42 protein-coding genes, 1 tRNA gene and 2 rRNA genes (1 of these 45 running past the window's edge) are annotated in these 57,671 nt (G+C 70.9%); 17 read left to right on the top strand and 28 right to left on the bottom strand.

Annotated elements, in window-relative coordinates; all coding sequences use genetic code 11:
- Together BG482_RS03820 and BG482_RS03815 are read right to left on the bottom strand one after the other, a co-directional pair.
- Positions 1–543, bottom strand: partial view of a response regulator transcription factor gene (locus tag BG482_RS03820; protein WP_069767409.1) — the 5' portion only. 165 nt of this gene lie to the left of the window's left edge; 543 of the gene's 708 nt are visible here — the first part of the coding sequence; it begins with the start codon at positions 541–543; its stop codon lies off the left edge, out of view.
- A complete protein-coding gene (locus BG482_RS03815) occupies positions 540–1,529 on the bottom strand; it encodes a sensor histidine kinase (RefSeq protein WP_069767408.1) in 990 nt (329 codons plus the stop codon). The genes BG482_RS03820 and BG482_RS03815 overlap by 4 nt, the downstream gene beginning before the upstream one ends.
- A 322-nt stretch (positions 1,530–1,851) precedes the next feature.
- Between BG482_RS03815 and BG482_RS03810 the strand changes: the two genes are divergently transcribed.
- Both BG482_RS03810 and BG482_RS03805 read left to right on the top strand, forming a co-directional pair.
- On the top strand, positions 1,852–2,337 hold the full coding sequence (locus BG482_RS03810; RefSeq protein ID WP_069767407.1) for a cation:proton antiporter regulatory subunit: 486 nt from the start codon (positions 1,852–1,854) through the stop codon (positions 2,335–2,337).
- Between the two features lie 4 nt (positions 2,338–2,341).
- A complete protein-coding gene (locus tag BG482_RS03805; protein WP_069767406.1) occupies positions 2,342–3,568 on the top strand; it encodes a cation:proton antiporter in 1,227 nt (408 codons plus the stop codon).
- A 141-nt stretch (positions 3,569–3,709) separates the two neighbouring features.
- Here BG482_RS03805 and BG482_RS03800 read toward each other — a convergent pair whose 3' ends face one another.
- Complete coding sequence (locus tag BG482_RS03800; protein ID WP_069767405.1) at positions 3,710–4,114, bottom strand: MazG nucleotide pyrophosphohydrolase domain-containing protein; 405 nt, start codon at positions 4,112–4,114, stop codon at positions 3,710–3,712.
- A 97-nt stretch (positions 4,115–4,211) separates the two neighbouring features.
- Between BG482_RS03800 and BG482_RS03795 the strand changes: the two genes are divergently transcribed.
- The gene (locus BG482_RS03795; RefSeq protein ID WP_069767404.1) at positions 4,212–5,213 is read left to right on the top strand and encodes a TAXI family TRAP transporter solute-binding subunit; all 1,002 of its coding nucleotides are present in this window, start codon (positions 4,212–4,214) and stop codon (positions 5,211–5,213) included.
- Positions 5,214–5,234: 21 nt separating this feature from the next.
- On the opposite strand, the gene BG482_RS03790 is transcribed toward BG482_RS03795, so the two are convergent.
- Together BG482_RS03790 and BG482_RS03785 are read right to left on the bottom strand one after the other, a co-directional pair.
- Positions 5,235–6,644: a HAMP domain-containing sensor histidine kinase gene (locus BG482_RS03790; protein WP_069767403.1), complete on the bottom strand. Its 1,410-nt coding sequence runs from the start codon at positions 6,642–6,644 to the stop codon at positions 5,235–5,237.
- 12 nt (positions 6,645–6,656) lie between these two features.
- Entirely contained in the window at positions 6,657–7,343 is a 687-nt protein-coding gene (locus tag BG482_RS03785; RefSeq protein ID WP_069767402.1) for a response regulator transcription factor, read from the bottom strand.
- A gap of 322 nt (positions 7,344–7,665) precedes the next feature.
- On the opposite strand from BG482_RS03785, the gene BG482_RS03780 reads away from it, so the two are divergent.
- From BG482_RS03780 to BG482_RS03750, 8 genes are all read left to right on the top strand, one after another.
- Positions 7,666–8,442 (top strand): amino acid ABC transporter ATP-binding protein, encoded by a 777-nt coding sequence (locus BG482_RS03780; RefSeq protein ID WP_069767401.1) that lies wholly within the window; start codon positions 7,666–7,668, stop codon positions 8,440–8,442.
- 64 nt (positions 8,443–8,506) lie between these two features.
- Positions 8,507–9,355 carry a glutamate ABC transporter substrate-binding protein gene (locus BG482_RS03775; RefSeq protein ID WP_069767400.1) on the top strand — a complete coding sequence of 283 codons (849 nt, stop codon included), beginning with the start codon at positions 8,507–8,509 and terminating at the stop codon, positions 9,353–9,355.
- Between the two features lie 115 nt (positions 9,356–9,470).
- Complete coding sequence (locus BG482_RS03770) at positions 9,471–10,136, top strand: amino acid ABC transporter permease (protein ID WP_069767399.1); 666 nt, start codon at positions 9,471–9,473, stop codon at positions 10,134–10,136.
- A complete protein-coding gene (locus BG482_RS03765; RefSeq protein WP_069767398.1) occupies positions 10,133–11,041 on the top strand; it encodes an amino acid ABC transporter permease in 909 nt (302 codons plus the stop codon). The genes BG482_RS03770 and BG482_RS03765 overlap by 4 nt, the downstream gene beginning before the upstream one ends.
- 177 nt (positions 11,042–11,218) lie before the next feature.
- On the top strand, positions 11,219–12,910 hold the full coding sequence (locus BG482_RS03760; RefSeq protein ID WP_069767397.1) for an FAD-dependent monooxygenase: 1,692 nt from the start codon (positions 11,219–11,221) through the stop codon (positions 12,908–12,910).
- 210 nt (positions 12,911–13,120) lie between these two features.
- On the top strand, positions 13,121–13,234 hold the full coding sequence (locus tag BG482_RS46020) for a putative leader peptide (protein ID WP_348983243.1): 114 nt from the start codon (positions 13,121–13,123) through the stop codon (positions 13,232–13,234).
- A 100-nt stretch (positions 13,235–13,334) separates the two neighbouring features.
- Positions 13,335–13,877 carry a cysteine dioxygenase gene (locus BG482_RS03755; RefSeq protein ID WP_069767396.1) on the top strand — a complete coding sequence of 181 codons (543 nt, stop codon included), beginning with the start codon at positions 13,335–13,337 and terminating at the stop codon, positions 13,875–13,877.
- On the top strand, positions 13,874–14,314 hold the full coding sequence (locus BG482_RS03750; protein WP_370745741.1) for a rhodanese-like domain-containing protein: 441 nt from the start codon (positions 13,874–13,876) through the stop codon (positions 14,312–14,314). Before BG482_RS03755 ends, BG482_RS03750 begins: the two co-directional genes overlap by 4 nt.
- A gap of 51 nt (positions 14,315–14,365) precedes the next feature.
- Here the strand turns inward: BG482_RS03750 and BG482_RS03745 are convergent, their stop codons facing one another.
- The 5 genes from BG482_RS03745 to BG482_RS03725 all read right to left on the bottom strand — a co-directional run bounded on the left by BG482_RS03745 (position 14,366) and on the right by BG482_RS03725 (position 21,878).
- Positions 14,366–16,912 carry an ABC transporter permease gene (locus BG482_RS03745; protein WP_069767395.1) on the bottom strand — a complete coding sequence of 849 codons (2,547 nt, stop codon included), beginning with the start codon at positions 16,910–16,912 and terminating at the stop codon, positions 14,366–14,368.
- Positions 16,909–17,589: a helix-turn-helix transcriptional regulator gene (locus BG482_RS03740; RefSeq protein ID WP_069767394.1), complete on the bottom strand. Its 681-nt coding sequence runs from the start codon at positions 17,587–17,589 to the stop codon at positions 16,909–16,911. The genes BG482_RS03745 and BG482_RS03740 overlap by 4 nt, the downstream gene beginning before the upstream one ends.
- Before the next feature lie 293 nt (positions 17,590–17,882).
- The gene (gene recX / locus BG482_RS03735) at positions 17,883–18,674 is read right to left on the bottom strand and encodes a recombination regulator RecX (RefSeq protein WP_069767393.1); all 792 of its coding nucleotides are present in this window, start codon (positions 18,672–18,674) and stop codon (positions 17,883–17,885) included.
- A gap of 3 nt (positions 18,675–18,677) precedes the next feature.
- Positions 18,678–19,805, bottom strand: coding sequence for a recombinase RecA (gene recA, locus BG482_RS03730; RefSeq protein ID WP_069767392.1), 1,128 nt, complete (start codon positions 19,803–19,805; stop codon positions 18,678–18,680).
- 729 nt (positions 19,806–20,534) lie between these two features.
- Positions 20,535–21,878, bottom strand: coding sequence for a DUF4157 domain-containing protein (locus BG482_RS03725; protein WP_069767391.1), 1,344 nt, complete (start codon positions 21,876–21,878; stop codon positions 20,535–20,537).
- Between the two features lie 623 nt (positions 21,879–22,501).
- Here BG482_RS03725 and BG482_RS03720 point away from each other — a divergent pair.
- Positions 22,502–23,269: a hypothetical protein gene (locus tag BG482_RS03720; protein ID WP_256096262.1), complete on the top strand. Its 768-nt coding sequence runs from the start codon at positions 22,502–22,504 to the stop codon at positions 23,267–23,269.
- 73 nt (positions 23,270–23,342) lie between these two features.
- Here the strand turns inward: BG482_RS03720 and BG482_RS03715 are convergent, their stop codons facing one another.
- Positions 23,343–24,611: an AI-2E family transporter gene (locus BG482_RS03715; protein WP_079141560.1), complete on the bottom strand. Its 1,269-nt coding sequence runs from the start codon at positions 24,609–24,611 to the stop codon at positions 23,343–23,345.
- A 60-nt stretch (positions 24,612–24,671) separates the two neighbouring features.
- Positions 24,672–24,866: a DUF3046 domain-containing protein gene (locus tag BG482_RS03710; protein WP_069767390.1), complete on the bottom strand. Its 195-nt coding sequence runs from the start codon at positions 24,864–24,866 to the stop codon at positions 24,672–24,674.
- Positions 24,867–24,944: 78 nt separating this feature from the next.
- On the opposite strand from BG482_RS03710, the gene BG482_RS03705 reads away from it, so the two are divergent.
- Positions 24,945–25,889, top strand: a complete 945-nt coding sequence (locus BG482_RS03705) for a hypothetical protein (protein ID WP_069767618.1) — start codon at positions 24,945–24,947, stop codon at positions 25,887–25,889.
- Positions 25,890–25,996: 107 nt separating this feature from the next.
- Here BG482_RS03705 and BG482_RS03700 read toward each other — a convergent pair whose 3' ends face one another.
- Genes BG482_RS03700 through BG482_RS03690 form a run of 3 tightly spaced genes read right to left on the bottom strand, consistent with a single transcriptional unit; the run spans position 25,997 to position 27,941 of the window.
- Positions 25,997–26,305 (bottom strand): AzlD domain-containing protein, encoded by a 309-nt coding sequence (locus tag BG482_RS03700; protein WP_069767389.1) that lies wholly within the window; start codon positions 26,303–26,305, stop codon positions 25,997–25,999.
- Entirely contained in the window at positions 26,302–27,042 is a 741-nt protein-coding gene (locus BG482_RS03695) for an AzlC family ABC transporter permease (RefSeq protein ID WP_069767388.1), read from the bottom strand. The genes BG482_RS03700 and BG482_RS03695 overlap by 4 nt, the downstream gene beginning before the upstream one ends.
- Positions 26,964–27,941, bottom strand: a complete 978-nt coding sequence (locus BG482_RS03690) for an AraC family transcriptional regulator (protein ID WP_069767387.1) — start codon at positions 27,939–27,941, stop codon at positions 26,964–26,966. The genes BG482_RS03695 and BG482_RS03690 overlap by 79 nt, the downstream gene beginning before the upstream one ends.
- 209 nt (positions 27,942–28,150) lie before the next feature.
- Between BG482_RS03690 and BG482_RS03685 the strand changes: the two genes are divergently transcribed.
- The 3 genes from BG482_RS03685 to BG482_RS03675 all read left to right on the top strand — a co-directional run bounded on the left by BG482_RS03685 (position 28,151) and on the right by BG482_RS03675 (position 35,165).
- Positions 28,151–33,082 (top strand): ATP-dependent helicase, encoded by a 4,932-nt coding sequence (locus BG482_RS03685; RefSeq protein ID WP_069767386.1) that lies wholly within the window; start codon positions 28,151–28,153, stop codon positions 33,080–33,082.
- Between the two features lie 271 nt (positions 33,083–33,353).
- A complete protein-coding gene (locus BG482_RS03680; protein WP_069767385.1) occupies positions 33,354–34,202 on the top strand; it encodes an Fpg/Nei family DNA glycosylase in 849 nt (282 codons plus the stop codon).
- Positions 34,203–34,400: 198 nt separating this feature from the next.
- Positions 34,401–35,165 carry an SDR family NAD(P)-dependent oxidoreductase gene (locus BG482_RS03675; RefSeq protein WP_069767384.1) on the top strand — a complete coding sequence of 255 codons (765 nt, stop codon included), beginning with the start codon at positions 34,401–34,403 and terminating at the stop codon, positions 35,163–35,165.
- A gap of 584 nt (positions 35,166–35,749) precedes the next feature.
- Here the strand turns inward: BG482_RS03675 and BG482_RS03665 are convergent.
- The 9 genes from BG482_RS03665 to BG482_RS03625 form a co-directional block, all read right to left on the bottom strand.
- The gene (locus BG482_RS03665) at positions 35,750–36,220 is read right to left on the bottom strand and encodes a Dps family protein (RefSeq protein ID WP_069767383.1); all 471 of its coding nucleotides are present in this window, start codon (positions 36,218–36,220) and stop codon (positions 35,750–35,752) included.
- A 261-nt stretch (positions 36,221–36,481) separates the two neighbouring features.
- On the bottom strand, positions 36,482–36,862 hold the full coding sequence (locus tag BG482_RS03660) for a helix-turn-helix domain-containing protein (RefSeq protein ID WP_057575292.1): 381 nt from the start codon (positions 36,860–36,862) through the stop codon (positions 36,482–36,484).
- A 109-nt stretch (positions 36,863–36,971) separates the two neighbouring features.
- A complete protein-coding gene (locus BG482_RS03655) occupies positions 36,972–37,517 on the bottom strand; it encodes a CinA family protein (RefSeq protein ID WP_069767382.1) in 546 nt (181 codons plus the stop codon).
- Positions 37,514–38,344 carry a CDP-diacylglycerol--glycerol-3-phosphate 3-phosphatidyltransferase gene (pgsA, locus tag BG482_RS03650; RefSeq protein WP_069767381.1) on the bottom strand — a complete coding sequence of 277 codons (831 nt, stop codon included), beginning with the start codon at positions 38,342–38,344 and terminating at the stop codon, positions 37,514–37,516. The genes BG482_RS03655 and pgsA overlap by 4 nt, the downstream gene beginning before the upstream one ends.
- A complete protein-coding gene (rimO, locus tag BG482_RS03645) occupies positions 38,341–39,810 on the bottom strand; it encodes a 30S ribosomal protein S12 methylthiotransferase RimO (protein WP_069767380.1) in 1,470 nt (489 codons plus the stop codon). Before rimO ends, pgsA begins: the two co-directional genes overlap by 4 nt.
- A gap of 88 nt (positions 39,811–39,898) precedes the next feature.
- A complete protein-coding gene (locus BG482_RS03640) occupies positions 39,899–40,738 on the bottom strand; it encodes a helix-turn-helix domain-containing protein (RefSeq protein WP_069767379.1) in 840 nt (279 codons plus the stop codon).
- Positions 40,739–40,994: 256 nt separating this feature from the next.
- Positions 40,995–43,730, bottom strand: a complete 2,736-nt coding sequence (locus BG482_RS03635) for a DNA translocase FtsK (protein ID WP_107450341.1) — start codon at positions 43,728–43,730, stop codon at positions 40,995–40,997.
- A 162-nt stretch (positions 43,731–43,892) separates the two neighbouring features.
- The gene (locus BG482_RS03630) at positions 43,893–44,579 is read right to left on the bottom strand and encodes a two-component system response regulator (protein ID WP_069767377.1); all 687 of its coding nucleotides are present in this window, start codon (positions 44,577–44,579) and stop codon (positions 43,893–43,895) included.
- Between the two features lie 274 nt (positions 44,580–44,853).
- Entirely contained in the window at positions 44,854–50,316 is a 5,463-nt protein-coding gene (locus tag BG482_RS03625) for a HAMP domain-containing protein (protein WP_107450340.1), read from the bottom strand.
- A 375-nt stretch (positions 50,317–50,691) separates the two neighbouring features.
- Between BG482_RS03625 and BG482_RS03620 the strand changes: the two genes are divergently transcribed.
- Positions 50,692–53,433, top strand: coding sequence for a SpoIIE family protein phosphatase (locus BG482_RS03620; protein WP_069767375.1), 2,742 nt, complete (start codon positions 50,692–50,694; stop codon positions 53,431–53,433).
- Positions 53,434–53,487: 54 nt separating this feature from the next.
- Here the strand turns inward: BG482_RS03620 and BG482_RS03615 are convergent.
- The 4 genes from BG482_RS03615 to BG482_RS03600 form a co-directional block, all read right to left on the bottom strand.
- Positions 53,488–53,563: transfer RNA gene (locus BG482_RS03615), tRNA-Thr, on the bottom strand.
- Positions 53,564–53,638: 75 nt separating this feature from the next.
- Positions 53,639–54,301 (bottom strand): DegT/DnrJ/EryC1/StrS family aminotransferase, encoded by a 663-nt coding sequence (locus BG482_RS03610; RefSeq protein ID WP_069767374.1) that lies wholly within the window; start codon positions 54,299–54,301, stop codon positions 53,639–53,641.
- A gap of 114 nt (positions 54,302–54,415) precedes the next feature.
- Positions 54,416–54,532 (bottom strand): 5S ribosomal RNA (gene rrf, locus BG482_RS03605).
- Positions 54,533–54,685: 153 nt separating this feature from the next.
- Positions 54,686–57,614 (bottom strand): 23S ribosomal RNA (locus tag BG482_RS03600).
- Between the last annotated feature and the right edge of the window lie 57 nt (positions 57,615–57,671).

Raw genomic sequence — 57,671 nt, 5'->3', positions numbered from 1 at the left:
GAGGATCTCCTCCTCGCGCTCGGTGATGGGCCGCTCGGGCAGGCCGTCGACGTCGTCGCCGCGGTGCAGCCGGTCCAGGTACGAGCGGACGAGCGCCCGCTCCGCGCCGGGGTAGATGAACGGCTCGTCGCGCACGACCGCGTGACAGGCTTCGACCAGGTCCCGGTCGGCGACCGACTTCAGCACGTATCCCCCGGCCCCGGCCTTGAGGGCCTCGAAGAAGTACTGCTCGTTGTCGTACATCGTCAGGATGAGGATGGGCAGATCCGGGAGTCGCCGGGAGAGTTCACGCGCCGCCTGCAGCCCGGTCATCCGAGGCATGGCCACGTCCAGGACGGCCAGGTCGACGTCCCCCTCCCGGGCGCGTTCGACCGCCTCGGCCCCGTCGCCGGCCTCGGCGACCACCGTCAGGTCGGGCTCGCCGTCCAGGATGAGCCGCACTCCCCGGCGGACGAGCGTGTGGTCGTCCGCGAGGAGGACGCGGATCGGCGCGGACGGCGCAGGCCGTGGGGCCGGCGCCTGCGAGGGCGTGGCGTGGGTCATCGGAGGCCTCCGGGGGAGGCCGGAGCGGTGGTCGCCGGGGCGGCGCCCGCGGCCGCCCGCAGCCGTATGTCCGTCCCGCCGCTGCCGTTCGCGCCCGACGTGACGCTGAGGGCCGCGCCGATCAGCAGGGCTCGCTCGCGCATCCCGCGGATGCCGGCGCTCTCCCCGGTCTGCGCGCCCAAGCCCGTGCCGTTGTCCCGTACGAGGAGTTCGACGCCGTCGGCGGCGGGGCTCAGACGGAGTTCGGCGCGGTCGGCGCCCGAGTGCCGTGCGGTGTTGGTGAGGGCCTCCTGAGCCACGCGGTAGACCACCAGTTCCGTCTCCTCGGTCAGGGGCGGCAGCCCGGCGCGAAGATCGTGGCGCACCGTCAGCCCGTGGGTGGTGAACTCGGCGGCCAGCGAGCGCAGCGCACTGAGCAGGCCCAGTTCGTCGAGGACACCGGGGCGCAGCCGACGGGCGATGCGCCGGATCTCGTCCAGGCCGGCCCTGGTGGCCTCCTGCGCCTGGCCCAGTTCCTCGCGCAGGTCCTTCGGGGCCCGGTCGGCGACGCGCTTGAGCTGGAGCAGCACGGCGGTGAGCGTCTGGCCGACCTCGTCGTGGAGCTCGCGGGCGACGCGGTGGCGCTCCCGTTCCTGCGCGGACAGCGCCCCGGCGGCGCTGGCGGCGCGCTCGGCCGCCAGCCGGTCCAGCATGGCGTTGTACGTGGTGATCAGCTCGGCCGTCTCCACCGGCCCCGAGACGACGGCGCGGGCCCCGGGGCGCAGCAGGTCGGCGTCGGCCATGGCCCGGCCCAGCCGTCCCAGCGGCGCGAGGCCGACGCGCAGCACGACCGCGTTGACGGTCAGCAGCACGGCCAGGCCGGCCACCACGACGAGCACCTCGCCCGGCAGTATCGGCGTGGAGACGGTCACCGGGCCCAGGAGCAACGCGGCCGCCACGACCAGGCCGACGGCGTCGAGGGCGAAGATCCGCCAGAACAACGACATGTGCGCGACTCCTCCTCCGCCTCGTCCGCCTCGTCCGCCTCGTCCGCGTCGTCTGTCCGGGCCTTCTCGGCCGTCCCGGCCGACTCGCCCGTCTCGGTCTTCCCGGCTGTCTCCTCCTACGTCGCCGGGACCGTCCCGGCGAGGTCTCCATGGCACCGCCGTGACCAGCCTCTCCGTCGGCCGGCGGCCCTGTCCATCCGTCACGACACCCATGTCGTCACCGTACGGGCAGGTGGCAGCATGGCGGCTCCGGGCACTCGTCGGTAGACGTCACGGAACCACCGACCACGACCAGCGACCACGACCAGCAAGGGGAAGAAACGTGCCTGCTCCACGCCTGCGAACGACTCCGCTGCCAGGCATCGGAGTCCAGTACGACCTCGTGACGCGGGAGCAGCGCCACCTGTCGGTCGTGGCGCACCGCGACGGCGCCCGCACCGTGAACGTGTACCGGACCGACGACCCCGACTCCTGCGCACAGTCGCTGCGGCTGACCGGCGCCGAGGCGGGCGCGGTGATCGACGCGCTGATGCCGTCCCACCACAGCGCGAGCCTGCTGTACACGACGGACCTGGGGCTGGTCGCCGAGCGGGTGGAGGTGGCGGCGACCTCCCGCTGGAACGGGCGGCTGCTGGGCGACACCCGGATGCGCACGGAGACCGGCGCGTCGATCGTGGCGGTGCTGCGGCGGGCCGAGGCGATACCGTCCCCGACGCCGGAGTTCCGTCTCGCGGGCGGTGACACGCTCATCGTCGTCGGCACCCGCGAGGGCGTCGACGCGGCCGCGGCGATCCTCGGTCGGGAGTGACCGGGTGCACTCCGCAGTCCTGCTGATCGAGTTCGGTTCCATCATTCTCTGCCTCGGCCTGCTCGGCCGGTTCGCGGCCCGGTTCCGGTTCTCGCCGATCCCGCTCTATCTGCTGGCCGGGCTGGCCTTCGGCGAGGGCGGGCTGCTGCCGCTCGGCGCGAGCGAGGAGTTCGTGGCCACCGGCGCCGAGATCGGCGTCATCCTGCTGCTGCTGATGCTCGGCCTGGAGTACACGGCGAGCGATCTGGTCTCCAACCTCAAGGCCCATTACCCGTCCGGCCTCGTCGACTGCGCCCTCAACGCCCTGCCGGGCGCCGCCGCCGCGTTGCTGCTGGGCTGGGGGCCGGTGGCGGCCGTGGTGCTGGCGGGCGTCACGTGGATCTCGTCCTCGGGGGTGATCGCCAAGGTGCTGGGCGATCTGGGGCGGGTCGGCAACCGGGAGACGCCGGTGATCCTCAGCGTGCTGGTGCTGGAGGACCTGGCCATGGCCGTCTACCTGCCGATCGTCACCGCCCTGGTGGCCGGGGCGGGGCTGGCGGCCGGCAGCGTGACCCTGGCGATCGCGCTGGGCGTCGCGGGTCTCGTGCTGTTCGCCGCGGTGCGCTACGGCCGGGTCATCTCGCGCTTCGTGTCGAGCGACGACCCGGAGAAACTGCTGCTGGTCGTGCTGGGGCTGACGATCCTGGTCGCCGGCGTGGCACAACAGTTGCAGGTGTCCGCGGCGGTCGGGGCGTTCCTGGTGGGCATAGCGCTGTCCGGGGAGGTCGCCGAGGGCGCGCACACGCTGCTGAGCCCGCTGCGGGACCTGTTCGCCGCGGTGTTCTTCGTCTTCTTCGGGCTGCACACCGACCCGGCGAGCATTCCTCCCGTCCTCCTGCCGGCCCTCGCCCTGGCCGCCGTCACCGCCGCGACGAAGATCGCCACCGGCTACTGGGCGGCCCGACGCGCCGGAATCTCGGTCAAGGGACGCTGGCGGGCCGGCGGCGCGCTGGTCGCGCGCGGGGAGTTCTCGATCGTCATCGCCGGTCTGGCGGTCACCGCCGGGATCGAGCCGTCCCTCGGGCCGCTGGCCACGGCGTACGTGCTGATCCTGGTCGTGATGGGCCCCCTCACCGCCCGCTTCACGGAGCCGCTCGCGACGCGCTGGACGCGCCGTCGGGACCCTCGCGGGAGGACCGCGGTACCGGAGCAGCCGGTCGAGGCCCGACCGCAGGCGCCGGTGGGCGACTGAGGCGGTACGACACGGCGGGTCGGGAGGACCGCGTGCGCGCCCCGGAGCCCTCCCCGAGAAGCTCGCGCGACCTCCTCGGCAGCCCCGGCAGCCCCAGCGGCCCCGGGGCGGCCTCGGCAGTCCGCTGGTCGGGCCGCCCGGTCAGGCGCCGTCGGACGTCCATCCCTGCCGACGCAGCACCGCGGACACGTCGGGCGCCTGGTAGTGCGCGCCCTTGAGCACCTTGCCGTCGGCGCGGCGGGCGACCTGGCCGTCGGGGCCGAGTTTGGTCATGTTGGAGCGGTGGATCTCGGCGAGCACCGCGTCGAGGTCGATCCCGTGCACCAGCGCCGTGCCGTAGGCGACGTAGACGACGTCGGCCAGCTCGTGCGCCAGCCGGTCCAGCGGGCCGCTCACCGACACCTCGGCGACCTCGGCCGCCTCCTCGGCGAGCAGGCTTCCGCGCTGCGCGGCGAGACGCGGCGACACCTCGGTCGGGGTGGCGCGGACGTCGAGCCCGAAGGCTCGGTGGAACTCACGGACCAGATCGGCGGGCGAGGAACTCATGAACCGACTGTAACGACGGCCACTGACAAGCCCGTCCGCCCCGCCCTGTGAGTCCCGCCCTGGTCAGCACCTCGTGAAGACTGGCAGGATCGCGGGCATGTCCAAGGTGTTCTCCCGTCCCGGCAGGCGCGGCGTCCTGGGTGGCGCGGCCGCCGTCGTCGCCGTCGTCATGGGGTTGCTGCTGTGGTGGCTGCTGCCCCTGGGCGAGGAGCCGCCGAGCGGTTCGATCACCTTCAGCACGGGCACGACGAGCGGCGTCTACTACGAGTACGGCAGCCAGCTGCGGGACGCGCTCGCCAAGGACATGCCCGATCTGGACGTGGACCTGACGACCAGCAACGGGTCGCCGGAGAACGTCGAGCGCGTGGCGAAGGGCGACGCCGACTTCACCATCGCCGCGGCCGACGCCGTGCAGGCGTACGAGGCGCAGCACCCCGGCGGCGCCGCGAAGCTGCGCGGAGTGGCCCGGCTGTACGACGACTACGTCCAGCTCGTGGTGCCCCGCGACTCGCCCATCCGCACCATCGCGGACCTCCGGGGCAAGACCGTGGCGACCGGCCTGCCCCGCTCCGGTGTGCGCCTGATCGCGGAACGCGTGCTCAAGGCGGCGGGCCTGGACCCGGCGAAGGACATCAGGGCCGAATCGGAGGGCATCGACACCGGCCCCGAGAAGCTGAAGCGGGGCCAGATCGACGCCTTCTTCTGGTCCGGCGGGGTGCCGACCGCCGGACTGGAGAAGCTGGCCGACACCTTCACCTTCCGGTTCGTGCCGATCAGCTCCGAGCTCGTCGCGCAGATGCACGACCAGGACGACTCCACCGGTTACTACCGGGCCACGAACATGCCGGAGTCGGCCTACCCCACCATCCAGAACGGCTCCACCGTGGCGACGATCGCGGTGTCCAACCTGCTCATCACCCGCACGGACATGGCGCCCCGGCTCACCGAGTGGCTGACCCGCACCGTGATCAGGAGCCGGGACGGCATCGGCGCACACGTGCACTCCGCCCAGTTGGTCGACCTGCGCACCGCCATCTACACCGACCCGCTCAAGCTGCACGAGGGCGCCCGGCGCTACTACCGCTCCGTCAAGCCCTAGTCGTGCGGTCCGGGGGCGTGATCACGACGTCGCCGACCGGGGCACGGAGACCGTCGCCGTCAGTCCGCTCGGCTTGTGGTGGGCGTACGTCAGGGAGCCGCCGCCGGCCGCGAGCAGAGCCCGGGAGATGGACAGGCCCAATCCCGAGCCCTTGACGTTCTGGTGCCGGCCGCTACGCCAGAAACGGTCGCCCACGCGCGTGAGTTCCTCGTCGGTGAGACCTGGCCCGTTGTCGGTGACGACGACGGTCGAGATGTCGCCGTCGGCCGCCACGGCGACCTCGACGCTCTCACCCTTCGGCGTGAACTTCACCGCGTTGTCGATGACGGCGTCCAGGGCGCTGGAGAGCGTCACCGGGTCCGCCCACGCAGTGGTGGGCGGGCAGTCACCGACGAGCCGGACGCCCTTGGCCTCGGCGGTGGGCGCCCAGGCGGCCACCCGCTCGGCGGCCAGTGCGCCGATGTCGGTGACCCGCAGATGGGCCTCGGTGTGCTCGGCGAGGGCGAGGTCCAGCAGGTCGTCCAGAACCTGCGCCAGGCGCTTGCCCTCGTTCTGGACGGATGCGATCTCTTCGTTGCCCTCGGGGAGTTCGTAGGCCAGCAGTTCGATGCGCAGCAACAGCGCGGCGAGCGGGTTGCGCAGTTGGTGCGAGGCGTCGGCGACGAAGGCGCGCTGCTGTTCCAGCACGTTCTCCACGTTGTCCGCCATCTCGTTGAACGCCCCGGCCAGCCGCCGCAGTTCCGGCGGTCCGCCACCCACCGCGACCCGGGACTTCAGCCGGCCGCTCGCGATCTCGTGGGTGGTGGCGTCCAGGACCCGCACGGGCCGCAGCACCCACCCGGTCAGCCGCAGGGCCGCGCCGATGGCCAGCAGCATCGCGGCGATCTCGCCGACGCCGACGACCAGCCAGCCGTGCAGGATCCGCGACCGCATCGGCCCGGTCGGCGAGTCGGTGACGACGACCGCGACGACGTCGCCGTCCCGGATGACCGGCGACGCGACGACGAGCCGGTTGCGCTGCCACGGCCACACCTGCCGGGGGTCGTGGCTGCGCCGGCTGAGCAGCGCCTCGTCGAAGGCGTCGCGCACCTCACCGGTTTCGGGGAGGTACCAGTCCCGCGGGGCATGAGCCATGGGGGTGTCGGTGCCGTAGAAGACACCGGCACGGATGCCGTAGACGTCGTAGTAGCTGGCGAGCTCCCGACCGAGCGTCTCGCGCCGCTCGTTCGTGGACGCCGACGCGGAGTCGCCGCCGCCCGGCGAGGCGGTGACGAACTGGGCGAGCGCCGCGAAGCGCGCGGTGTCGTCGATGCGGTCGACGACCACCTTCTGCTGCTGGGCGCCGGCCACGCTGATCGCCAGCGGCACCCCCAGGGCCAGCAGCACGGCCGCCATCAGGACGATGAGCAGCGGCAGGAGACGAGTACGCAACCGCGGTCCCCGCTACGCGGCCGGCGCGACGAGCCGGTAACCCACGCCGCGCACGGTCTCGATCAACGCGGGCATGCGCAGCTTGGCGCGCAGCGAGGCCACATGGACCTCCAGGGTGCGCCCGGTCCCCTCCCAGCTGGTGCGCCACACCTCGCTGATGATCTGCTCCCGGCGGAAGACCACGCCGGGACGCTGGGCCAGCAGCGCCAGGAGGTCGAACTCCTTGCGGGTCAGCTGGACGACCGCACCGTCCACCGTGACGCGCCGGGTGGGCAGTTCGATGTGCACGGGACCCATGCGCAGCGCGTCCTCGCCGGCCGCTGCCGGGCCCTCGTGGACGGTACGACGGCTGACGGCGTGGATGCGGGCGAGCAGTTCCCCGGTGTCGTAGGGCTTCACCACGTAGTCGTCGGCGCCCATGTTGAGGCCGTGGATGCGCGAGCGCACGTCGGAACGGGCCGTCACCATGATCACCGGCGTGGCGGTGCGCTTGCGGATCTTGCCGCAGACCTCGTACCCGTCCTGGTCGGGCAGGCCCAGATCGAGCAGGACGACCCCGAAGCCGGGCCCCTCCGGGACGAGGGCCTGCAGGGCTTCCTCGCCGCTGCGCGCGTGGGTGACGTCGAAGCCGTGCCTCTTGAGGACCGCGGACAGCGCGGCGGCGACATGGTTGTCGTCCTCGACGAGCAGCAGTCTCATCCCGGCCTCCTCCGGTTCGGTTCCTCGGGCATACGGTCCGACTCACTCCGACAGGTGTGCGGTTTCACGACGCACGAAAAAATGCGGGCACACGCGTGTGTGCATCATGGCAGTCACGCTGATGGACGAGGACGCAGTCAAGCGAGTTCCGGTTGCACGCGGCTTCCGTTATCCGGCCGATACGCCCGCAGCTCACCAGTGCTACGACATGTGTCCGATTGCTATCGGATCGTGATGCTCAGATTCCCCTCAGATGTAATGACGCTGGTCGCGGCGGGTCACTACTGTCCTGCGAAACCGAGGAGGACGGAGCCCCAGAGCGATGACCGAAGTATCGGTGACCAAAGAGGACGCGGTCACGAGCGGTGACCTGGTCGTCCTGAAGAGCGTCAACAAGCACTTCGGCGCGTTGCACGTTCTCCAGGACATCGACCTGACGATCGCCCGCGGAGAGGTCGTCGTGGTCATCGGCCCCTCCGGGTCCGGGAAGTCGACGCTGTGCCGCACCATCAACCGCCTGGAGACGATCGACGAAGGCGCGATCACGATCGACGGGAAGCCGCTGCCCGAGGAGGGCAAGGCGCTGGCCCGGCTGCGCGCCGACGTCGGCATGGTCTTCCAGTCGTTCAACCTGTTCGCGCACAAGACCGTGCTCGAGAACGTGATGCTCGGCCAGATCAAGGTCCGCAAGGTGGACAAGGCGAAGGCCGAGGAGAAGGCACGCGCCCTCCTCGACCGGGTCGGTGTGGGCAGCCAGGCGGACAAGTACCCCGCGCAGCTCTCCGGCGGACAGCAGCAGCGCGTCGCCATCGCCCGCGCGCTGGCGATGGACCCGAAGGTCATGCTCTTCGACGAGCCGACCTCGGCCCTGGACCCCGAGATGATCAACGAGGTCCTGGAGGTCATGCAGCAGCTGGCCCGGGACGGCATGACGATGATCGTCGTCACCCATGAGATGGGTTTCGCACGATCGGCTGCAAACCGCGTGGTGTTCATGGCGGACGGACGCATCGTCGAAGAGGCTGCGCCCGACCAGTTCTTCAGCAATCCGCGCAGCGACCGTGCCAAGGACTTCCTGTCGAAGATCCTGCACCACTGAGCCGCAGCTCTGACGGACCCCGCACCGCCCGCAGTACCTCAACACTCTTCTAAGGACGTTCTCCATGAAGCTTCGCAAGGTCACCGCCGCCTCGGCCGCAGCCCTCGTCCTCGCCCTGACCGCCACCGCGTGCGGCGGCGACAACAAGGACGACGCCGGGAGCGGCTCCGGCAGCGGTGGCGGCGGCAAGATCAAGGTCGGCATCAAGTTCGACCAGCCCGGCCTCGGCCTCAAGAAGCCCGACGGGTCCTTCGCCGGGTTCGACGTGGACGTCGCCACGTACGTCGCCAAGCAGCTCGGCTACAAGCCGGACCAGATCGAGTTCGTCGAGACCAAGAGCGCCGACCGTGAGAACGCCCTCGCGCGCGGTGACGTCAAGTTCATCGCCGCCACCTACTCGATCAACGACGAGCGCAAGAAGAAGGTCGACTTCGCCGGCCCGTACCTGCTGGCCCACCAGGACCTGCTGATCAAGTCCGACTCGGACATCTCCAAGGGCACGGACCTCAACGGCAAGAAGCTGTGTTCCGTGACCGGCTCGACCTCGGCGCAGAACGTGCAGAAGTCGATCGCCCCGGACGCGAAGCTCAAGGAGGTGAGCTCCTACTCGGAGTGCATCGCCGGCCTGCAGAGCGGCGCCGTGGACGCGGTCACCACCGACGACTCGATCCTCGCCGGCTTCGCGTCGCAGGAGCAGTACAAGGGCAAGTTCAAGCTCGCGGGCCTGAAGCTCAGCAACGAGAACTACGGCATCGGCGTCAAGAAGGGCGACACCGCGACCGTGGACAAGATCAACAAGGCGCTGGAGCAGATGGTCAAGGACGGCGCGTGGGACAAGGCCGTCAAGGACAACTTCGGCCCGGCCGAGTACAAGAACGAGCCCGCCCCGAAGATCGGCGTCATCGTCAAGTAGTCCGGGCCACGGCCCACCCTGCGGGGTTCCTGCGGTGCGCCGCCGTCCGTCGCGATCACGGCGGCGGCGCACCGCACCCTTCCCATACGCCACCCAGCCGGAAGCGCGGGAGATCGTGTTCGACTTTCTTGATGGTTACGACGTCCTAGGGGCGTTCTGGATGACGGTGAAACTCACCGCCGTCTCCGCCGTGGGATCCCTGATCTGGGGCACCCTGTTGGCCGCCATGCGGGTCAGCCCGGTCCCGCTGATGCGCGGGTTCGGCACCGTGTACGTCAACATCGTCCGGAACATCCCCCTGACGGTCATCATCCTGTTCAGCTCGCTCGGTCTCGCCGACATCTTCGGCATGACCATGGGGAGCGACGACTTCGACGTCCAGGGTTTCCGGCTGGCCGTGCTCGGGCTGGTGGGCTACACCGCGGCCTTCGTCTGCGAGGCGATCCGCTCCGGCATCAACACCGTGCCCATGGGCCAGGCGGAGGCAGCCCGGGCCATCGGCCTGAGCTTCAGCCAGACCCTTCGGCTCGTCGTGCTGCCGCAGGCGTTCCGGTCGGTCATCGGGCCACTGGCGAACGTGTTGATCGCGCTGACCAAGAACACCACGGTGGCGGCCGCCATCGGCGTCGCCGAAGCCGCCTACCTCATGAAGACGATGATCGAGAACGAGGCGCAGACGCTGCTCATCGGCGCGGTCTTCGCGTTCGGGTTCGTGGTACTGACCCTGCCCACCGGCCTCATCCTGGGCTGGCTCAGCAAGCGACTGGCGGTGAAGCGATGAGCTCGGTCCTCTACGACACTCCCGGCCCTCGCGCCAAGCGGCGCAACGTCCTGTTCTCGGTGGTCTTCAGCGTCCTGCTCGCCCTGCTCCTGTGGTGGATGTGGCAGAAGATGGACGACAAGGACCAGCTCGAATCCGCGCTGTGGAAGCCGTTCGTCGAGTCCGAGGCATGGACGACGTACCTGCTGCCCGGCCTCGCCAACACGCTGAAGGCCGCGTCGCTCGCCATGGTCATCGCCCTTCCGCTGGGCGCGGTCTTCGGCATCGCCCGGCTGTCCGACCACCGCTGGGTGCGCGGCGTGTCCGGCACGGTCGTCGAGTTCTTCCGGGCCATCCCGGTGCTGCTGCTGATGCTGTTCGCCAACGAGTTCTACGCCCGCTCGACCGACGTCGGCAGCGCTGACCGGCCTCTCTACGCTGTCGTCACCGGACTGGTGCTCTACAACGCGGCCGTCCTCGCCGAGGTCGTCAGGGCCGGCATCCTCTCCCTGCCCAGGGGGCAGACGGAGGCGGCGTACGCCATCGGTCTGCGCAAGGGCCAGACGATGAGCAGCATCCTGCTCCCGCAGGCGGTCACCGCGATGCTCCCGGCGATCGTCAGCCAGCTGGTCGTCATCGTGAAGGACACCGCGCTCGGCGGAGTGATGATCGGATTCGCCGAGTTGCTCAACTCCCGCGGCACACTCGCTGCCAACTACGCGAACGTCGTCCCGAGCTTCATCGTCGTCGCGATCATCTTCATCGTCCTGAACTTCATCCTGACCAGCTGCGCCAGCTGGCTGGAACGCCGACTGCGGCAGAGCAAGAAGGGCACGGGTGCGGTGCTCGGCGTGGAGAAGGTCGACGATCTGAACGCGGCCGAGGTCGGCGGCACCTTCGGAACCGGCGCCGGCGGCAGCATCTGACGCCCACTCAAGCAGGGTGACCGGTACGGAAGGCAGTGGCGTGCGCGCCACTGCCTTCCGTCGCTTGACGCAAACAACGACAATGGGTTGCATACGTTCTGTGATCGTGCACCCTGCTCCAACCCGTTGTTCACTCAAGCCCGCGAGGACACCGTCGAAGGCAGGGGGCGGCACGCCGTGGACCCGGTGATCATCGTCGGAGCCGGACCGGTGGGGCTCACGCTCGCCCTGGCTCTGGCCCGTCAGCAGGTGCCGTCCGTCGTGCTCGACGAGGGCCCCGGCAAGGACGAGCCGCGTCTCGCGCGCACCGTCGTGCTGCGTGAGGACACCGCGGCTCTCGTGCAGCGACTGACCGGAGCGGACCTCGACCGGGCCGGGCTCCGTTGGGCCGGATGGCGCTCGATGCGGCGCAAGCAGGTGATCCGCGAGGTGACTTTCGACGACTTGGCCGATCCCGCTCCCCTGCACACCGCCGACCCGGCTCCGCTGCACATCGCCCAGCACGTGCTGACGGGCGCGCTGCGGGCCGCGCTGGACGGCGAGCGGCTGGTGAAGGTCGTCGTGGACAGCCGGCTGGACGGCGTCGAACAGGAAGCCTCCGGCGTCACGGCCCACACCCGCGGCCCCCGGGGCACCTGGTGGCGCGGCAGTCATCTGGTCGGCTGCGACGGTCCGCGCTCCACCGTCCGCAAGCTCCTCGACGTCCGCTTCCCCGGCCGCACCGCGGTCGAGCGACACGCCGTGGCCGCCCTGCGCGTGGAACTCCCCTGGGCCGACGAGGCGTTGCTCCACCGGACGCCGCCGTGGCGGACGTCCGGCCCCTCCGCCGGGGAGGTCACCGGACGGCCGCTGCCCGACGGCGTCTGGCGCCTCGACTGGCTGCTGCCACCGGGCAAGGAGCTCGTCACGCCCGAACTGCTCGTGGCGCGCATCCGCGAGACCCTGGCCGGCTGGAGCGGGGGCTCCACGCCCCCCTACGAGCTGCTGGACACCGGCGTCCACACCGTGCACCACCGGCTGGCCCGCCGCTGGCGCGTGGGGCGGGTCTTCCTCGCCGGGGACGCCGCGCACCTGCTCGGCGCGTTCGGCGCGCAGGGTCTGGACGAGGGTCTGCGCGACGCCGACAACCTGGCCTGGAAGCTCGCCCTGGCCTGGCACCACGGGCCGCGCGAGGCACTGCTCGACAGCTACCAGGCGGAGCGGCGCGCGGTCGTCTCCGCCCGGCTGCGCGCCGCCGACCAAGCGCTGCCGCTGCTGCGCGGCGGCGGTGGCATAAGGGCGTACGTGCCCGGCGCGGCCCGCGGCCACGACGTGCTGCTCACCGACGGCCACCTGGGACGCGGACCGCTGGGCGCGGCCGGCGGCTACGAGGAGTCGCCTCTCGCGCCCCGGCACCTGGAGGCGGAGGTTCCGGTCGGCACGGCCCCGGGGGCGCAGGTCCAGGACGTCCGCGTGACGGCGGAGGACGGTTCGTTCGTACAGCTGCGGGACCGGCTCGGCCGGGGCGCGCTGCTCGTCCTGCTGATCGCGCCGGGCACGGGCGTGTGGGAGCGCCGCCACTGGGTGAGCGCCGGGATCATGCCGCGCCTGGCCGCAGCGGTGACGGCCCTGCCGAGCCCGGCCGAGCTGCTGGTGGCGGAGAGCTACCCGGGCGCGGCCGCCCACACCGTCCTGCTGATCCGGCCCGACGGTCATCTGGTCGCCGCGCTCAACGGGGTGCGCGCGGCCGACCTGTACGCGGCGGCTGAGGCGGCCCTGGGCGGTCCGGCGTCCACACAGGGCGCGCAGGGGACTCGGGCGACTCACGGGACCGAGGGGCCTCAGGAGGCGTCCGCTGCCGGTGCCGCGGCGGGCAGCGCCGCCAAGTGACGTCCCGCGCGGGTCCCGTCGCTCGTCGCGCCCTCGGTCGGGGGCCGCGTCGCGCGTGGGCCCCCGACCGACGGCGCGGAGGTCGCGGTGCCGCCGGTCGTTGGCGGCTCAGGTCGCAGGTGTCGTCGCCCTCGGTCGGCCCTCGCATGGATCGTGCGGCTGCACGCGCAGTCACCGTGAGGTCCACATCGTGACAGTGAGTTGACCGGGGTGCACCGGCGTGGTGTACTCCGGATCGTGACCGACACCGATGTGCGCCTGTGGCGGAGGGTCCATATGGACCTCGTCCGCTATGCGGGCTGCGTGTGTCGCCCGTCCTGCTGAATTCGCACCCCCCCTTTCCGCCGGCGTGCTCCCGCCGTAGCGCATCCGCGCTCGTGCGCCCCGCCGCGCGCCTCCCGCGAACGTTCACAGGACGGTACCCGTGTCTGTCTCCCCCTCCCTGTCCGCCGTCGCCGCTGACGCCTCCGTCACGGCGCCCACCCAGGCGGACCTCCTCGACTTCGTCCGGCGCACGGCCGCCGACGCCGAACTGATCTCCTCGCTCCCGCTCGACCCCGAGGGCCGCACCTGGGTGCGCCTGGAGGGCCCCGGCGGCAGCGAAGCCTGGCTGATCGGCTGGCCGCCCGGGACGGGCACCGGCTGGCACGACCACGCCGACTCGGAGGGCGCCTTCCTCACCGCGCGGGGCGCGCTGAAGGAGTACTCGCTCGCCGCGCGGCTGCCCACCGACGGCTGGAAGACCCTGGAACTGGCCGACGGCATCGACCGGGAACGCTCCCTCACCGCCGGCCGCGGCCGCGCTTTCGGCCGGCACCACGTCCACGAGGTGCTCAACGAGTCGGCCGAGGAGCACGCCGTCTCCGTCCACGCCTACTACCCGCCGCTGCCCGGCATCCGCCGCTACAGCCGCAGCGGACATGTGCTGCGACTGGAGCAGGTCGAGCGTCCCGAGGACTGGCAGTGAGCGGCGCGGACATCCCCGGGGACGAGCCACCGCGCGGCGGGGCGGACGACCGACTGCCGCTCGGCATAGACGAGTTGCTCGAACGAGTCCGTTCCGGGTACGCGCGCGTGGAGGCTCGGGAGGCCTACGAGGCGGCACGCGCGGGCGAGGCGCTGCTCGTCGACATCCGTTACGCGGCCCTGCGGGAGCGGGACGGCCTGATCCCCGGCGCGCTGGTCGTCGAGCGCAACGAACTGGAGTGGCGTCTGGACCCCCGGGGCAGCCACCGGCTCCCCGAGGCCACGAGCCACGACGTGCGCGCGATCGTGATCTGCAACGAGGGCTACGCGTCGAGCCTGGCCGCGGCCTCACTGCACCAGCTGGGGCTGCGCCGGGCCACCGACCTGGTCGGCGGTTTCCAGGCATGGAAGGCGGCGGGCCTTCCGGTGACCGCGTAGGCGGGACCGGGCCCCAACAGGTCGGTCCTTCCAGTCCTTCGCCGTCGCGACTCAGTCCTTCGCCGTCGCGACCGTCACCGCTCGCACCCTCAGCGCCACCCGCCCCGGGACGGCCGTGGCGACGAGGGCGAGCAGTCCCGCCCCGGCGACGACCGTGGCGTACGCGAGAGGCACGACCGCCGGGGCCGCCCGCCCGGTCATGCCGACGCTGAACGCGGTCAGAACGGCCAGGGCGATGCCGCTGCCGAGGCCCACGGCGAGGAGGAGGACCGCGAGCGCCTCCGTGCGCAGCATGCGCAGTACCTGACGGCGGGTCGCCCCCGCGAGGCTCAGCAACGCGAACTCCCGGACGCGCTCGAAGACCGACATGGCCAGCGTGTTGACCACGGCGATCGCCGTGAACGCCAGGACGAGACCCATGGCCAGGAAGTTGACCTCGGCGTTCGCCTGCTGCCGTTCGGCCTGCAGCGCGTCGGCGTCGGACGGGGAGATCACCGTCAGTCCCGGGAACTCACGCAGTGTGTTCGAGAGTTGTGTCTGTGTACGGGCCGTGCTGACGAGGAGGGAGGAGGAGAGCGGGTTGTCGACATGGCGGGCGAGCAGGTCGTGCGCGAAGGTGAGGTCTCCGAAGCCGAGGCCTCGGGCGTAGACGGCGGCGACGGTCAGCGTGGCCGGCGTGCCGTCGCCCAGCGTGAGTTTCAGAGTGCTTCCCGGTGTCAGATGCAGCTGGTCCGCGGCCAGTTCACTCACGGCGACGGTGCGCTCGGTGAGCCTGTCGAGCGAGCCCGCGGTGACGTCCGGGTCCCAGGTGCGGGCCAGGCCGGCCGGGGTGACTCCCTGGGCAGCGTACTTGTCCAGCCCGACCCGCACGGTCGTACGGACCACCTCGGTGACGACGGCGTGCTGGGTACGAAGCCGTCGCGCCGCCTCGCCCGGAACGCCGGGCCCCTGCGAGGCGACGACCCAGTCGGCGCGGACCCCTTCGCGCGCCTGGGCACGGGCCGCGTCGCCGAGAGTGGGCTGTACGAACAGCACCGTGCAGGACATGCCGATGAGCAGGGTGAGAGGGGTGACGACGGAGGCCATACGGACGGCGTTCCCGCGGAGGTTGGCGGTGGCGAGCCGACCGCCGGGGCCGGTCAGGCGCAGCGGACCGGCAAGGACGAGGACGGCCGCCCTGACCAGAAGCGGTCCGAGCAGTGCGACGGAGGTGGACAGCACGACCACGGCGAGGAACGTCACCGGCGTCGAGGCGGGCTCGGTGCGCAGGACGCTCAGCAGGGCGACGAGGACGGCGCCGCCGGCCAGCAGCACCAGACCGGCGAGGAGACGGCCCCAGCCGGGGCGGGTGCGCTCGGTGCGGGCCTCGGCGAGCGCCTCCGCCGGGCGGATCCGGGCCACCCGGCGAGAGGCGATCCGGGCGGAGGCCCAGGCGCCGAACAGCGTCGCGGCGACGGCGGCGAGCGGCGGCAGCGCGCTCACCGTGTGCTGCAGCGTGGCGGGCACGGCGCCCAGGGCGACGAACCTGCCGTGCAGCCAGCCGCCCAGGGGCATCCCCAGGAGCGCCCCGGCCGTGCCCGCGGCCAGACCCACGATCAGAGCCTCACGTCCGAGGAGTCTGCGGATCTGCCCCGACGTGGCGGCGACGGCGCGCAGCAGTGCGAGTTCGCGATGTCGCTGCTGCACGGAGAGCGCGAAGGTCCCGACGACCACCAGGACGGCAACGAGCAGCGAGGTGCCGCCCATGGCTCCGCCCATGCTCACCAGCTTGGTGCGAGCCGCGGCGGCGTCCAGGAACTCGACCGGCCCACGGCCGTCCCCCGCGCTGACCTGGGCGTCGGTGCCATGCAGCGCCGTGACCACGGCGGCCCGGAGCTTGCCCGGGTCGACGCCCGGCTTGGCGAACACGCCGAACGCCGAGACCTGCCCGGGGCGTGCGGCGAGACGGCGCGCCTCCGCCGTGGAGAAGAAGAGGGAAGTCTGATGGCGTACGGCCGTGTCGGGGGCGGCGACACCGGAGACGCGGTAGGTGCGCGGCGCGCGTGTCGACTGGACGGTGAGCCGGTCGCCGGGCGCGAGGTGGGCTCGTTCGGCGAGGGCGTTGTCGACGACCACGTCGGTGGCGGCCGCGGGAGCGGTGCCGGCGGTGAGCCGGTACGGCGTCAGCGCGGCGGACTCCCAGGCGTGCCCGTAGGCGGATCCACCGTCCGCAGTTGCGTCGACCGGGCGGCCTTCGGGGCTCAACGGCTGTGCGAGAAAGGTGAGTTCGGGGACGATGCGCGCGACCCCGGGGGCGGTGGCCAGCCTTCTCTCCAGGTCGGCCGGCAACCACGCGCGTTCGGCGATGGGCTTGGCCTTGTGCTTGACCTTGGTCTTGCCCTTCTTGTGCTTGACGGTGGTCCGGTGGACGTTCTGGTCGGCGGAGACCACCACCGGCGCCGCGGCATAACGCTCGGGGCGGACGGTCCCCCTCAGTCCTGTCTCCAGGAGCGTGCCGCAGGCGGTGATCAGAGCGGCCGCGCACATCAGGGCGAGAAAGGCGCCGAGGAACCCCGCCTTGCGGGCGCGGACGGTCTTCAGGGCGTAGCGCAGCATCATGACGGATCCGTCTCTCTCGTGTCGTCCGGGGCGGCGAGGTGTGCGGGCGCGTCGGAACGCTCGGCAGCGGGATGGGCGAAGAACCGGGTGTGGACGGTGCGGGCGCCGGGCGGAGTCTCGGACTCGGGACGCTTGTAGCGGTTGAGGAGGGCGATGTACTCCTCGAAGAACTCCCGCAGTTCGGGCAGGGTGAGCCGGATCGCGGCACGGGAGTAGGGAAATGCGTCGCCCCAGGGGTCGCCGTCCACCGTGTCCCGCTGAAGCCTTTCGAAGAGGTCCACGTCGGCGGCGTAGGCGTGATGGTTCAGCTCGTCCATCACCTGCCGCATCTCGGGACCCTGGCGGCTGCGCGGCGGGAATCGACGGTCACCGGGCACGGCTCGCCACCAGCGCTCACGATGAGCGGACGGCTCCGCGCCCCTGTCCGGTCGCGGCTCGCCGTCCGTCTCCTCGACAAAGCCGTATCTGGCCAGTTCACGCAAGTGATAGCTGGTGGACCCGGTGTTCAGGCCGAGGGCCCGGGCGAGCGTCGCCGACGTGGCGGGTCCGTGCAGCGTGAGATGTTCGAGCATGCGCTGGCGACGAGGCTGCGCGAGCGCCTTGAGCGTGGCGAGGTCGCCCAGTTCGACGGGTGTCGCGGGCTCGGATGCGCTGGGTTCCTGAGGCGTTCGAGGCATGCGTACACACTCGCCTGTGCACAGACACCTGTGCACTGCGGTGTTCCGGCGTCCTCAACGGGGGGTTATCCCCACCCTGTGGCTGCGGCGGGCATTCGGCGCGCTGTGGTCGGCGCCCGGCTCTCGGCACTGGGGCATCCGGCGGGCTGTGGTCGGCGCCCGGCACTCGGCACTGGGCACTGGGCACAGTGTGGTCGGCGCTGGTGAGGGGCTGTGACCGGGATCGATTGGCGGGAGTCTCCCCCTTCTCCCCCCCGTCCCGCCCCGCCCCCGCCCCCGCCCCCGCCCCAGGTTCAGAACCCGTCGTTCTCCAGGAACTCCGTGTCCTCGCCCTCTTCTTCCAACGCCTGCCGGACCACCCGTAGGGCCATGCCCTCGGGGTAGCCCTTGCGCGCGAGCATGCCGGCCAGGCGACGCAGCCGTTTGTCTCGGTCGAGTCCGCGGGTCGATCGCAGCTTGCGGGCGACGAGTTCGCGCGCCGTCTCCTCCTCCTGTTCGGAGTCGAGCCGGCCGACGGCCTCGTCGATCAGCGTCGAGTCGACGCCCTTGGTCCGTAGCTCCCGGGCGAGGGCGCGCCGTGCCAGTCCCCTGCCGTGGTGGCGGGACTCCACCCACGCGTCCGCGAAGGCGCTGTCGTTGATCAGCCCGACCTCCTCGAACCGTGACAGCACCTCCTCCGCCACGTCGTCCGGGATCTCTCTTTTGCGCAGCGCGTCCGCGAGTTGCTTGCGCGTGCGCGGGGTCCCGGTGAGCAGGCGCAGACAGATCGCCCGCGCCCGCTCAGCCGGGTCCCCTGAAGACGCCCCCTGCTCGGCCCTCGACGAGGAAGAGTCGCCTTCGTCCTCGACGGACGGTTCTCCGAAGCCGCGCCCACGGCGTCCACGCCCGCCGCGTGGACCGCCTTCGCCGCCGCGTCGCGTCCGTTCCCCACGGGGCCGGTCGTCGCCGTCCGCCCCCTCGCTTCGACGCCGGCCGCCTTCCGGCCGGCCTTCGCCGTCCTGGGCAAGGCCGCCGTCGACCCCGCTTCCCTCCTCACGGGGGATGTCGGGGTGGACGTACTCGGCCCAGTCGGTTCGTCGTGTCACGGATCAGCTCTTGGCAGCCGCGGCCTTGGTCTTGGCGGTCTTGGCGGCGGCAGCCGGCACCGCCTTGGCGGCGTCGTCCGACGTGCCGGCAGCCACCGCGGCGTCCGGACCCGGTTCGACGGCGGGCTCCTCGGGACGGACGCCGACGCCCAGCTTCTCCTTGATCTTCTTCTCGATCTCGTTGGCGAGATCGGGGTTGTCCTTCAGGAAGTTACGGGCGTTCTCCTTGCCCTGGCCGAGCTGGTCGCCCTCGTACGTGTACCAGGCGCCGGCCTTGCGGACGAAGCCGTTCTCCACGCCCATGTCGATCAGACCGCCCTCGCGGCTGATGCCCTGTCCGTAGAGGATGTCGAACTCGGCCTGCTTGAAGGGCGGCGCGACCTTGTTCTTGACGACCTTGACGCGGGTGCGGTTGCCGACCGCGTCCGTGCCGTCCTTCAGGGTCTCGATACGGCGGATGTCGAGCCGCACCGAGGCGTAGAACTTCAGCGCCCGGCCACCGGTCGTGGTCTCCGGGGAGCCGAACATCACGCCGATCTTCTCGCGGAGCTGGTTGATGAAGATCGCGGTGGTCTTGGACTGGTTGAGCGCGCTGGTGATCTTCCGCAGCGCCTGGCTCATCAGACGGGCCTGAAGACCGACGTGGCTGTCGCCCATCTCGCCCTCGATCTCCGCGCGCGGCACGAGTGCGGCGACGGAGTCGATGACGATCAGGTCGAGGGCGCCGGAGCGGACCAGCATGTCCACGATCTCGAGGGCCTGCTCGCCGTTGTCGGGCTGGGAGAGGATCAGGTTGTCGATGTCGACGCCGAGCTTCTTCGCGTACTCGGGGTCGAGGGCGTGCTCCGCGTCCACGAAGGCGACCTGGCCGCCGGCCTTCTGCGCGTTCGCCACGGCGTGCAGCGTCAGCGTCGTCTTACCGGAGGACTCCGGGCCGTACACCTCGACCACGCGGCCGCGCGGCAGACCGCCGACGCCGAGGGCGACGTCGAGTGCGGTCGATCCGGTGGGGATGACCTCGATGGGCTCGTTCGGCCGCTCGCCGAGCCGCATCACGGCACCCTTGCCGAACTGCCGTTCAATCTGTGCGAGTGCGGCGTCCAGGGCCTTCTCGCGGTCGGTTCCTGCCATGGGTTCCACCCGATTTGCTTGAGTCGATCGCTTCACGTCAAAGACGCTAACGCCTGCCACTGACAATGCGCCTCGACGCCGGTTCGGCCTGTGGATAACTCATGCGCTTACCGCCCCAAACCGGGACGGAACACTCGCTCTGAGCCTTGCCGGAACCTCCATCAGAATGGATGTTCGATTTTGGTGTCAAGCGCACCACGCGGCACTTCCGAGGCTACGTGTCCCGCGTCAGCGAACCGTGTCCGATTGCCATCGAATGCCGACGGACGGCAGTTCGTGACACCGAAGATCGACCAGGCAGGTCAGCGCTCCGAGGGCCGGTCCGGCCCCCCGGCCGCCCTCTCCCTTCCGGGCCGGGTCCTCCGGCGCGGGGGTCAGGCCTGGATCGCGAGCAGGGCCGGTCTTTGAGCGGGAGAGTGGGGCGCGAGGTGCGCGACGACCAAGAACGAGGAAGAAGAGCCCCTTGTCCAGGGCCTCTGGGAAGCGACAGGCAAGTCAGGGCTGCAGCCGATTGCGTGCCTGCCGCCGGACTTCGCCGCAGGGCAGCGCGGCCGTGCCGGGCGCCCGTGACCGACCGCTCGGCGACAGCCACGGTGACGATGTTCCCCGAGGCTGTGATCCACACGCGGCCGGGCCCGGGCGCGGATGTCTCATCGCTCCCGGCGAGGTCGAGTTCTACCGGCGCGGCCGGCCCCGCCCGGGTCGGCGGTCGCCCGGCGCCCGCTCGGCTCAGGCCATGGTGACGACCGAGTACCTGTCGCTCGCGGAGCTGTCCCACGAGACGTGGACCCGGCAGCGCACCGGCTGGCCGGTGGCGGTGAGTCCGCCGGCCGCGATGGCCCCCGAGGGGTCGGCCAGGGTGCTGTACAGGCCCCCCGCGGGCGCGGCCCCGCCCCGGGTGAACCCCAGAGTGTCCGGCGCCGCGGTGGTGGGGTAGAACACCGCGTCCCCTGTGATCGTGTAGGTCCCCCGCGTGGTGTCCTTGCGTTTCCTTCCCGGGATGATGGAGGGCAGTCCGAAGGTGTCCTCCGCGCCATCGGAGACGTTGCCCTGTGCGTCGACCTCCCACAACTCCCAATAGCGGCCGACAGTGGCGTGCACGGTCGAGTTCCTCGCCGTGACGTAGGCGTCGATGGCCGAGCTCGGCAGGGTGGACCACGCCGCCCCGTCCCACTGTTCCACGGCGAAGACCCGGTTGATCTCCTGGACGATCACTCCCTGCTGAGGCGGGTTGACGCTCAACGCCCGCCTGCGTTCGAAGCCGCCGCACTCGCCTTCCAGATCGTCCCCCGCCAGGTGCGTGAAGGCGGCCTGCGTCGCGACCGGTGCAGCAACGGTGGTCGCCGCGGGAGCACGCTGAATCGGCGCCCGCGAGTGGTCCTCCGTCCGCGGGCCCCCGAGCGGCACCGGGCCGGACCCCGGGAAGGGCCGGGCCACCGGCGCGGGCAGCGGGCGGCGCAGGGCCTCGGCGGCGTTCGCCTCGGCCTCGCGCTCGAAGCGGTCGGAGGGGCTCGACACCCGGAGTCCCGATCCGATCTCGGTACCGGCCACCGGGCCCCGCCGCTGCTGGATCACGTGGGTCAGTTCGTGAGCGAGGGTGTGGTCGTCCGAGCCGCCGCGGCCGAGCACGACGTGGTCGCCCGAGGTGTAGGCGCGGGCGCCGATCTCGGCCGCAGACCGGGCGGCCGGAGCGTCGTCGTGGACGCGCACGGCACGGAAGTCCTCCCCCAGGCGCGATTCCATCTCGGTGCGCACCGGTTCGGCCAGCGGCCGACCCGGTGCGCGCAGGACGTCGTGCACCGCGGAGCGCTGCACCGGTGCGGCCTCGGCCTCCGTGCCGGTCGCGGCATCCTGTCCGCCGCCAGGGGGGCGGTGGGCCTGCCGCTGTTGCCGGATCATTCCGGCAACCGCCGCGTTGCCGACACTCGTCTGGAGGAACAGAGCCGTCTCCGGAGTCATCGGTGCGTTCGCCCGGAGCTCCTGATCCGCGGCGGACGGCCGGGCGGCGGTCCGGCGGGCGGGCGCCGTGCGCATCGCCGTGTCGTTCCGCGGGTCCTTCGTGCGCTCGTGCACAAGCCCTTCCCTTCGCCGCGGCAACCGCGCCACGCGGATGCCCGTGCCCACGCTTACCAGGCACCGTCGCGGCGGAGCAGGGCCGCGAGTGCACATCGCGGGGCACCCTCCGTGCCCTCCAGGCCCTCCAGGCCCTCCAGGGATCAGAGGCCGTCGCCGACTCCCTCCCCCCCACCGAACCGGAGCCCACCGAGCGTGCCGCTCCCGACCAGGGGGTGACCGTACGGAGAGGGGCGAGTCCGAATGCATTGCCGCAGGCAGAGGCGCTTTTGACCGCGCGTCGTCCGTACGGGTCACCCTCGCCGCCCCCGAGCAGGGCGTCGCCGCCGGGTCGGTCGGCCACGTGCGATCCGGACCCGCGAGCGTGCGCCGCCAACCACCTGTGTCCAGTGGCACGAGCTGTCGTCCCTCGGCCTTCGCTGGCACGCGATCAAGGTTCGATGACACGGGGCACGACGTTCACGAGCCGCCGAAGCCCCGGGCCCGCCCGGCTGCTTCCCCGGGCGTACCGAGGATGTCTCCGCCCGGACGACGACGGCGCTCGAAGCGGCCGGGAGGCTCGGTGCATGGACGTGGACGAGCAGAAGAGCAGGCCGCCCCTCGGCGGGACCGGCGCCGGGGACATGAGCCGGCCGCCGGACCCGGTGGCCGGGCACGCACGCTCGCTCTACGGCCTCTACCGGGCGACCGCGCTCCTGCTGATCCTCTCCGGTCTCCTCCATCTCGTGGTGTTCGCCGTCGACGGCGGCCCGTGGAACGGCCCCGTCTCCTGGCGCAAGCCCGTCACCTTCGGGCTCTCCTTCGGGGTGACGCTCCTGGCGGTCGTCCAGATCACGTCGTATCTGCGGACGGGACGGCGGCTGCGTACCGCGCTGCTCGGGGTCTTCGCCGCCGACTGCGTCGTGGAGGTCGGGGGCATCACGCTCCAGGCGTGGCGCGGAGTGCCCTCGCACCTGGACATGGAGACGCCCTTCGACACGGCGGTGTCCATGACGCTGGCGGTCGGCGGCGGCGTTCTGGTGGTGCTGCTCGCCGTGTTCGCGGCGATCTCCTTCCGGCGCCGGCCGACGGGCCCGGCAGGGATGGCGCTCGCGGTGCGCTCCGGCTTCGCGATCCTGCTCGTCGCGCTCGCCTCGGGTGCGGCGATGATCGCGCGTGGCGTCGTGCTCACCCGCACCGGGCATCAGGCGGCCGCGTACAGCTCGACGGCGCCGCTCAAGCCCCTGCACGGGGTCAGCCTGCATGCCGTCCTGGTGCTGCCCGCGCTGGCCTGGCTGCTGTCCCGCACGTCCTGGAGCGAGACCGTGCGATGGCGGGTCGTGGCCGCCGGGGTGGGCTGCTACGCGGTCGCGGTCGCCGCGGCCGGAGTGTGGGCCGTCCGCACGTACTGAGGCACTGGTGCACTCACGCGCGTGCTCCTCAGCCGACCCTCCCGTGACCTGTCGGGCCCTCGTCGCGGGGCCGTCAGCCGGACCCGCCGGGTCCCTGTCGCGGGCCTCTCGTCCGGTCCCGGCCCCGGGTCCAGAGCCCGCGCGCGCGGGTGAGCGGTCCTGGCCCCTCGCCGCGCTCCCGGTGGCCGTGGACACGAGGATCGTCCATCACGGCGTACCGCTTGACGTAGGCGCCCAGGAACGCCTGCAGCGTGGCGACCGCCGGGATGGAGATCAGCGCCCCTATGGCGCCCAGCAGCGCGGTGCCGGCGATGACGGAGCCGAAGGCGACGGCGGGGTGGATGTCGACGGTCTTCGACGTCAGCTTGGGCTGCACCATGTAGTTCTCGAACTGCTGGTAGACCACGACGAAGAGCAGCACCCAGAGGGCGTACAGGGGCGAGACCGTGAAGGCGATCAGCATGGGCAGGGCGCCCGCGAGATAGGTCCCGATGGTGGGGATGAACTGCGACACCACGCCCACCCACACGGCGAGCACGGGCGCGTACGGGATGCCGAGGGCCTGCAGCAGCACGTAGTGCGCCACGCCGGAGATCAACGCCATCAGTCCGCGCGAGTAGAGGTAGCCGCCGGTCTTGTCGACGGCGATCTCCCAGGCGCGCAGCACCTCCGCCTGCCTGGCCGGCGGCAGGACGGAGCACAGTGCGCGGCGCAGCCGCGGTCCGTCGGCGGCGAAGTAGAACGAGAACAGGGCGATCGTCAGCAACTGGAAGAGACCGCCGAGGACCTGGGTGGAGACGTCCAGAACGCCCGCGGCGCTGTTCTGGGCGTACTTCTTCAGCCAGTTGGAGTGGAGCAGGCCCTCCTGGATGTCCACGCGCCGGAGTTCGGTGTGGAACGTGGTGTTGACCCAGTGGATCACCGAGTCCAGGTACTCCGGGAAGCCCTCGATCATCTTGATGATCTGTCCGGCGAGCATCGAGCCGAGCAGTGTGAAGAAGCCGGCCACGGCGATCAGCAGGCCGAAGAAGACCAGGAAGGTGGCGAGCCCCCTCCGCATCCCCCGCGCGGCCATGCGGCTGACCGCCGGTTCTATCGCGAGGGCCAGGAAGAACGCGATGAGGATGTTGAGCAGCAGACCGATGAGCTGGTGGAAGGCCCAGGTGCCCAGTTGGAACGCGCCGATGAGGGCGAGAGCGAGCACCATGGCGCGCGGGAGCCAGCGCGGCATGCGCGCCGCGTGCCCGGCGTCGCCCTGGTGCGGGGACGGTTCCGGGGGCGGCGTCATGCCGGGCGGGGATGCGTTCCGGGCGCTCTGCCCGGTCTCGTCAGTGGGTGCCACGGAGCAAGTCTCGCCTACGCCACCGACAATCGGGGAACCGCGTGCGATCTTCGATCAGGGTCAGCGCATCTCCAGAGGAACGTTCATCACCAGGCACACCACCCGCCACACGTCCTTGGCGTCCCAGCCGTCCGCCAGGGCCTGGTGCACCGTTCGCCCGCCGAGCTCCGCCATCACGTGATCGCGCGCGAAGGTTTCGGCGTATCCCGTGCCGAAGTGCTCGTCCATCCGCTGCCAGAAGACCGTCAACCGCATGACACCAGTATCCCGCGCGCGGGGGTGGCCCTCGCCGGGACCGCCTGCCGAGAACGCTTTCCGCCCTACGGTCTGACCATGGCCGAAACCGGAGCATCCCCACTCCCCCCGACGCCCGCGGCGCACTCCCCGCTCTTCCACGCCGAGCACTTCGTCTGGCTGACCGCGCGCGTGCTGGAACAGCGCGTCTTCGCGCACGACTTCCTCCGCGGCGGCGCCGATCCCGTCGAGACCGCCCTCGACGCCTACCGCAACGAGGACGGTGGATACGGCCATGCGCTGGAGCCCGATCTGCGCGGTCCCGTCAGCCAGCCGCTGCACACCGCGCGCGCACTGGCGGTCCTGGACTCCATCGGGCGACTGAGCGGCCGGCGCGTGGAGCGGGTGTGCGGTTACCTGACGTCCGTCTCCACGGGCGACGGCGCACTGCCCGCGATCCATCCCAGCCAGCGCGGGTACCCGGCGGCCCCCTTCATCCCGATCGTGGACGACCCGCCCAGCGCGCTGCTGTCCACCGGGCCCGTGGTGGGTCTGCTGCACCGCAACGAGGTGTGGCACGCCTGGCTGTTCAGGGCCACGGACTTCTGCTGGCAGGCGGTGGACTCCCTGGAGCGGTCCCATCCCTACGAGGTCGAGGCGGCCGTGGCCTTCCTGGACTCCGCACCCGACCGCGCCCGCGCGCAGGCGGCCGCCGACCGTCTGGGCCGTCTGGTGCGCGACCACCGGCTCGTCGCGCTGGACCCGGACCGCCTCGACGCGTTCCCCGTCGCTCCCGGCTACGCCCCGGGCGAGCATCACTTCCCGTACGACTTCGCGCGGACTCCGCAGTCCCTCGCGCGCGCGTGGTTCACCGACGAGGAGATGAGCCGCTCCCTGGACCACCTCGCCGACGCACAGCAGAAGGACGGCGGCTGGCCCATCCGCTGGCGCCGCTGGGCGCCCGGCACGGCGCTGGAGGCACGTCCCATGGTGACGATCGAGGCGCTTCGCACTCTGCGGGCCCACGGCCGCGCCATCGGCTGACCGCAGGCCCGTCGAGACCCGTTCGCCACGTCCTCACCCGTCTCACCACTCTCACCGCTCTCACGATTCTCGCAGTAGTCCTGCCTCCTTCTCCTTCTCCTGCCGTGTCACCCGCCCATGGCCCGGACCCCCGCTGTGACCGCGACGGCGGCCGCGACCACCAGCAGGAAGGGAGCCCGCAGCACGAGGGCGACGACGGCCGCGGCGAGCCCCGCGGCCCGCGCGTCCAGGACGAGGGCGCGCCCGTCGGCGAAGGTCTGCTGGGCCGTGAGGGCGGCGAGCAGGGCGACGGGGAGCAGTGCCGCGAAGCGCCTGACGAGCGGCCTTTCCAGAAGCCCCGCCGGTACGAGCAGTCCGGCGAGCTTGACGGCATAGCAGCCGAGTGCGGTCGCGCCGATCGCGATCCAGGTGTTCAACGTTCCTCCTCCTGTCCGAAGTCGTCCCGGCCGGCCGCCTTCCGGCCGGCCGCGCGCCGGCCCTCGACGTACAGCACGGCCGGCGCCGCGAGCGCGGCCGCCAGCACGGGCACGCCGGCGGGCAGAACCGGCAGCAGGCCGAGTCCCAGAAGCACCGCGAGCCCGGCGACGGCCCGCTCGACGGCGGTCTTCAGCATGGGCGCGAGCAGCGCCAGGAAGACGGCGGGCCCGGCCACGTCGAGTCCCCAGGCATCGGTGTCCCCGAGTGCCTCGGCGCCGAGCGCGCCGAGCAGTGTGGTGAGGTTCCACAGGAGGTACAGGGTCAGTCCGGTCACGGTGAAGCCGATGCGGGCGGCGCGGCGTCCCCGCTGGGCCAAGGAGACCGCCGTCGTCTCGTCGATCACCCAGTGGGCGGCGAACGGGCGCACCGCGCGCGGGAGGGCCAGCGACTGCGACAGACGCAGCCCGTAGAACGCGTTGCGCACGCCCAGGAAGAAGGCGCCCGCGGCCGCCGTCAACGGATTGCCGCCCGCCGCCAGCGCCCCGACCAGCGCGAACTGGGAGGCGCCGGTGAAGACCAGGAGGCTGAGCGCGCAGGTCTGCCACACCGTGAGTCCGCTGCCCGCGGAGGTCACCCCGAAGGCGAACCCGGAGAGTCCTACGGCGACCCCGACCGCCAGGGCGTCCCGTACGACGGCGCCGTCGGGTTTTCCCCCGGCGTCGGCTCGGATGTCCATGTGACCTGCGTCCGTATGAGCTGTCTGTTCTGCCACGACCCCGACGCTAGGCGGGTCGGCCCGGCCGGGTCTTGTACGTTCTTGCGCTCGCGCTGGTACGCCCCCGGAGGGACTCCCACGATCCGGGCGAAGTGGCGGTTGAGGTGGGGCTGGTCGGTGAAGCCCACGGCGACGGCCGCCTCGGCGGGGGCCGTGCCCGCGTCCAGCAGCCGCCGGGCCCGCCGCACCCGGGCGTCGGTCAGCCAGGCATGGGGCGGCAGGCCGTAAGCGTCCCGGAAGGCCCGCAGCAGGGCGAACGAACCGGTGCCCAGGTCCCCTGCCAGCTGCTCCAGCGTCGGCGGATCGACCAGCCGCTCCTCCAGCACGGCACGCGCGCGTGCGGCGATCCGCGCCCCGGCCGACCGGATCTCCCGCTGCGGCAGCGCTCCGCCGTTGAGCCGGAGCAGCCGGGTCACCGCCGCCCGGAGCAGGGTGTCGGCGGCCAGCGCGTTGCCCTCCTCGGCGGCCCGGAGCACCTGATGCACAAGCCTGGCGGCACGGGGATCGTCCAGCACGGGACGGACGAAGCCGGGGGCTCCGCGCAGGGTCGTCGTCTCGGCCGCGATCTCGGCCATGACGTCGGGCGACGGGTACAGGGCCCCGTAGCGCCAGCCCTCCGGCACCCCGGCGCGCCCGGTGTGCGGGGTGTCCGGGTTGACCAGCGCGAGCGCTCCCGCCCCGGCGTACTGGTCGGCTCCGCGATGGGCGAAGACCTCCACCCCTTCGGCGATGGCGGCGATCACGAAGTGCTCGTGGGTGTGCCGTACGAAGGTCTTGCGGACGTACCGGGCGCGCAGCAGGTCGACGCCGGGCAGCTCGGCATACCGCCAGTGCCGTGCCAGCTCACCCGGATCAGCCATACCCCCATTCTCCGCGACGGCCTGAAATCCCCCGTTCGCCGTCTCCCCCGACACCTCCCTCTGCCCTCTGAGCTCGGCCCAGCTCGGCCCTCTACTCCCTGCCCGCTGCGTCTGCCCATGCCCGGCGCAGCCACCCCGCCACGTCCGCCGCACCTCCGGCGAAGCCGCAGCTCAGCGCCATTGTCAGTGGCCGGGTGCAGGATGGACGCATGGTCAGCTCCGCACACCGAGCCCTCGACGGCTTCTCCCCCGCGACCCGCGGCTGGTTCACGGGGGCGTTCTCCGCGCCCACGGCGGCCCAGGCGGGCGCGTGGCAGGCCATCGGCGAGGGTTCGGACGTGCTGGTGGTGGCCCCGACCGGGTCCGGCAAGACGTTGGCAGCCTTCCTCGCCGCGCTGGACCAGCTCGCCTCGACGCCTTTGCCGGCCGATCCGAAGAAGCGCTGCCGGGTTCTCTACGTCTCCCCCCTCAAGGCCCTGGCGGTCGACGTCGAGCGCAACCTGCGCAGCCCTCTGACGGGCATCCGCCAGGAGTCCGTGCGTCTGGGCCTGCCCGAGCCCGAGGTCAGGGTGGGCATCCGCTCCGGCGACACCCCGCCGGCCGAGCGCCGGGCGCTGTCCACCCGGCCCCCGGACATCCTGATCACGACCCCCGAGTCGCTGTTCCTGATGCTGACGTCGGCCGCCCGCGACGCGCTGACGGGCATCGAGACGGTGATCCTGGACGAGGTGCACGCCGTGGCGGGCACCAAGCGCGGCGCGCACCTCGCGCTGTCCCTGGAGCGGCTCGACGACCTGCTGCCGAGGCCGGCCCGCCGCATCGGCCTGTCGGCCACGGTCCGCCCGGTCGACGAGGTGGCGCGCTACCTGTCCCCGCACCGCAAGGTGGAGATCGTCCAGCCGAAGTCCGGCAAGGAGTTCGACCTGTCGGTCGTCGTGCCCGTGGAAGACCTTGCCGAGCTGGGCGGCTCGCCCGTCGCCGACGGTTCCGAAGGCGCGGAGCGCCCGTCGATCTGGCCGCACGTCGAGGAGCGGATCACCGACCTCGTCCAGGCCCATCGCTCCACGATCGTGTTCGCCAATTCCCGCCGCCTCGCCGAGCGCCTGTGCAACCGGCTCAACGAGATCGCCTACGAGCGGGCCACCGGCGAGTCCCTGGACGAGCACCACTCCCCCGCGCAGCTCATGGGCGGCTCGGGCGCGGCCCAGGGCGCCCCGTCCGTCATCGCGCGCGCCCACCACGGCTCCGTCTCGAAGGAACAGCGCGCGCTCGTGGAGGAGGACCTGAAGGCGGGCCGGCTGCCCGCGGTGGTGGCCACCTCCAGCCTCGAACTCGGCATCGACATGGGCGCGGTGGACCTCGTCATCCAGGTCGAGTCGCCGCCTTCGGTGGCCTCCGGACTGCAGCGCGTCGGGCGCGCCGGACACCAGGTGGGCGCGGTGTCCACCGGCGTGGTCTTCCCCAAGTACCGCGGCGACCTGGTCCAGGCGGCCGTGGTCACCGAGCGGATGCGCACGGGCTCCATCGAGTCGCTGCGGGTGCCCGCCAATCCGCTGGACGTCCTGGCGCAGCAACTCGTCGCGATGACGGCTCTGGACACCTGGCAGGTGGACGACCTGCTGGCGACGGTCCGACGCGCGGCGCCGTTCGCCTCGCTCCCGGAGTCCGCGTTCACGGCCGTTCTGGACATGCTGGCCGGCCGATACCCGTCCGACGCGTTCGCCGAGCTGCGCCCGCGCGTGGTGTGGGACAGGGTCACCGGCACGGTCACCGGCCGTCCCGGCGCTCAGCGCCTGGCCGTCACCTCCGGGGGCACGATCCCCGACCGGGGCCTGTTCGGCGTCTTCCTGGCGGGCTCCGACCCCAAGAAGGGCGGGGGCCGGGTCGGTGAGCTCGACGAGGAGATGGTCTACGAGTCCCGTGTGGGCGACGTCTTCACGCTCGGCACCAGCTCCTGGCGGATCGAGGACATCACCCGCGACCGCGTCCTGGTCTCCCCCGCCCCGGGCGTCCCGGGGCGGCTGCCCTTCTGGAAGGGAGACCAGCTGGGCCGGCCGCTGGAGCTGGGCCGCGCGGTGGGCGCGTTCCTGCGCGAGGTGGGCTCCCTGCCCAAGGACGACGCCCGGCTCCGGCTGCTCACCGCGGGTCTCGACGCATGGGCGGCCGACAACGTGCTGTCGTACCTGGAGGAGCAGCGCCAGGCCTGCGGCCACGTCCCGGACGACCGCACGATCGTCGTGGAGCGCTTCCGGGACGAACTGGGCGACTGGCGGGTCGTCGTCCACTCCCCGTTCGGCGCCCAGGTCCACGCCCCGTGGGCGCTCGCCCTCGGAGCCAAGCTCTCCGAGCGGTACGGCATGGACGCCCAGGTCATGCACGCCGACGACGGCATCGTGCTGCGGCTGCCGGACGCGGACCTCATGGGCCTGGACCTCCTCGACCACGAGCCCGTGAAGGCGGGCGCCGAGTACGACGCGGAGCAGGCCCCGGTCGGCGCGGCGGACGTCGTCTTCGACAAGGGCGAGGTCGATCAGATCGTCACCGACCAGGTCGGCGGCTCGGCGTTGTTCGCGGCCCGCTTCCGCGAGTGCGCCGCCCGCGCGCTGCTGCTGCCGCGCCGCACTCCCGGCAAGCGCACCCCGCTGTGGCAGCAGCGCCAGCGCGCCGCTCAGCTGCTGCAGGTGGCCAGTGAGTTCGGCTCTTTCCCGATCGTCCTGGAAGCGGTCCGCGAGTGCCTCCAGGACGTCTTCGACGTGCCGGGCCTCGTGGAGCTGATGGGCGATCTGGAATCGCGCAAGGTGCGCCTGGTGGAGGTCACCACCCCGGAGCCCTCCCCCTTCGCCCGCTCCCTTCTGTTCGGCTATGTCGCCCAGTTCCTGTACGAGGGGGACTCCCCGCTCGCCGAGCGGCGGGCCGCCGCCCTCTCCCTGGACTCCCGGCTGCTGGCCGAGCTGCTCGGCCAGGCCGAACTGCGCGAGCTGCTCGACGCCGACGTCCTCGCCGAGCTGGAACAAGAGCTCCAGTGGCTCACCGAGGACCGTCGTGTGAAGGACGCCGAGGGCGTCGCCGACCGCCTGCGGCTCCTCGGCCCGCTCACCGACGCCGAACTCGCCGAGCGCGGCGCCGAACCGCACTGGGCGCAGGAACTGGCCGTCGCCCGCCGCGCCATCCGGGTCCGCATCGCCGGCGCCGAGCACTGGGCCGCGATCGAGGACGCGGGCCGCTTGCGCGACGCGCTGGGCACGGCCCTGCCGGTCGGCGTGCCGGAAGCGTTCACGGAGCCGGTCAAGGACCCCCTCGGCGACCTCCTAGCCCGCCACGCCCGCACCCACGGCCCCTTCACCTCCACCGCGGCGGCCGCCCGCTTCGGTCTCGGCGTGGCGGTCACCGAGGGCGCCCTCCAGCGGCTCGCGGCGGGCGGGCGCGTCGTCCAGGGCGAGTTCCACCCGGCGGGCATCGGGCAGGAATGGTGCGACGCCACGGTCCTGCGCCGACTGCGCCGCCGCTCCCTCGCCGCTCTGCGACACGAACTGGAGCCGGTCCCGCCGCCCGCGCTCGCCCAGTTCCTGCCCCAGTGGCAGCACATCGGGAAGGGCCATTCGCTGCGCGGCGTCGACGGCCTGGTGCGCGCCGTCGAGCAGTTGCAGGGGGCGTCGGTGCCCGCCTCGGCCCTGGAGAAGCTGGTCCTGCCCTCCCGGGTGCGCGACTACACCCCGGCCATGCTCGACGAACTGACCGCGGCCGGAGAGATCGTCTGGTCCGGGGCCGGGGCCCTCCCCGGCAAGGACGGCTGGGTCTCCCTGTACGTGGCCGATGCCGCGCCCCTGCTGCTCCCCCCGCCGCACCCCCTGGAGCTGACGGCGCTGCACCAGTCCGTCCTGGACGCGCTGTCCGGTGGCTACGGCCTGTTCTTCCGCCAGATCGCCGACCGGGTCCGGGCCACCACCCACCCCGAGGCCACGGATCCCCAACTCGCCGACACCGTCTGGGACCTGGCCTGGTCGGGTCGGCTCACCAACGACACGCTCGCCCCCATGCGCTCCCTGCTGGGCTCGGGCCGCACGGCCGGCTCCACGGCCCACCGCGCCAAGCGCGCGGTCCCGCGCGGGCGCTACGGCTCGCTGACGGCCGCGGCCCGACCGGCTTCCCGCAGCGGTCCTCCGACGGTCGCGGGCCGTTGGTCGCTCCTCCCCGTCCTCGAGCCCGACCCCACGGTGCGGGCTCACGCGCTCGCCCGCACGCTCCTCGACCGGCACGGCGTGGTCACCCGGGGCGCGGTCGCCGCCGAGGGCGTCGAGGGGGGTTTCTCGGCCACGTACCGCATTCTGTCCGTCTTCGAGGAGAGCGGTCAGGCACGGCGGGGGTACGTCGTCGAGGGCCTCGGCGCGGCGCAGTTCGCCATGGACGGCGCCGTGGACCGGCTGCGCGCCGTGGCGAACGCCCGGGACCGCGGCGAGCCCCTGCCCGTTCCGAGCGCTTCGGCGGGCGACCAGGACGGCTTCGTCTTCCCCGACGGCTCCCCGTCGGACGACGTCTGGGACCTCGCCGAACCCGACACCCCCTTCGCCTCGCCCTTCGGCCCCGGGCCGACCCCCGCCTCGCGCGACGGGTACATCTCGCCGCGGGACCTCGCATCTCCGGGCGCCGGCGGTCCGCGAGGAGGCAGCGGCTTCTCTGACGGCGGGCCGCCCGGGCGCTCCCCCCGCGGCCACGCCGCTAGCCCCTACCGCGGCGGGGGCAACGCGTCCCGGGCCGTCGTCCTCGCAGCAGCCGACCCGGCGAACGCCTACGGCGCGGCCCTGGGCTGGCCCGAGCCGCCCAGCGGCGCCGGGCACAAGCCGGGCCGTAAGGCCGGCTCCCTGGTCGTGCTCGTGGACGGCGAGCTGACGCTCTACATGGAGCGCGGCGGCAAGACGCTGCTGGCCTGGCCCTCCGCCCCGGACACCGAGGACACGCCGGCCGACGATCCGCGCCTGCACGCCGCCGCCGAGGCTCTCGCCGAGGCAGCGCGCGCGGGCTCCCTCGGCACGGTCACGGTGGAGCGCGTCAACGGGGCCTCCGCCCTCACCTCCCCCATCGGCAGCCTCCTGGAAGGAGCGGGTTTCATCGCGACCCCCCGGGGCCTGCGCCTGCGCGCATGACAGCAGAACGCACACGCCCCGGAGCCCACCTCACCGACGCACCGCACCCGCACCCGCACGCACAACCGCACGCGCACGGGCACCGGCGCCACACCCCCCACCGAGCACCGACCGTCCACGTCCGGCGGCCCGGGCGGCCGTCCCCACCGCCGTGGCTCGGCCTCGACGCCCGCCCCGGGCCTGCACCCACCCCCGACGCCCGCCCGGAGCCTGCCCGGCACCCGCAGCCGCTCCCCTGCCCCCCTCCGTCCGTACATGTCACCCTTGACCCATGCCCGAAGGTGACACGATCTGGCAGGCCGCAAGGCGCCTCCACGACGCCCTCGCGGGAAAGGTGCTGACCCGCTCCGACCTGCGCGTGCCCGCATACGCGACGGCCGACCTCACCGGCCGCACCGTCCTCGACGTCACCGCGCGGGGCAAACACCTCCTCACGCGTGTCGAAGGCGGCCTGACACTCCACTCGCACCTGCGGATGGACGGCGCCTGGAAGATCTACGCGAACGACCAGCGCTGGACCGGCGGCCCGGCGCACCAGATCCGGGCGATCCTCGGCGCCCACGACCGCACCGCCGTCGGCTACCGCCTCCCCGTCCTCGAACTGCTGCGCACCGCCGACGAGCAACAGGCAGTCGGCCACCTCGGCCCCGACCTGCTGGGCCCCGACTGGGACGCCGAGCGGGCCGTGGCCAACCTCGCCGCGGTTCCCGACTGCCCCCTCGGCGAGGCCCTCCTGGACCAGCGCAATCTGGCGGGCATCGGCAACGTCTACAAGAGCGAACTCTGCTTCCTTCTGGGCGTCACGCCGTGGCTTCCGGTCGGCGCGCTCCCCGCCGACCGCACCGCGAAGCTGCCCGAGCTCGCGAAGAAGCTGCTGGAGGCCAACCGCGACCGCCCGGTCCGCAACACCACCGGTCGCCGCGGCCCGGGCCTGTTCGTCTACGGCCGCACGCCCCGCCCCTGCCTGCGCTGCGGAACCCGGATCCGCGTGGCCGACCAGGGCGACGGCTCCCGCGAGCGCCCGACCTACTGGTGCCCCACCTGCCAGACGGGCCCCGCCCCGGCGCCGGGCTCTCCCCCGACCCAGCGTTGGCGTTCCCGTTCTCGCATCCTCCCGTGACGGTGCGCCCACGACGGCGCCCCATGACGGCGCACGGCAGGCACCCAGCCACCGCGGACGAGGGCCGCCGCGGCGGTCGAAGCACGGCATGACCGTCGACGTACGCCGCCACAGTCGTCGACCGACCGGCGACCGACCGACGACCGACCGACGTCCAGGTAATTGACGGCCCGTCAGGAACCCTCGTACCGTCCCCTCATGGCCGTGAAGGCGTACGACCTCACCGGACGCACCGCATTCGTCACCGGCGCCGCGAGCGGGATCGGCCGCGCCTGCGCCGTGCTGCTCGCCCGGGCGGGCGCCACCGTGCACGGCGCCGACCGCGACGCGCAGGGCCTGCACGAGACGGCGACCCTGATCAAGGACCACGGCGGAAGCGCCCGTACCCATCATCTCGACGTCACCGACCGCGTCCAGGTCCGTCAGGCCGTGGAGTCCTGCGAGCAGCTGGACGTCATGGCCGCGGTGGCCGGGATCATGCACAGCAGCCCGGTCCTGGAGACCCTGGACGAGGACCTGGACCGGGTCCTGGCCGTCAACTTCAAGGGCGTCCTGTACGCCTGCCAGGAGGCGGCCCGCCTGATGCTGGCACGCGGCTCCGGAGGCAGCATCGTCACCATGGCCTCGGGCGCCGTGGACACCGGCGGCCCCGGTCTGCTCTGTTACGGCGTGGCCAAGGCGGCCGTGGTCCAGCTGACGAAGACGCTGGCGACGGAGGTCGGACGGCACGGCATCCGGGTCAACGCGGTCGCGCCGGGCTGGATCCGCACCCCGATGACCGATCGCCACGACGCTGACGCGCAGGCGCACACCGAGGCGCTCATGGCGCGCATGTCGCCGCTCGGCCGGGTCGGCGAACCGGAGGACATCGCCCACGCGGTCCTGCACCTGGCCTCGGACGCGTCGGCCTTCACCACGGGCCAGATCCTTCGCCCGAACGGCGGCGTGGCCATGCCCTGGTGACCGTCACCCCGCCACCCACACCCCCCCCAGACCCCACACCACCCACACCCCCGAGCCCCGCACACCCATCACTCCCCCCTCATCACCCCCTCCTCCCGGCGACTCGCCCACCTTCCGCCTCCCCTCGCTCCGCCCCCTCCTCCCCGTCCCCCGCACCTCGCTCCCCGGCCACGCCGGCCTCCCGCTCCCGCGGTCGCTCAGTCCCCCGCCAAGCAGCTCGCCACCGGCCCCGAGCCACCACCCCCAGCGCCCGCGACCTGGCCACACAGTGCACCGGCAGCAGGCTCAGTCCCCAGCCCCCCGCGGCCACCGCTCCCTCCAACGCGCCGGCGTCGGGCGTGACGGCGAGCCTCACCACGGCCCACCACCACAGCGCGCCCAGCCCGAAGCCCAGCACCACGCCCGCCCCGGAACCGGCCCCGCGCCCCGCTATTCGCCCCGCCATGGCCGTCACCTCCAGCTGAGCCTCACGCGGATCACGCGGTGTCCGTCCACGACGTCAGACCGCCGAGCCCCTCATCTCCGGCGAGACCGCCGCCGCATGCCCAGTCCCGGGCGCGAGAGGTCGCAGCCGCCCCTGGGGCTCACGCGTTCTCCGCCTGGAACATCCAGTGATGCTTCTCCAGATCCGCGGTGATGCCGATGAAGATGTCCTGGCTCACGGGGTCCGCGTCGCCCGTCGCCCCCACCCGTTCCCGCATCCGGGTGATGACCGCCCCCAGGGCGGCGACCAGCGCCCCGACGGCGTCGGAGTCCTTGACCCAGCCCGCCGGCACCGCACTGATGCCGCTGCCCGCGGCCACCGTCGACGCCCGCCCGTCCGGTGAGACGCCGAGCGCGGAGGCACGCTCCGCCACCGTGTCGGAGTGGGTCCGGGCGACGTCCACGACCTCGTCGAGCTGGAGGTGGACGGACCGGAAGCGAGGCCCGACGACGTTCCAGTGGACCTGCTTGGCGACGAGCGACAGGTCGACGAGGTCGACGAGCGCGCCCTGCAACGCCTCTGAGACGGTCCGCAGATCGGTGTCGGACAGGGGGCTCTTCACGACGTACATCCGTACCTCCGGTGTATTGGCTCCCGCCCGTGCCCCTCCACGATGACCTCGGCGACCGACACCGGCAAACGGACCGCGGGCGCGGCCGGCCCGCACCCGGAACGGGCTCGGAACGGGCTCGAACGGGGCCCGGGACGCGAAAAACCCCGACCGCACCTCTCCGGTTCCCTCCGGAGAAGCCCCGGCCGGGGCCTCACACTGCCTGTGCGCGTACTTTGCGAACCTGTCTGCCCGGGCCTCAGCGGCCCACGCGGACGGATCTCACGCGGCGACCACGTCCACCGCCTCGGCGGGGGCCTTGATGGTCACCCGCTCCGGTGGCACACCGGTCACCGACACGGAACCCAGCATCGGGCGAACCGACGTGGGCACAGGCTGGCTGGGGGTTGCCGCTGCCGACTGTGCCAGCTCGGCGAGGGCGAGCTCGTCGCTCACTTCCCGCATGAGCTCGGACATCCGTACGTCCAGCGCGTCGCAGATGGCGGAGAGCAGCTCGGAGGAAGCCTCCTTCTGCCCCCGCTCCACCTCGGAGAGATAGCCGAGTGAGACTCGGGCGGACGAGGAGACTTCGCGCAGAGTACGGCCCTGGCGCTGGCGCTGCCGACGCAGCACGTCACCCAGCAGGCGACGGAGCAGAATCATCGGTGGCTCCCTCCTCGGACCGCGTAGCCGCATCCTTCACGCCCCACCGTACCGCCTTGCGCTGCGGCCGTGCGGGGAGCGATGTCGTGTTCACTCAGGGCTGCAAACATCAAAACCCCCCGTTCTGTTCCGTATCCTGTGCCCGCTCATTCCCGGTGTGTTCGCCCGCAAGCTCTGTCAGGAGCAGTGCGAGTACGCTCCGTACACTCTCTCTACGAATTTCCGCCCGGTCGCCGTTCAACCGCAGGGCCTCCACTTTTCCGCCGCCGGCAGAACCGGAATCCGCCCGGGACGGTCCGTCCACGGCCACGAAGACCGTCCCCACGGGCTGTCCGTCCTGTGGGTCGGGGCCGGCGACGCCGGTGGTCGCGACGGCCCAGTCGGCCCCGAGCGCCTTGCGGGCTCCGGCCGCCATCTGGGCCGCGACCTGCGCGTCCACCGCTCCCCGGGCTTCCAGGAGACCGGCGTCGACGCCGAGCAGCCGGTGCTTGAGGTCGGTGGCGTACGCCGTGACCGAGCCGCGGAAGACCTTGGACGCCCCGGGGACCGAGGTGATCTCCGCCGCGACCAGGCCACCGGTCAGCGACTCGGCCACAGCGAGCGTCTCCTGCCTCACTGTGAGTAGTCGCACCACGTCGGCGGCCGGGGAACTCACGCTTGGGTCTCCTCCGACGCGGCCCGGCGCTCCGCGATCCCCTGGCGGCGCAGCACGATGGCCTGTCTCACATAGTCGAGTCCGGTCGCCACGGTCAGGACGACCGCCGCACCCATCACCCAGAACCGCAGGGTGGCCAGCCACCCCGTCAGCGCCAGGACGTACATCCCGACGGCGATGCCCTGGATGAGCGTCTTCAGCTTGCCGCCCCGGCTGGCCGGGATGACGCCGTACCGGATGACGAGGAAACGCAGCAGAGTGATGCCCAGTTCCCGGCCGAGGATCACGATCGTCACCCACCACGGCAGGTCGCCGAGCGAGGACAGGCAGATCAGGGCTGCTCCCATGATCGCCTTGTCGGCGATGGGGTCGGCGATCTTCCCGAAGTCGGTGACGAGGTTGTAGGTGCGCGCCAGGTGCCCGTCGAAGAGGTCGGTGATCATGGCGACGGCGAAGGCCGCCCAGGCGAACGAGCGCCATGCCGGGTCGTATCCGCCGTCGGCCAGCATCAGCGCGACGAAGCCGGGCACCAGGAGCAGCCGCAGCATCGTCAGGAAGTTGGCGATGTTCCAGACGCTCGCCTGGTTGACGGCGGCGGCCGCCAGTTTCGCGCCTCGCGGAGGCCTGGCGGCCTCCTGCGGTCCGGCGGCGCTCGCGGCGACCTCCGCGATGGCGGACACGCCCACGGGACCGACGGCCGGCGGCGGACCGGTCAGGGGCGCCTCCGCCGGCGCGGCCTGGGGTGCCTGCGAGACGGGCGTGGCTGCCGACTGTGCCGCCGAAGCCTGTGAGGAGCCGCCCGCAGCCGACGCCGGAACACCCGTCATCTGCCCGCCTCCTCACTACATCCGGACGAGCCCGGCAGGGGCTCGGCCACCAGGTCGACGCCTTCCGTGCCGACCACCTTCGCCTCGACCATACGACCGACGCTCAGACCTTCGCCCGACGTGAGCAGCACCTGGCCGTCCGTCTCCGGCGCCTGGTGCGCGCCGCGGCCGTGCACGCCGTCGTCGTCCAGCGACTCCACGAGCACGTGCACGGTCTCGCCCACGCGCTCCTCGGCCCGTTGCGAGACGAGTTCCTCGGCGAGCCGGGAGACCCGGGCGAGCCGCTCGGCCACCACGTCGACGTCGAGCTTGTCGTCGTACGTCGCGGCCTCGGTGCCCTCCTCGTCGGAGTAGCCGAAGACGCCGATCGCGTCCAGCCGGGCACCGTCGAGGAAGCGCTCCAGCTCGGCCAGGTCGGCCTCGGACTCGCCGGGGAAGCCCACGATGAAGTTGGAGCGCACGCCTGCCTGAGGGGCCTTGCTCCGGATGGTGTCGAGCAGTTCGAGGAAGCGGTCGGTGTCCCCGAAGCGGCGCATCGCGCGCAGCACGCCGGGCGCGGAGTGCTGGAAGGACAGGTCGAAGTAGGGCGCGATCTTCGGCGTGGAGGTGAGCACGTCGATCAGACCGGGCCGCATCTCGGCGGGCTGGAGGTAGCTGACGCGCACCCGCTCCAGCCCGTCGACCTCGGCGAGCTCGGGCAGGAGCGACTCCAGCAGACGGATGTCGCCGAGGTCCTTGCCGTAGGAGGTGTTGTTCTCGGAGACCAGCATGATCTCCTTCACCCCCTGCTCGGCGAGCCAGCGCGTCTCGTTGAGGACGTCGCTGGGCCGACGCGAGATGAAGGAGCCGCGGAAGGACGGGATGGCGCAGAAGGAGCAGCGCCGGTCGCAGCCGGAGGCGAGCTTGACGGAGGCGACCGGGGCGCCGTCCAGCCGTCGGCGCAGGGGCGCGCGGGGTCCGGACTGCGGGGCAAGGCCCGCGGGCAGGTCCGTGGGCGCGCCGTGCCCGGGAAGCGCCACGTCCCCCGCCGACTGGCGCTCGGCCGGGCTGACCGGCAGCAGCTTGCGCCGGTCGCGCGGGGTGTGGGAGGCGTGGATGCCGCCGTTCAGGATGGTCTGGAGGCGGTCGGAGATGTCGGCGTAGTCGTCGAAGCCGAGCACGCCGTCCGCCTCGGGCAGGGCCTCGGCGAGTTCCTTGCCGTACCGCTCGGCCATGCAGCCCACGGCCACGACGGCCTGTGTTCTGCCGTGGCCCTTGAGGTCGTTGGCCTCCAGCAGGGCGTCGACGGAGTCCTTCTTGGCGGCGTCGACGAAGCCGCAGGTGTTGACGACGGCGACGTCCGCTTCCTCGGCGTCCTCCACGAGCTGCCAGCCGTCCGCCTCCAGACGGCCTGCGAGCTCCTCCGAGTCCACCTCGTTACGGGCGCAGCCAAGGGTGACGAGTGCGACGGTACGGCGTTCAGGCATGGGCTCAAGACTACTTCGTCTCACCGACAGCCCACGTCGACGGGGTTGACGATCTTCGCCGGCCCCGTCGCGCCCGGGCGCACCGGGCTCATCCCGCCTGCGGGTCGCCCTTCGTGTACGTCAGCCGCTCCACCGCTCCGGGCCGGAAGTCGTCGTTGAGCTTCTTGCCGTTCACGAACAGATCGATCGCGCCGGCGTCACCGAGGACGAGGTTGATCTTCTCGCTGTCCTGGAAGGTCTTGGAGTCGCCCTGCTTGAGCAGTCCGTCGAAGAGCAGTCGGCCGTTGTGGTCCTTGGCGGCGACCCAGCTGCGGCCGTCCGTGGCGCTGACCTGCACGGTCACCTTGTCCTGGGGGGCCGCGGCGATGGCGCTGTCGGACGGCTCCGGTTTCCGGTCGACGGGCTTGTCGGTCTTCGGTGTGGGCGAGGCGGTCGTTCCGGTGGTGGGGGTGGCGCCCTCGGCGACCTGCTCCTTGGCCCCGCCGTCGTCGCCGCCCTTGAACGCGGTGAAGCCGACGAAGCCCACGACCGCGACGATCGCGGCGACCATGGCCGCGGTCCAGTTCGGCCCGCGCCGCTCGGGGCGGATACGTTCCGCCTCGAAAAGGGGCGCGGCCGGGGTCGGCGCGGGACGGCCGCCGTGGGTGTCGTCGTATCGCTCGATCAGCGGGGCGGGGTCGAGGTGGACGGCCCTGGCCAGCGTCCGGATGTGCCCGCGCGCGTAGACGTCCCCGCCGCAGGGGGCGAAGTCGTCCGCCTCGATGGCGCGGACGATGGCGATGCGGACGCGGGTGGCGGTGCTGACGTCGTCGACGGTCAGCCCGGCCTCGATGCGCGCCTGACGCAGGGCGCGACCGATGGAGAGGGGGGCTTCCTCGGACGGGTCTTCGAACGGACGCTCGTCTTCAGGGGAGTTGCCGATGGACACGGGGGCGCCTTTCGAGCGTATAGCCACCTGTGCTGGAGGTTCAGTCTAGGGGGGGTGCCGAAGGGAGGGGCAACCGGGCGGTACGACTTTGTACGCCATCGGTATGGCCGGTCATACCGATGACGGGCCGGTTACGGCCCCGGCGGGGAGCCGCACCTGTCCTCTCGCTCAACTGGACGTACGCCAAAGGGAAACGGTTGCCCACTGCTCTCTAACGGGTGAGTCACGACCGTGCGCCTCTCCGCTCGACAGACGTCTACCCCTCAGACTGCCCCCGGATCACGGCGAGGACGCCGTCCAACTCGTCCGGCTTCACGAGAACGTCACGCGCTTTCGAGCCTTCGCTCGGTCCGACGATGTTGCGCGACTCCATGAGGTCCATCAGCCGGCCGGCCTTGGCGAAGCCCACCCGCAGCTTGCGCTGGAGCATGGACGTCGACCCGAACTGGGTGGAGACGACCAGCTCGGCCGCCTGGCACAGCAGGTCGAGGTCGTCGCCGATGTCCTCGTCGATCTCCTTCTTCTGCTTGGTCCCGACGGTGACGTCGTCCCGGAAGACGGGCGCCATCTGGTCCTTGCAGTGCTGGACGACCGTCGCGACCTCGGCCTCCGTCACGAAGGCGCCCTGCATACGGGTGGGCTTGTTCGCGCCCATCGGCAGGAAGAGCCCGTCGCCCTTGCCGATCAGCTTCTCGGCGCCCGGCTGGTCGAGGATGACCCGCGAGTCGGCGAGCGAGGAGGTGGCGAAGGCGAGCCGCGAGGGCACGTTCGCCTTGATCAGGCCGGTGACGACGTCGACCGAGGGACGCTGGGTGGCGAGCACCAGGTGGATGCCGGCCGCGCGCGCGAGCTGCGTGATGCGCACGATGGAGTCCTCCACGTCCCGCGGCGCGACCATCATCAGGTCGGCGAGCTCGTCGACGATCACCAGCAGGTACGGGTACGGCTGGAGCTCGCGCTCGCTGCCCTCGGGCGGCTTGACGGTCCCTTCGCGCACGGCGCGGTTGAAGTCGTCGATGTGCCGGTAGCCGTAGGCGGCGAGGTCGTCGTAGCGCAGGTCCATCTCGCGGACGACCCACTGGAGCGCCTCGGCGGCCCGTTTGGGGTTGGTGATGATCGGCGTGATCAGGTGCGGGATGCCCTCGTAGGCGGTCAGCTCGACGCGCTTGGGGTCGACGAGGATCATCCGGACGTCCTCGGGAGTCGCCCGGATCATGACGGAGGTGATCAGACAGTTGATGCAGGACGACTTGCCAGATCCGGTGGCGCCGGCGACCAGTATGTGCGGCATCTTCGCCAGCGAGTGCATGACGTAGCCGCCCTCGACGTCCTTGCCGAACGCGACCAGCATCGGGTCGTCGTCCTCGGCGGACTCGGCGAGCCGCAGCACGTCACCGAGGTTGACCATCTCCCGGTCGGTGTTCGGGATCTCGATGCCGACCGCGGACTTCCCCGGGATCGGGCTGATGATCCGCACGTCGGGGCTGGCCACGGCGTACGCGATGTTCTTCGCCAGCGCGGTGATCCGCTCGACCTTCACGGCGGGCCCGAGCTCCACCTCGTAGCGCGTCACCGTCGGTCCGCGGGTGAAGCCGGTGACGGCGGCGTCCACCTTGAACTCGGTGAAGACGTTCGTCAGGGAGGCGACGACTGCGTCGTTGGCCGCGCTGCGCGCCTTGCCGGGGCCGCCGCGCTCCAGGAGGTCGAGCGAGGGCAGGGCGTAGGTGATGTCGCCGGACAGCTGGAGCTGCTCGGCGCGCGCCGGCAGGTCGCGCGGCGCCTCGGGGGCCGCCTTGGTCAGATCCGGGACCGCTCCCCCGGTCTTGAGCTTCTCCTGACGGGGTCGGGGGGCCGGCGCCGGGACGGGCGTCGGCACGGGTGTCGGCGTGGTCGGCTCCCCGTCGCCCGCGCTCACGCCCTGGGTGAGGTCGGCCACGATCCGCGAGGGCGGCATGCCGTGCAGGACCGCGCCGTCCAGATCGGCCGCCGCGGCAGCGGCGATGTCCACGGCGTCCATCCGCCGGTCCATCGCCGGCTGGGGCACGGCGGAGCGCCGGGGGCGGCCGCGTCGCCGGGTCAGGGCCTCCTGCTCGGCGCTGTCGGGGTCGTACGGCTCGGAAGCGTCCGCCCGGCGTCGGGGGCGCCCGGGCAGCGCCTCACGCCACTGCTCGTCGTAGCGGGCCTCGTCGTCGCCGAACTCGTCGTACTCGTCCTCCGCCGGGTCGCGCAGCACTCCGAGGCTCACCCCGAGCTGCCGCAGCCGCTGCGGGACGGCGTTGACCGGGGTAGCCGTGACGACCAGCAACCCGAAGATCGTGAGCAGCACCAGCATCGGTACCGCGAGGACGTCGCCCATCGTGTACGTGAGCGGGGTCGCCGCGCTCCAGCCGATGAGACCGCCGGCGTCCCTTATGGCCTGCATGCCGGCGCTGCGGGCGGGCGCGCCGCAGGCGATGTGGACCTGCCCGAGCACGCCGATGACGAGCGCCGACAGGCCGATGACGATCCGGCCGTTGGCCTCGGGCTTCTCGGGGTGGCGGATGAAGCGCACGGCGACGACGGCGAACAGGATCGGCACGAGCAGATCGAGCCGGCCGAAGGCGCCCGTCACCAGGATCTCGACGAGGTCGCCCACCGGGCCGCGCAGGTCCGCCCAGGTGCCCGCGGCGACGATGAGCGCGACGCCGAACAGCAGCAGCGCGACGCCGTCCTTGCGGTGGGCCGGGTCGAGGTTCTTCGCGCCGTTCCCTATGCCGCGGAACACGGCGCCGACGGCGTGCGCGAGGCCGAGCCACACGGCGCGCACGAGCCGGTAGACGCCCCCGGTGGGGCTGGGCGCCGGCGCGGGCGCGGGCTTTCTGGCCGCGGCTTTCCTGGCGGGCGCCTTCTTCGCCGGGACCTTCTTCGCGGCGGCCTTCTTCGCCGGAGCCTTCGCCGGAGCAGCCGCCTTCCTGGCGGGCTGCTTCTTGGCTGCGGAGGGACGTGAGGCCATGGTGTGAGGTTACCGGTGGAGACCACTGGGGACACGTGTGCCCAGTGCTTCACCCGTTCGTGTCGCACGCGCCGGGGCGCGGAACTGACGCGTGCGGTCTGCGGTGAGGTGGAACTGACGCGCCCTCATGCGCAACTTCTGCGTCGCACGCGTCAGTTCCGTTCAGTTCGGCGAGGGCAGCGAGGCCGGTCCACCGCCGGCGCCCGGTTCCAGGGCGTCCAGCGCGCGGCGCAGACCCGTGAGTTTGCGCTCGAGGTGCGCTGCCGTGGCCACCGCCGCCGCGTCCGCCGACTCGTCGTCCAGTTGCTTGGACAGGGCCTCCGCCTGCTCCTCGACGGCCGCGAGCCGCGCGGAGAGCTCCGCGAGCAGCCCGGCCGGCTCCTTGACGTCGCCGCCCGCGGCGGCCTTGCCGCCGCCCTCCAACTGCAGCCGCAGCAGCGCCGCCTGCTCGCGCAACTGGCAGTTCTTCATGTACAGCTCGACGAACACCGAGACCTTCGCGCGCAGCACCCACGGGTCGAACGGCTTGGAGATGTAGTCCACCGCGCCCGCCGCGTACCCGCGGAAGGTGTGGTGCGGCCCGTGGTTGATCGCGGTGAGGAAGATGATCGGGATGTCCCGGGTCCGCTCCCGCCGCTTGATGTGCGCGGCCGTCTCGAAGCCGTCCATTCCCGGCATCTGGACGTCCAGCAGGATGACCGCGAAGTCGTCCGTCAGCAGTGCTTTGAGCGCCTCTTCCCCGGACGATGCCCGCACCAGCGTCTGATCGAGCGCAGAGAGGATCGCCTCCAGCGCCAGCAGATTCTCCGGCCGGTCATCGACCAGGAGGATCTTGGCCTTCTGCACCATGGCCCGCCCTCCTCGCCCCGGCAGTGCACCGGGCGCCGCCCCTGGGGACGACTCCTTTGCGCCGCCCTTCCTTGTGCCGGTCATCGTAGCCGCACCCCGACCGTCGCCACACCCTGTCACCGTGATGTCACTGTGCACGTAGCAGGAACGCAGCAGGAGACCAGAAGGTTCCCCGAATTCCGCCTCGCTACACGGCGACGGCCACCCAGAGTCAACAACTCCCGGCCTGCTCCGATGGTTCCCGTCACGCCCAGGGTTCCCGTCGGGTGACGCCTCACTCGTCCCTCATCCACTGCTGCATCACGGACAGCAGATGATCAGGGTCGACCGGCTTCGTCACATAGTCGGAGGCGCCCGACTCGATCGCCTTCTCCCGGTCGCCCTTCATCGCCTTCGCGGTGAGGGCGATGATCGGCAGCCCCGAGAACTGCGGCATCCGGCGGATCGCCGTCGTCGTCGCGTAGCCGTCCATCTCGGGCATCATGATGTCCATCAGGACGACCGCCACGTCGTCGTGCTGTTCCAGGACCTCGATGCCCTCCCGGCCGTTCTCCGCGTACAGCACCGACAGGCCGTGCTGTTCCAGGACGCTGGTCAGCGCGAACACGTTGCGGATGTCGTCGTCGACGATGAGCACCTTCTCCCCGCCGAACTTGATGCCCGCGCGCGCCGGCGTCCCCGCCTGCTGGGTGCGGGCCGGCCACTGGTCGGGCCGGCCGACCTGCTCGCCGCCGCTCACCAGCCGCCGCCGTCGCCTGAAGAGCGCCGCCGGACCGTTCTGCGCGTCCTGGTACGACCGCACCTCGGCCGGCGTCTGGATCTCCGCCGGGGACAGCTCCGACAACTCCCTCACCCCGTTCTCCGAGGCCACCAGGTCGCCGGCCTCCAGGGCGGGCACCACCTGCTGGTAGCCCTGCGGCGGAAGCTCGCTCGGGTGCAGCGGCAGGTACAGCGTGAACGTGGAGCCCCGGCCCGGCTCGCTCTGCGCGTGGATCTCGCCACCGAGCAGCTGCGCGATCTCCCGCGAGATCGACAGTCCGAGGCCCGTACCGCCGTACTTGCGGCTGGTGGTGCCGTCCGCCTGCTTGAACGCCTCGAAGATCACCCGCATCTTGCTGGCCGCGATCCCGATGCCGGTGTCGGTCACCGAGAAGGCGATCAGCGGGGCGTCCGGGTCTGCCAGCGAACCGGCCTCCAGCAACTGCTCCCGGATCGCCACCGGGACCTCCGCCCCGGCCGGCCGGATCACCAGCTCGACCGACCCGGAGTCGGTGAACTTGACGGCGTTGGACAACAGGTTGCGCAGCACCTGCAGCAGCCGCTGCTCGTCCGTGTGCAGCGTGGCCGGCAGCTCCGGCGACACCCGCACGGACAGGTCGAGGCCCTTCTCCGCGGTCAGCGGGCGGAAGGTGGCCTCCACGTAGTCGACCAGCTGGACGAGCGCGATGCGCGTCGGCGAGACGTCCATCTTGCCCGCCTCGACCTTCGACAGGTCCAGGATGTCGTTGATCAGCTGGAGCAGGTCGGAACCGGCGCCGTGGATCGTCTCCGCGAACTCGACCTGCTTCGGCGAGAGGTTGCCCTCCGCGTTGTCCGCGAGCAGCTTCGCCAGGATCAGCAGCGAGTTGAGCGGCGTGCGCAGCTCGTGCGACATGTTGGCGAGGAACTCGCTCTTGTAGCGCATCGACACGGCGAGCTGCTCGGCCCGCTCCTCCAGGACCTGCCGCGCCTCCTCGATCTCGGTGTTCTTCACCTCGATGTCGCGGTTCTGCTGGGCCAGCAGCTCGGCCTTCTCCTCCAGTTCGGCGTTGGACGCCTGCAGGGCCTTCTGCCGCTGCTCCAACTCGGCCGACCGCTCCCGCAGTTGCTCGGTCAGCTCCTGCGACTGCTTCAGCAGCTGCTCCGTCTTGGTGTTCACGGAGATGGTGTTGACGCTGGTCGCGATCATCTCGGCGAGCTGGTTGAGGAAGTCCTTCTGGATCTGCGTGAACGGTGTGAACGACGCCAGCTCGATCACCCCGAGCACCTGGCCCTCGAACAGCACCGGCAGGACGATCACCTGCGCGGGCGGCGCCTCGCCGAGTCCCGAGGAGATCTTCAGATAGCCGCTCGGGGCGTTCGCGACGAGGATGGTGCGCTTCTCCTCGGCGGCCGTCCCCACCAGCGCCTCACCCGGCCGGAACGACGACGGCATGGAGCCCATCGAGTAGCCGTACGAGCCCAGCATCCGCAGCTCGTACAGGTCCGCGTCACCGTCGGCCGGCGGCATCGCCAGGAAGAACGCGCCGTGCTGCGCGGCCACCAGGGGCGGCAGTTCGCTCATGATCAGCGAGGCCACGTCCTGAAGGTCGCGCCGGCCCTGCATCAGAGCCGACACGCGCGCGAGGTTGCCCTTGAGCCAGTCCTGCTCCTTGTTCGCGATCGTGGTGTCGCGCAGGTTCGCGATCATCTTGTTGATGTAGTCCTGGAGTTCCTGGATCTCCCCGGACGCGTCCACGTCGATCTTCAGGTTCAGGTCGCCGCGGGTCACCGCGGTCGCCACGCGCGCGATGGCCCGCACCTGCCGGGTCAGGTTCCCGGCCATCTCGTTCACCGACTCGGTGAGGTCTCGCCAGGTGCCGTCGACGTCACGCACGCGTGCCTGACCGCCCAGCTGCCCCTCGGTGCCCACCTCGCGGGCCACCCGGGTGACCTCCTCGGCGAACGACGACAGCTGGTCGACCATCGTGTTGATCGTCGTCTTCAGCTCGAGGATCTCCCCGCGCGCGTCGATGTCGATCTTCTTCGTCAGGTCGCCCTTGGCGATGGCCGTCGTGACCATGGCGATGTTGCGCACCTGACCGGTCAGGTTCGACGCCATGCCGTTCACCGAGTCGGTGAGGTCCTTCCAGGTGCCCGCCACACCCGGCACATGCGCCTGTCCGCCCAGGATGCCGTCCGTGCCCACCTCACGCGCCACCTTGGTGACCTGCTCGGCGAACGAGCTCAGGGTCTTCACCATGGTGTTGAAGGTGTCGGCGAGCTGCTGGACCTCGCCGCGCGCCTCGATCGTCACCTGCCGCGTCAGGTCGCCGTTGGCGACGGCCGCCGCGACCTGGGAGATGTTGCGCACCTGCATGGTCAGGTTCTTGGCCATCAGGTTGACGTTGCCGCTGAGGTCCTTCCAGATGCCGGTGACGCCCGGCACATGCGCCTGGCCGCCCAGGATGCCCTCGGTGCCCACCTCACGGGCCACCCGTGTCACCTGCTCCGCGAACGACGACAGCTGGTCGACCATCGTGTTGACGGTGGTGACGAGCTCCAGGATCTCGCCCTTGGCGTCCACGGTGATCTTCTTGGACAGGTCGCCCTTGGCGACCGCCGTCGTGACCTCCGCGATCTGACGCACCTGGATGGTCAGGTTGTTCGCCATGAAGTTCACGGACTGCGTGAGGTCCTTCCAGGTGCCGGAGACACCCTGCACCTCGGCCTGTCCGCCGAGCTGCCCCTCCGTACCCACCTCACGGGCCACCCGCGTGACCTCCTGGGCGAACGACGACAGCTGGTCGACCATCGTGTTCAGGGTGTTCTTCAGCTCCAGGATCTCCCCGCGCGCGTCCACGGTGATCTTCTGGGAGAGGTCACCGCGGGCCACCGCGGTGGCGACCTGCGCGATGTTCCTCACCTGGGCCGTGAGGTTGCCGGCCATGCCGTTCACCGAGTCGGTCAGATCGCGCCACACACCGGCCACACCGGGCACCTGGGCCTGCCCGCCCAGCCGCCCCTCGGTGCCCACGTCCCGCGCCACCCGGGTCACCTGGTCCGCGAAGGCGGACAGCTGGTCGACCATCGTGTTGATGGTGTTCTTCAGCTCCAGGATCTCCCCGCGCGCGTCCACGTCGATCTTCTGCGACAGGTCGCCCCGCGCCACCGCCGTCGTCACCTGGGCGATGTTGCGCACCTGGGAGGTCAGGTTCCCGGCCATCGAGTTGACGGAGTCGGTCAGCTCCTTCCAGGTGCCCGACACGCCGTCCACCCGCGCCTGACCGCCCAGCCGCCCCTCGGTGCCCACGTCCCGGGCCATCCGGGTCACCTGGTCGGCGAACGACGACAGCTGGTCCACCATCGTGTTCACGGTGTTCTTCAGCTGTGCCATCTCACCGGAGACGTCCACGGTGACCTTCTGCGACAGGTCGCCGTTGGCCACGGCCGTGGTGACCTGCGCGATGTTCCTCACCTGTCCGGTGAGATTCCTGAACGCCGTGTTGACGGAGTCCGTCAGGTCCTTCCAGGTGCCTGCCGCACCCGACACCTGCGCCTGACCGCCCAGCTCACCCTCGACGCCGATCTCCCGCGCCACCCGCGTGACCTCGGCGCCGAAGGCCGACAGCTGGTCGACCATCCCGTTGACGGTGTTCTTCAGCTCCAGCATCTCGCCGGCCACGTCCACCGTGACCTTCTGCGACAGGTCGCCGCTGGCCACGGCCGTCGTCACGGCCGCGATGTCCCGCACCTGGGTGGTGAGGTTCCTGAAGACGGTGTTGACGGAGTCCGTCAGGTCCTTCCAGGTGCCGGCCGCACCCGGCACGTTCGCCTGGCCGCCCAGCTGCCCCGCGGCCCCCACCTCATTGGCCACCCGCGTGACCTCGTCGGCGAAGGTCCGCAGCGTCTCCGTCATCTGGTTGATCGTGTCGGCGAGCTGTGCCACCTCACCGCGCGCCGACACCGTCACCTTCTGCGACAGGTCGCCGTTGGCGACCGCCGTCGTCACCTCCGCGATCCCGCGCACCTGGGCCGTCAGGTTCCCGGCCATGGTGTTCACCGAATCGGTGAGCTCCTTCCACACGCCGTCCACGCCGGACACCTGGGCCTGACCGCCGAGGATGCCCTCGGTGCCCACCTCGCGGGCCACCCGGGTCACCTCGGAGGAGAACGCGGAGAGCTGGTCCACCATCGTGTTGACGGTGTTCTTCAGCTCGAGCATCTCGCCCTCGACGTGAACCGTCACCTTCCGTGACAGATCACCCTTGGCCACCGCCGTCGTCACCAGCGCGATGTCCCGCACCTGCGCCGTCAGCCGGTACGCCATCGTGTTGACGGACTCCGTGAGGTCCTTCCACGAACCCGACATACCGCGCACCTGGGCCTGACCGCCCAGCTTGCCCTCGGTGCCCACCTCGCTGGCCACGCGCGTGACCTCGTCGGTGAACGTCGACAGCTGGTCGACCAGGTTGTTGACCGTCCGCCCGACCTTCAGGAACTCCCCGCGCAGCGGATGCCCGGCCCCCTCCGGGGTGTGCGTCCGCAGCTCCATCCGCGACGACAGATCGCCCTCGGCCACCGCCGACAGCACCCGCCCGACCTCGGAGACCGGGCGTACGAGGTCGTCGACCAGCGCGTTCGAGTTGTCGATCGCGGTCGCCCAGGAACCCTCGCAGGCCCCCGTCTCCAGCCGCTCGGTGAGCTTCCCCTCGCGTCCCACCATGCGCCGCACTCGCGACAGCTCACCCGTGAGATGCAGATTGCGGTCCGCCACCTCGTTGAACACGGCAGCGATCTCCGACATCACGCCGTCGCCGGAGACCGTGAGCCGCTTGCGGAAGTTCCCGTCCCGCATGGACGCCAAGGCCGTGAGCAAACGGTCCAAAGCTGCCGTGTCCACGACAGTGGTGCCACCGCGTGGGGTGCGTGGCCTGCTCAGAGACTGTCCGCCTTTCGCGCGCGTCTTAGTGCCCCGCGTCGCTGCGCCAGACTCCACGTTGTCCCTCCCGCAGGGGTCGACCGTTACCACTGTGCCTGGGTGCCGCTCATCGCCGTTCCTGGCGCCACCCGGTGTCGCATCCGATGGAACCAGGCGAGCCCGGAGGGCTGCTGCCCCCTGAGCCCGGACGACACTCACTCTGCCCGGACCTTCACAAGAAGCTTGCCCAGTGTTTCACCCTTGCCGAACCAGGCCATAACAGTTCGGCAGCTTCGCACACGGTCCGCACACCCTCGGGCGGAAACACCGGTGACCGGCATCCGCACGGCCCCGGAAGGTAAGTAACCTTGCATGCGGCTGTCCAGCCACACCGGTCCGACGGTCTGGGCGGTGGCACGAGCACGAGCGGGCATCGGAGGGGCGGCCGCACACATGACCACCGGACTGATCCCGGGGGGACATCCCCCGGACCCCCGGCCCACAGGCGCGCGCCCGCCCCACCAGCGGCGCGACCTGGACGGCAGGGGAGCCCTGTCCGCAGACAACCGGCCGAGGAGTTCTGTGATCACCGCGCGCGCGGCCGCCAGCTTCGAGCCCGTCGGGCGATCGGTGGCGACCGCCAGGTCCTTCGTCCGCGACACCCTCCAGGGCTGGGGCTTCGCCGACATCATCGACGACGCCGTCGTCCTCACCAGTGAGCTGGTGACCAACGCGGTCGTCCACGCCGGCACCCACGCCGACGTCCTGTGCCTGCGCAGCGACGACGGCGTCCGCATCGAGGTGGCCGACCGGTATCCGGAGCGCGAGATCCCCCTCCAGGGCTCCCTGGCCACCATGGGAAGCCCCGACCGCGAAGGCGGCCGCGGACTCCAGCTGTGCGCCGCCATCGCCGCCCGCTGGGGCGTCGAGTACACCCCCACCCACAAGCAGGTCTGGTTCCGACTCGACCTCCCCGACCGCCCGGTGGGCACCCGCGCGGCCGGCCCCTCCCTCCCCGCCGACCTGCTCCCGCTCGCCGACAGCCGGGTACGCGTCGCCGTCGTCCAGATCGACCGCACGGGCGCCATCTCCGCCTGGAACGAGGACGCAGAGGAACTCTTCGGCTACCCCGCCGACCAGGTCACCGGCAAGCCCCTCACCGACCTCGCCGCCTGGCCGCACACCCCCGGCACCAGCACCGGCATCGTGGAAGCCCTCCAGCTCTCCCGCTGGGAGGGCAGCTACGGCATCCGCGGCGCCGACGGCCGCGTCACCCCCGTCTACGCCTCCCACCTCCGCGTCCGCGACACCGACGGCGAGCCATCCACCGTCTGCCTGCTCGTCCGCGACCACGAACGCGCGGTCCTGCAGACGCCGTTGCGCGTCCCGGCGTCCGACACCAACACCGGCTCCGACGGCCAGAGCACGGACCCCTTCGAGGTGTTCATCGGCTCCCCCGCGCCGGACGACCTCGACGGCCTCCTCCAGCGCACCGTCGAGCGTGCCCGCGACATGCTCGACGCCGACTCCGCCTTCCTCCTCCTGGCCACCGACGACGAGACGGAGTTGGAGGTCCGCGCCTCCACCGGCCTGCCCTCGGCCCGCCAGCGCTTCGCGCGCGTGCCCGTCGAAGCGGGGCCCGGCCGCTACGGCTCGGCCCGGATGCCGGCCGTCCACGAGGACCTGCTCGCCGTACCCGGTGCCGTCCCCCTGCTGAGCGGCACGGGCATGCGCTCCGTCGTCACCGTCCCGCTGAAGGTCGAAGGCCGCCTGACGGGCTCCCTCGGCGTGGCCGCGGAAGCCGCGGGCCGTTACTCCAACGAGGAGGCCCTGCGCCTGCAGTTCGCGGCCGACCGCATCGCGCTGGCCGTGGAGTCCGCCCGCCTGGGCGAGCTGGAACGCCTGCGCCGGGGCTCGCTCAGCTTCCTCGTCGAAGCCTCCGACCTCCTCGCGGGCACCCTGGACCGCGACCAGACTCTGGCTCTCATGGCCCAGATGACGGTGCCGACGCTGGCCACCTGGTGCGCCGTCTACACGATCGCCGACCAGGCGTCCGACCCCTACCTGTCGTACGTCCTGCACGAGGACGAGGAACTCATCGACGGCATCAAGTCGTTGCTCTCGAAGGTCGCGCCCCCGGACCCGGTCCCCACCCCCGGCGCGCGGGTCTGGGCGGCCCCTGCCGAGGCCGCGCACGACGCGGCCCTGCGCAGCTCGATGCGCAGCCTCGGTCTGACCGGCGGCCCCACCCACCAGGTGGCCTCGGGCATCGGCCCCACGCTCGCCACGGCCTCCGCGGTCGGCGGCGAGACCGTGGTCCTGCCCCTGGTCGCCCGCAACCGCGTGATCGGCATGCTGACCCTGGGCAAGCCCACCGACGAACACTTCCGCCAGGAGATCCTCGAACTGGCCGAGGACCTGAGCCGCAGAGCCGCCCTCGCCCTCGACAACGCCCGCCTCTACTCCGAGCGCACGGCCATCAGCCAGGCCCTCCAGCGCAGCCTCCTGCCCCCGGAACTCCCCTCGATCGACGGCGTCGAGGTCGAGGTCATCTACCGCGCGGCCGGCGAGGGCAACGAGGTCGGCGGCGACTTCTACGACGTGTTCCCGATCAGCGACGGCGCGTACGGCTTCGCCATCGGCGACGTCTGCGGCACGGGCCCGAACGCCGCGGCGGTGACCGGACTGGCCCGACACGCCCTCAGACTCCTGGCCCGGGAGGGCCTCAGCGGCCCCGCCGTACTGGAACGCCTGAACTCCGCCATCCTCGACGAGGGCGCGCGCAGCCGCTTCCTCACCCTCCTCTACGGCGAGATGCGCCCCCAGGAGGACGGCAGCGCGGAGCTGAAGGTGGTCTGCGCGGGCCACCCTCTTCCCCTGCGCCTCCGCCAGGACGGCACGGTCGAACCGGCCGCCGAACCCCAGCCGCTTCTGGGCGTCATGGAGGACCTGGAGCTCTACGAGCAGGCGGTCACCCTCGACCCGGGCGACGTCCTGCTCTGTGTCACGGACGGCGTCACCGAACGCCGCGAGGGCACCCGCATGCTGGGCGACGACGGCCTCGCCGACGTCCTCACCACCTGCACGGGCCTCACGGCCGGCGCCGTGGCCGCGCGCATCATGCGCGCCGTGGAGCGCTTCGCCTCCGACGCGCCGTCCGACGACATGGCGATCCTGGCGATGCGCGTGGCCTGAGGAGGCGCCGGACATGAGAAAAGCCCCCGCCCGAAAGGGCGGAGGCTTTTTTCGTGGAGCCCCCTAACGGAATCGAACCGTTGACCTTCTCCTTACCATGGAGACGCTCTGCCGACTGAGCTAAGGGGGCTGGTCACTTTTCGAGGTTTCCCTCGCGGCAACGGAATAGATCATACCCCGAACAAGCCGGTGTTCCCAAACCCGTTCAGGAGGCGGCCTCAAGCAGTCCGCCGAGCGCGTTGCAGGCCGAAACGATCCGCTGCATGTCCCGTTTCGTCAACGACGCGTCCACCGGCAGCGCGAGCGTCTCGTCGGCCGCCCGCTCGGTTTCCGGGAGAGCGACACACTGCCGGAACTCGGCCAGCCGGTGCGACGGAGTCCTCACCGGCACCCGGCATTCGACGCCCTTGCTCCGCAAGGCCCTCGCGAAAGCGTCCCGGTCGGGCCGCCCGTTACCCGGCACCCGCACGACGTACTGCTGGTAGCTGTGCCCGACGCCGCCTTCGGGCGTCCGCACCCCACGCAACCGCCCGTCCAGAAAGGCGGCCCGCTCCCGACGCTGCGCGATCTCGTCGTACGGCGTCTCGGACTCCGACTGCTCCACCACCAGGAACCCGTGCCGGCGCCCCGCTTCGTGCAACCGCCGGACATCCGCCGGCCGCCCGAACCGGTGGACGACGACGAGGGCCGCGGTACGTGCCGTGACGACCGCTTCGACAGCGACCGCATCAAGGCAGTACGTCAACGGGTCGATGTCGGCGAAGACCGGTTGCGCACCCACCAGGGCGACCGCGCCGGCGACTTCCACGTTCCCGAAGGCCGGGACGACGACCTCGTCACCGACTCCGACGTCGGCGGCCCTGAGCATTGCAGCAGTACCCATGCCGTGGATGCTGGAGCCGGAACATGAACGCCAAGTGGCCGAAAACAAAAAAGGGTTGGGACCCGAACCGAAGTTCAGATCCCAACCCTTTGAATGATTGTTCGGCGGTGTCCTACTCTCCCACAGGGTCCCCCCTGCAGTACCATCGGCGCTGTAAGGCTTAGCTTCCGGGTTCGGAATGTAACCGGGCGTTTCCCTCACGCTATGACCACCGAAACACTATGAAACTGTCAGCCGCACCACACCGTGACCATGGCATGGGGCTGTTCGTGGTTTCAGAACCAACACAGTGGACGCGAGCAACTGAGGACAAGCCCTCGGCCTATTAGTACCAGTCAGCTTCACCCAACACAGTGGACGCGAGCAACTGAGGACAAGCCCTCGGCCTATTAGTACCAGTCAGCTTCACCCATTACTGGGCTTCCACATCCGGCCTATCAACCCAGTCGTCTACTGGGAGCCTTAACCCCTCAAGGGGGTGGGAATACTCATCTCGAAGCAGGCTTCCCGCTTAGATGCTTTCAGCGGTTATCCCTCCCGAACGTAGCCAACCAGCCATGCCCTTGGCAGAACAACTGGCACACCAGAGGTTCGTCCGTCCCGGTCCTCTCGTACTAGGGACAGCCCTTCTCAATATTCCTGCGCGCGCAGCGGATAGGGACCGAACTGTCTCACGACGTTCTAAACCCAGCTCGCGTACCGCTTTAATGGGCGAACAGCCCAACCCTTGGGACCGACTCCAGCCCCAGGATGCGACGAGCCGACATCGAGGTGCCAAACCATCCCGTCGATATGGACTCTTGGGGAAGATCAGCCTGTTATCCCCGGGGTACCTTTTATCCGTTGAGCGACGGCGCTTCCACAAGCCACCGCCGGATCACTAGTCCCGACTTTCGTCCCTGCTCGACCCGTCGGTCTCACAGTCAAGCTCCCTTGTGCACTTACACTCAACACCTGATTGCCAACCAGGCTGAGGGAACCTTTGGGCGCCTCCGTTACTCTTTAGGAGGCAACCGCCCCAGTTAAACTACCCATCAGACACTGTCCCTGATCCGGATCACGGACCCAGGTTAGACATCCAGCACGACCAGAGTGGTATTTCAACRACGACTCCACAACCACTGGCGTGGCCGCTTCAAAGTCTCCCACCTATCCTACACAAGCCGAACCGAACACCAATATCAAACTGTAGTAAAGGTCCCGGGGTCTTTCCGTCCTGCTGCGCGAAACGAGCATCTTTACTCGTAGTGCAATTTCACCGGGCCTATGGTTGAGACAGTCGAGAAGTCGTTACGCCATTCGTGCAGGTCGGAACTTACCCGACAAGGAATTTCGCTACCTTAGGATGGTTATAGTTACCACCGCCGTTTACTGGCGCTTAAGTTCTCAGCTTCGCCACACCGAAATGTGACTAACCGGTCCCCTTAACGTTCCAGCACCGGGCAGGCGTCAGTCCGTATACATCGCCTTACGGCTTCGCACGGACCTGTGTTTTTAGTAAACAGTCGCTTCTCGCTGGTCTCTGCGGCCACCCCCAGCTCGAGGAGCAAGTCCTCTCACCAGTGATGGCCCCCCTTCTCCCGAAGTTACGGGGGCATTTTGCCGAGTTCCTTAACCATAGTTCACCCGAACGCCTCGGTATTCTCTACCTGACCACCTGAGTCGGTTTAGGGTACGGGCCGCCATGAAACTCGCTAGAGGCTTTTCTCGACAGCATAGGATCATCCACTTCGCCACAATCGGCTCGGCATCAGGTCTCAGMCTATGTGGTGTGCGGATTTGCCTACACACCGTCCTACACCCTTACCCCGGGACAACCACCGCCCGGGATGGACTACCTTCCTGCGTCACCCCATCACTCACCTACTGCAAGTCTGGTCCGTCGGCTCCACCACTCCCCATTGCCCGAAGGCTCCGGGACGGCTTCACGGACTTAGCATCGCCTGGTTCAGTGTTTGACGCTTCACAGCGGGTACCGGAATATCAACCGGTTATCCATCGACTACGCCTGTCGGCCTCGCCTTAGGTCCCGACTTACCCTGGGCAGATCAGCTTGACCCAGGAACCCTTAGTCAATCGGCGCACACGTTTCTCACGTGTGTATCGCTACTCATGCCTGCATTCTCACTCGTGAACCGTCCACAACTACCTTCCGGTGCTGCTTCACCCGGCACACGACGCTCCCCTACCCATCTAGTCGATGCTCTGGGCTGTTTCCCTCTCGACCATGGAGCTTATCCCCCACAGTCTCACTGCCGCGCTCTCACTTACCGGCATTCGGAGTTTGGCTAAGGTCAGTAACCCGGTAGGGCCCATCGCCTATCCAGTGCTCTACCTCCGGCAAGAAACACACGACGCTGCACCTAAATGCATTTCGGGGAGAACCAGCTATCACGGAGTTTGATTGGCCTTTCACCCCTAACCACAGGTCATCCCCCAGGTTTTCAACCCTGGTGGGTTCGGTCCTCCACGAAGTCTTACCTCCGCTTCAACCTGCCCATGGCTAGATCACTCCGCTTCGGGTCTTGAGCGTGCTACTGAAACGCCCTATTCGGACTCGCTTTCGCTACGGCTTCCCCACTCGGGTTAACCTCGCAACACACCGCAAACTCGCAGGCTCATTCTTCAAAAGGCACGCAGTCACGAGACACCAAGCAAGCTTGATGTCCGACGCTCCCACGGCTTGTAGGCACACGGTTTCAGGTACTATTTCACTCCGCTCCCGCGGTACTTTTCACCATTCCCTCACGGTACTATCCGCTATCGGTCACCAGGGAATATTTAGGCTTAGCGGGTGGTCCCGCCAGATTCACACGGGATTTCTCGGGCCCCGTGCTACTTGGGTRTCTCTCAAACGAGCCGCTGATGTTTCGACTACGGGGGTCTTACCCTCTACGCCGGACCTTTCGCATGTCCTTCGCCTACATCAACGGTTTCTGACTCGTCTCACGGCCGGCAGACCGTAAAAGAGAGATCCCACAACCCCGTATGCGCAACCCCTGCCGGGTCTCACACGCATACGGTTTGGCCTCATCCGGTTTCGCTCGCCACTACTCCCGGAATCACGGTTGTTTTCTCTTCCTGCGGGTACTGAGATGTTTCACTTCCCCGCGTTCCCTCCACACTGCCTATGTGTTCAGCAGCGGGTGACAGCCCATGACGACTGCCGGGTTTCCCCATTCGGAAACCCCCGGATCAAAGCCTGGTTGACGACTCCCCGGGGACTATCGTGGCCTCCCACGTCCTTCATCGGTTCCTGGTGCCAAGGCATCCACCGTGCGCCCTTAAAAACTTGGCCACAGATGCTCGCGTCCACTGTGCAGTTCTCAAACAACGACCAGCCACCCATCACCCC

Origin of the sequence: Streptomyces sp. LUP30 (assembly GCF_001746365.1) — a bacterium.
GTDB lineage: Bacteria > Actinomycetota > Actinomycetes > Streptomycetales > Streptomycetaceae > Streptomyces.
Note: the sequence above shows the minus strand (reverse complement) of the source record. Positions and strands in the feature narration are given on the sequence as shown.

Bases quoted from the DNA above. Each gene is read 5' to 3' on its own strand.
- BG482_RS03815 (WP_069767408.1), bottom strand. From the start codon at position 1,529: ATGTCGTTGTTCTGGCGGATCTTCGCCCTCGACGCCGTCGGCCTGGTC.
- BG482_RS03800 (WP_069767405.1), bottom strand. From the start codon at position 4,114: ATGAGTTCCTCGCCCGCCGATCTGGTCCGTGAGTTCCACCGAGCCTTC.
- BG482_RS03795 (WP_069767404.1), top strand. From the start codon at position 4,212: ATGTCCAAGGTGTTCTCCCGTCCCGGCAGGCGCGGCGTCCTGGGTGGC.
- BG482_RS03785 (WP_069767402.1), bottom strand. From the start codon at position 7,343: ATGAGACTGCTGCTCGTCGAGGACGACAACCATGTCGCCGCCGCGCTG.
- BG482_RS03780 (WP_069767401.1), top strand. From the start codon at position 7,666: ATGACCGAAGTATCGGTGACCAAAGAGGACGCGGTCACGAGCGGTGAC.
- BG482_RS03775 (WP_069767400.1), top strand. From the start codon at position 8,507: ATGAAGCTTCGCAAGGTCACCGCCGCCTCGGCCGCAGCCCTCGTCCTC.
- BG482_RS03765 (WP_069767398.1), top strand. From the start codon at position 10,133: ATGAGCTCGGTCCTCTACGACACTCCCGGCCCTCGCGCCAAGCGGCGC.
- BG482_RS03745 (WP_069767395.1), bottom strand. From the start codon at position 16,912: ATGATGCTGCGCTACGCCCTGAAGACCGTCCGCGCCCGCAAGGCGGGG.
- BG482_RS03740 (WP_069767394.1), bottom strand. From the start codon at position 17,589: ATGCCTCGAACGCCTCAGGAACCCAGCGCATCCGAGCCCGCGACACCC.
- recA (WP_069767392.1), bottom strand. From the start codon at position 19,805: ATGGCAGGAACCGACCGCGAGAAGGCCCTGGACGCCGCACTCGCACAG.
- BG482_RS03720 (WP_256096262.1), top strand. From the start codon at position 22,502: ATGAGCCGGCCGCCGGACCCGGTGGCCGGGCACGCACGCTCGCTCTAC.
- BG482_RS03710 (WP_069767390.1), bottom strand. From the start codon at position 24,866: ATGCGGTTGACGGTCTTCTGGCAGCGGATGGACGAGCACTTCGGCACG.
- BG482_RS03705 (WP_069767618.1), top strand. From the start codon at position 24,945: ATGGCCGAAACCGGAGCATCCCCACTCCCCCCGACGCCCGCGGCGCAC.
- BG482_RS03695 (WP_069767388.1), bottom strand. From the start codon at position 27,042: ATGGACATCCGAGCCGACGCCGGGGGAAAACCCGACGGCGCCGTCGTA.
- BG482_RS03690 (WP_069767387.1), bottom strand. From the start codon at position 27,941: ATGGCTGATCCGGGTGAGCTGGCACGGCACTGGCGGTATGCCGAGCTG.
- BG482_RS03685 (WP_069767386.1), top strand. From the start codon at position 28,151: ATGGTCAGCTCCGCACACCGAGCCCTCGACGGCTTCTCCCCCGCGACC.
- BG482_RS03680 (WP_069767385.1), top strand. From the start codon at position 33,354: ATGCCCGAAGGTGACACGATCTGGCAGGCCGCAAGGCGCCTCCACGAC.
- BG482_RS03675 (WP_069767384.1), top strand. From the start codon at position 34,401: ATGGCCGTGAAGGCGTACGACCTCACCGGACGCACCGCATTCGTCACC.
- BG482_RS03665 (WP_069767383.1), bottom strand. From the start codon at position 36,220: ATGTACGTCGTGAAGAGCCCCCTGTCCGACACCGATCTGCGGACCGTC.
- BG482_RS03660 (WP_057575292.1), bottom strand. From the start codon at position 36,862: ATGATTCTGCTCCGTCGCCTGCTGGGTGACGTGCTGCGTCGGCAGCGC.
- pgsA (WP_069767381.1), bottom strand. From the start codon at position 38,344: ATGACGGGTGTTCCGGCGTCGGCTGCGGGCGGCTCCTCACAGGCTTCG.
- rimO (WP_069767380.1), bottom strand. From the start codon at position 39,810: ATGCCTGAACGCCGTACCGTCGCACTCGTCACCCTTGGCTGCGCCCGT.
- BG482_RS03635 (WP_107450341.1), bottom strand. From the start codon at position 43,730: ATGGCCTCACGTCCCTCCGCAGCCAAGAAGCAGCCCGCCAGGAAGGCG.
- BG482_RS03630 (WP_069767377.1), bottom strand. From the start codon at position 44,579: ATGGTGCAGAAGGCCAAGATCCTCCTGGTCGATGACCGGCCGGAGAAT.
- BG482_RS03620 (WP_069767375.1), top strand. From the start codon at position 50,692: ATGACCACCGGACTGATCCCGGGGGGACATCCCCCGGACCCCCGGCCC.
- BG482_RS03610 (WP_069767374.1), bottom strand. From the start codon at position 54,301: ATGCTCAGGGCCGCCGACGTCGGAGTCGGTGACGAGGTCGTCGTCCCG.